Annotated in this window: 39 protein-coding genes and 7 pseudogenes (1 of these 46 running past the window's edge); 23 read left to right on the top strand and 23 right to left on the bottom strand. The window is 68.5% G+C overall.

Annotated features, from left to right (window positions below; all coding sequences use genetic code 11):
• Nucleotides 1-653: the 3' portion of a F0F1 ATP synthase subunit gamma gene (locus tag ACSVC7_RS25325; protein ID WP_448207453.1), read on the top strand. It extends 238 nt beyond the left edge of the window; 653 of the gene's 891 nt are visible here — the last part of the coding sequence; its start codon lies beyond the left edge, outside the window; its stop codon occupies nt 651-653.
• A 93-nt stretch (nt 654-746) separates the two neighbouring features.
• Here ACSVC7_RS25325 and ACSVC7_RS25320 read toward each other — a convergent pair whose 3' ends face one another.
• The 3 genes from ACSVC7_RS25320 to ACSVC7_RS25310 form a co-directional block, all read right to left on the bottom strand.
• Nucleotides 747-1,517, bottom strand: coding sequence for a Crp/Fnr family transcriptional regulator (locus ACSVC7_RS25320; protein WP_448207454.1), 771 nt, complete (start codon nt 1,515-1,517; stop codon nt 747-749).
• A 90-nt stretch (nt 1,518-1,607) separates the two neighbouring features.
• On the bottom strand, nt 1,608-2,033 hold the full coding sequence (locus ACSVC7_RS25315; RefSeq protein ID WP_448207455.1) for a hypothetical protein: 426 nt from the start codon (nt 2,031-2,033) through the stop codon (nt 1,608-1,610).
• 329 nt (nt 2,034-2,362) lie between these two features.
• Entirely contained in the window at nt 2,363-2,782 is a 420-nt protein-coding gene (locus tag ACSVC7_RS25310) for a hypothetical protein (RefSeq protein WP_448207456.1), read from the bottom strand.
• Here ACSVC7_RS25310 and ACSVC7_RS25305 point away from each other — a divergent pair.
• Nucleotides 2,679-2,993, top strand: coding sequence for an ATP-binding protein (locus ACSVC7_RS25305; protein WP_483508789.1), 315 nt, complete (start codon nt 2,679-2,681; stop codon nt 2,991-2,993). The genes ACSVC7_RS25310 and ACSVC7_RS25305 overlap by 104 nt on opposite strands.
• 417 nt (nt 2,994-3,410) lie before the next feature.
• Here the strand turns inward: ACSVC7_RS25305 and ACSVC7_RS25300 are convergent, their stop codons facing one another.
• Both ACSVC7_RS25300 and ACSVC7_RS25295 read right to left on the bottom strand, forming a co-directional pair.
• Entirely contained in the window at nt 3,411-4,337 is a 927-nt protein-coding gene (locus ACSVC7_RS25300) for a L,D-transpeptidase family protein (protein ID WP_448207457.1), read from the bottom strand.
• Nucleotides 4,338-4,343: 6 nt separating this feature from the next.
• Nucleotides 4,344-4,607 (bottom strand): alanine-zipper protein, encoded by a 264-nt coding sequence (locus ACSVC7_RS25295; protein WP_448207458.1) that lies wholly within the window; start codon nt 4,605-4,607, stop codon nt 4,344-4,346.
• Between the two features lie 419 nt (nt 4,608-5,026).
• Between ACSVC7_RS25295 and ACSVC7_RS25290 the strand changes: the two genes are divergently transcribed.
• Genes ACSVC7_RS25290 through ACSVC7_RS25275 form a run of 4 tightly spaced genes read left to right on the top strand, consistent with a single transcriptional unit; the run spans nt 5,027 to nt 10,417 of the window.
• Nucleotides 5,027-6,067: an NAD-dependent epimerase/dehydratase family protein gene (locus ACSVC7_RS25290; protein WP_448207459.1), complete on the top strand. Its 1,041-nt coding sequence runs from the start codon at nt 5,027-5,029 to the stop codon at nt 6,065-6,067.
• 11 nt (nt 6,068-6,078) lie between these two features.
• Nucleotides 6,079-7,581 carry a UbiA family prenyltransferase gene (locus tag ACSVC7_RS25285; protein WP_448207460.1) on the top strand — a complete coding sequence of 501 codons (1,503 nt, stop codon included), beginning with the start codon at nt 6,079-6,081 and terminating at the stop codon, nt 7,579-7,581.
• Between the two features lie 8 nt (nt 7,582-7,589).
• Complete coding sequence (locus ACSVC7_RS25280; protein WP_448207461.1) at nt 7,590-9,401, top strand: hypothetical protein; 1,812 nt, start codon at nt 7,590-7,592, stop codon at nt 9,399-9,401.
• Nucleotides 9,398-10,417, top strand: coding sequence for an SUMF1/EgtB/PvdO family nonheme iron enzyme (locus tag ACSVC7_RS25275; protein ID WP_448207462.1), 1,020 nt, complete (start codon nt 9,398-9,400; stop codon nt 10,415-10,417). The genes ACSVC7_RS25280 and ACSVC7_RS25275 overlap by 4 nt, the downstream gene beginning before the upstream one ends.
• Here ACSVC7_RS25275 and ACSVC7_RS25270 read toward each other — a convergent pair.
• Nucleotides 10,404-11,309 (bottom strand): hypothetical protein, encoded by a 906-nt coding sequence (locus ACSVC7_RS25270; RefSeq protein WP_448207463.1) that lies wholly within the window; start codon nt 11,307-11,309, stop codon nt 10,404-10,406. The genes ACSVC7_RS25275 and ACSVC7_RS25270 overlap by 14 nt on opposite strands.
• 314 nt (nt 11,310-11,623) lie before the next feature.
• On the opposite strand from ACSVC7_RS25270, the gene ACSVC7_RS25265 reads away from it, so the two are divergent.
• From ACSVC7_RS25265 to ACSVC7_RS25250, 4 genes are all read left to right on the top strand, one after another.
• Nucleotides 11,624-12,433, top strand: coding sequence for a universal stress protein (locus ACSVC7_RS25265; RefSeq protein WP_448207464.1), 810 nt, complete (start codon nt 11,624-11,626; stop codon nt 12,431-12,433).
• Between the two features lie 3 nt (nt 12,434-12,436).
• Nucleotides 12,437-13,561 (top strand): hypothetical protein, encoded by a 1,125-nt coding sequence (locus tag ACSVC7_RS25260; RefSeq protein WP_448207465.1) that lies wholly within the window; start codon nt 12,437-12,439, stop codon nt 13,559-13,561.
• On the top strand, nt 13,561-14,097 hold the full coding sequence (locus ACSVC7_RS25255) for a hypothetical protein (RefSeq protein ID WP_448207466.1): 537 nt from the start codon (nt 13,561-13,563) through the stop codon (nt 14,095-14,097). The genes ACSVC7_RS25260 and ACSVC7_RS25255 overlap by 1 nt, the downstream gene beginning before the upstream one ends.
• A gap of 102 nt (nt 14,098-14,199) precedes the next feature.
• A complete protein-coding gene (locus ACSVC7_RS25250) occupies nt 14,200-15,951 on the top strand; it encodes a long-chain-fatty-acid--CoA ligase (protein WP_448207467.1) in 1,752 nt (583 codons plus the stop codon).
• On the opposite strand, the gene ACSVC7_RS25245 is transcribed toward ACSVC7_RS25250, so the two are convergent.
• From ACSVC7_RS25245 to ACSVC7_RS25225, 5 genes are all read right to left on the bottom strand, one after another.
• Nucleotides 15,929-16,129 carry a hypothetical protein gene (locus ACSVC7_RS25245; RefSeq protein ID WP_448207468.1) on the bottom strand — a complete coding sequence of 67 codons (201 nt, stop codon included), beginning with the start codon at nt 16,127-16,129 and terminating at the stop codon, nt 15,929-15,931. The genes ACSVC7_RS25250 and ACSVC7_RS25245 overlap by 23 nt on opposite strands.
• 43 nt (nt 16,130-16,172) lie before the next feature.
• Entirely contained in the window at nt 16,173-16,406 is a 234-nt protein-coding gene (locus ACSVC7_RS25240; protein ID WP_448207469.1) for a hypothetical protein, read from the bottom strand.
• A gap of 145 nt (nt 16,407-16,551) precedes the next feature.
• Complete coding sequence (locus ACSVC7_RS25235) at nt 16,552-16,986, bottom strand: DUF2267 domain-containing protein (RefSeq protein ID WP_448207470.1); 435 nt, start codon at nt 16,984-16,986, stop codon at nt 16,552-16,554.
• A gap of 68 nt (nt 16,987-17,054) precedes the next feature.
• The gene (locus ACSVC7_RS25230; RefSeq protein ID WP_448207471.1) at nt 17,055-17,573 is read right to left on the bottom strand and encodes a BCAM0308 family protein; all 519 of its coding nucleotides are present in this window, start codon (nt 17,571-17,573) and stop codon (nt 17,055-17,057) included.
• A 90-nt stretch (nt 17,574-17,663) separates the two neighbouring features.
• Nucleotides 17,664-18,236, bottom strand: a complete 573-nt coding sequence (locus ACSVC7_RS25225; RefSeq protein WP_448207472.1) for an Hsp20/alpha crystallin family protein — start codon at nt 18,234-18,236, stop codon at nt 17,664-17,666.
• A 290-nt stretch (nt 18,237-18,526) separates the two neighbouring features.
• Here ACSVC7_RS25225 and ACSVC7_RS25220 point away from each other — a divergent pair, with 290 nt between their 5' ends.
• Entirely contained in the window at nt 18,527-19,249 is a 723-nt protein-coding gene (locus ACSVC7_RS25220) for a phosphoribosyltransferase (protein WP_483508787.1), read from the top strand.
• Between the two features lie 273 nt (nt 19,250-19,522).
• Here ACSVC7_RS25220 and ACSVC7_RS25215 read toward each other — a convergent pair.
• Nucleotides 19,523-20,419, bottom strand: a pseudogene (locus tag ACSVC7_RS25215) (putative PEP-binding protein); the annotation flags it as partial.
• A 364-nt stretch (nt 20,420-20,783) separates the two neighbouring features.
• On the opposite strand from ACSVC7_RS25215, the pseudogene ACSVC7_RS25210 reads away from it, so the two are divergent.
• Nucleotides 20,784-20,990: pseudogene (locus tag ACSVC7_RS25210) on the top strand (ISKra4-like element ISAzba1 family transposase); the annotation flags it as partial.
• Nucleotides 20,991-21,207: 217 nt separating this feature from the next.
• On the opposite strand, the gene ACSVC7_RS25205 reads toward ACSVC7_RS25210, so the two are convergent.
• Both ACSVC7_RS25205 and ACSVC7_RS25200 read right to left on the bottom strand, forming a co-directional pair.
• Entirely contained in the window at nt 21,208-36,147 is a 14,940-nt protein-coding gene (locus ACSVC7_RS25205; RefSeq protein ID WP_483508786.1) for a beta strand repeat-containing protein, read from the bottom strand.
• A gap of 1,329 nt (nt 36,148-37,476) precedes the next feature.
• A pseudogene (locus ACSVC7_RS25200) lies at nt 37,477-37,869 on the bottom strand (DUF4347 domain-containing protein); the annotation flags it as partial.
• Between the two features lie 261 nt (nt 37,870-38,130).
• On the opposite strand from ACSVC7_RS25200, the gene ACSVC7_RS25195 reads away from it, so the two are divergent.
• Nucleotides 38,131-38,787 (top strand): helix-turn-helix domain-containing protein, encoded by a 657-nt coding sequence (locus ACSVC7_RS25195; protein ID WP_448207475.1) that lies wholly within the window; start codon nt 38,131-38,133, stop codon nt 38,785-38,787.
• 49 nt (nt 38,788-38,836) lie between these two features.
• Here the strand turns inward: ACSVC7_RS25195 and ACSVC7_RS25190 are convergent, their stop codons facing one another.
• A complete protein-coding gene (locus ACSVC7_RS25190; RefSeq protein WP_448207476.1) occupies nt 38,837-40,951 on the bottom strand; it encodes a tetratricopeptide repeat protein in 2,115 nt (704 codons plus the stop codon).
• A 246-nt stretch (nt 40,952-41,197) separates the two neighbouring features.
• Here ACSVC7_RS25190 and ACSVC7_RS25185 point away from each other — a divergent pair, with 246 nt between their 5' ends.
• Entirely contained in the window at nt 41,198-41,320 is a 123-nt protein-coding gene (locus ACSVC7_RS25185; protein ID WP_448207477.1) for a hypothetical protein, read from the top strand.
• Between the two features lie 72 nt (nt 41,321-41,392).
• Here ACSVC7_RS25185 and ACSVC7_RS25180 read toward each other — a convergent pair.
• Nucleotides 41,393-41,494, bottom strand: a pseudogene (locus ACSVC7_RS25180) (transposase domain-containing protein); the annotation flags it as partial.
• A 73-nt stretch (nt 41,495-41,567) separates the two neighbouring features.
• On the opposite strand from ACSVC7_RS25180, the gene ACSVC7_RS25175 reads away from it, so the two are divergent.
• Complete coding sequence (locus ACSVC7_RS25175; RefSeq protein WP_448207478.1) at nt 41,568-41,954, top strand: M20/M25/M40 family metallo-hydrolase; 387 nt, start codon at nt 41,568-41,570, stop codon at nt 41,952-41,954.
• A gap of 40 nt (nt 41,955-41,994) precedes the next feature.
• A complete protein-coding gene (locus tag ACSVC7_RS25170) occupies nt 41,995-42,585 on the top strand; it encodes a HutD/Ves family protein (protein WP_448207479.1) in 591 nt (196 codons plus the stop codon).
• Nucleotides 42,586-42,782: 197 nt separating this feature from the next.
• Here the strand turns inward: ACSVC7_RS25170 and ACSVC7_RS25165 are convergent, their stop codons facing one another.
• Nucleotides 42,783-43,349, bottom strand: a complete 567-nt coding sequence (locus tag ACSVC7_RS25165; protein WP_448207480.1) for a site-specific integrase — start codon at nt 43,347-43,349, stop codon at nt 42,783-42,785.
• 157 nt (nt 43,350-43,506) lie between these two features.
• Complete coding sequence (locus tag ACSVC7_RS25160; protein WP_483508784.1) at nt 43,507-44,178, bottom strand: Tn3 family transposase; 672 nt, start codon at nt 44,176-44,178, stop codon at nt 43,507-43,509.
• A gap of 332 nt (nt 44,179-44,510) precedes the next feature.
• On the opposite strand from ACSVC7_RS25160, the gene ACSVC7_RS25155 reads away from it, so the two are divergent.
• Nucleotides 44,511-45,677, top strand: a complete 1,167-nt coding sequence (locus tag ACSVC7_RS25155; RefSeq protein ID WP_448207481.1) for a tyrosine-type recombinase/integrase — start codon at nt 44,511-44,513, stop codon at nt 45,675-45,677.
• Nucleotides 45,674-47,737 carry a tyrosine-type recombinase/integrase gene (locus ACSVC7_RS25150; RefSeq protein ID WP_448207482.1) on the top strand — a complete coding sequence of 688 codons (2,064 nt, stop codon included), beginning with the start codon at nt 45,674-45,676 and terminating at the stop codon, nt 47,735-47,737. The genes ACSVC7_RS25155 and ACSVC7_RS25150 overlap by 4 nt, the downstream gene beginning before the upstream one ends.
• Before the next feature lie 49 nt (nt 47,738-47,786).
• Here the strand turns inward: ACSVC7_RS25150 and ACSVC7_RS25145 are convergent.
• From ACSVC7_RS25145 to ACSVC7_RS25135, 3 genes and pseudogenes are all read right to left on the bottom strand, one after another.
• Nucleotides 47,787-48,062 (bottom strand): annotated as a pseudogene (locus ACSVC7_RS25145) (Tn3 family transposase); the annotation flags it as partial.
• A gap of 34 nt (nt 48,063-48,096) precedes the next feature.
• Nucleotides 48,097-49,365, bottom strand: a complete 1,269-nt coding sequence (locus ACSVC7_RS25140; protein ID WP_448207483.1) for an IS256 family transposase — start codon at nt 49,363-49,365, stop codon at nt 48,097-48,099.
• A gap of 38 nt (nt 49,366-49,403) precedes the next feature.
• On the bottom strand, nt 49,404-51,509 hold the full coding sequence (locus tag ACSVC7_RS25135) for a Tn3 family transposase (protein ID WP_448207484.1): 2,106 nt from the start codon (nt 51,507-51,509) through the stop codon (nt 49,404-49,406).
• Between the two features lie 182 nt (nt 51,510-51,691).
• Here ACSVC7_RS25135 and ACSVC7_RS25130 point away from each other — a divergent pair, with 182 nt between their 5' ends.
• Nucleotides 51,692-52,144 (top strand): recombinase family protein, encoded by a 453-nt coding sequence (locus ACSVC7_RS25130; RefSeq protein WP_483508777.1) that lies wholly within the window; start codon nt 51,692-51,694, stop codon nt 52,142-52,144.
• Between the two features lie 84 nt (nt 52,145-52,228).
• Here the strand turns inward: ACSVC7_RS25130 and ACSVC7_RS25125 are convergent, their stop codons facing one another.
• Nucleotides 52,229-53,965, bottom strand: a complete 1,737-nt coding sequence (locus tag ACSVC7_RS25125; RefSeq protein ID WP_448207485.1) for a recombinase family protein — start codon at nt 53,963-53,965, stop codon at nt 52,229-52,231.
• Between the two features lie 527 nt (nt 53,966-54,492).
• Between ACSVC7_RS25125 and ACSVC7_RS25120 the strand changes: the two genes are divergently transcribed.
• The 4 genes and pseudogenes from ACSVC7_RS25120 to ACSVC7_RS25105 all read left to right on the top strand — a co-directional run bounded on the left by ACSVC7_RS25120 (nt 54,493) and on the right by ACSVC7_RS25105 (nt 57,589).
• Entirely contained in the window at nt 54,493-55,545 is a 1,053-nt protein-coding gene (locus ACSVC7_RS25120) for a type IV toxin-antitoxin system AbiEi family antitoxin (RefSeq protein ID WP_448207486.1), read from the top strand.
• Entirely contained in the window at nt 55,533-56,405 is an 873-nt protein-coding gene (locus tag ACSVC7_RS25115; RefSeq protein WP_448207487.1) for a nucleotidyl transferase AbiEii/AbiGii toxin family protein, read from the top strand. The genes ACSVC7_RS25120 and ACSVC7_RS25115 overlap by 13 nt, the downstream gene beginning before the upstream one ends.
• Before the next feature lie 100 nt (nt 56,406-56,505).
• Nucleotides 56,506-56,706, top strand: a complete 201-nt coding sequence (locus tag ACSVC7_RS25110) for a hypothetical protein (protein WP_448207488.1) — start codon at nt 56,506-56,508, stop codon at nt 56,704-56,706.
• Nucleotides 56,707-56,981: 275 nt separating this feature from the next.
• Nucleotides 56,982-57,589 (top strand): annotated as a pseudogene (locus ACSVC7_RS25105) (recombinase family protein).
• Here ACSVC7_RS25105 and ACSVC7_RS25100 read toward each other — a convergent pair.
• Nucleotides 57,582-57,671: pseudogene (locus tag ACSVC7_RS25100) on the bottom strand (IS5/IS1182 family transposase); the annotation flags it as partial. The pseudogenes ACSVC7_RS25105 and ACSVC7_RS25100 overlap by 8 nt on opposite strands.

Here is a 57,671-nt window from a genome sequence, read left to right as displayed (position 1 = left end):
TGTTCGCGCCGGAGCACGGCTTCGTCGGCGCCTTCACCGACCGGCTGGCGGAGGCGGCGCTCTCCCTTCCCGGCCCCCGGGCGCTGTGGGTGGTGGGCAGCCGGGGCGCCGCCCTGTTGGAGGACGCCGGGAAAGCGCCCGCCTGGTCGGCGGCCATGGCGACCCACACCGACGCCGTCACGGCCACGGTGCACCGCGTCGCCGAGGCGCTTTACCGCGTGGCGGCGGACGGACGGCTGGACCGGATGGACATCGTCTACGGCCGGGCGGAGCCGGGCGCGCCCCCCGTGGTGGTGCGCGAGCCGCTCCTGCCGCTCGACCTCACGCGGTTCCGCAGCGCGAACGGTGGGGAGCGGCCCCTGACCAACCTGCCGCCGCCCCGGCTGGTGGCGCGGCTGGTGGACGAGTACGTCTTCGCGCTGCTGGCGCAGGCGGCCTTGGAGAGCTTCGCGGCGGAGAACGCGGCGCGGCTTGCCGTGATGATGGCGGCGCACCGGAACATCGAAGGCACGCTGGAGGACCTGACCGGCGAGATCCGCCGCCTGTGGCAGGAACAGATCACCACGGAACTGATCGAACTCGCTTCCGGAAGCGAAGCGCTCCGCGCCGGGATTGCCGGCACGGTCCGCATGCGCCACTCAGGAGTGTGGTAGCGTGCGGCGTTGGTGCAGAACTCGGCACACTGACGGATTCCGCCCAGAGGCGATGGTGATCAGGCGAGTTTTCGGGAACTTGGTTTGGTGACGTCATGTCGCCAAGGCTGAACTCGGGCCAAGCGGCCTCTGACAAGCCCGGCGGGCATCGGCTTGCTCCCGCTCACCGTGATGGGGCGTCGACGAGGACGGCGTGGACGCCCCTTGTCGCGCCATGGCGTCGCCCATCTCGGCCAACTCGGTAAGCCGTGCCCAATCGAGCACGCGCAGCCGCCCCTTCGCAAAGGACAGCAGCCCGGCCGTGCGCATTTCCTTGAGCGTTCGGCACACATGGACCGGTGTCAGGCCCGTGGCGTCGGCGATGAGAACCTGACTGATCGGCAGCGCCACGCCCGGCATGTCCGATGCCGGCACGTCCGACGCGGTCTTTCGCCGTTGCCGGGTGTAGAGGGCGATGAGAAGCCGGGCGATCCGCTCCGTCGCCGTGCACGTGCCAAGCCCGCCGAGCAACCGCCAATCGGAGATCGTCTCGGCGGCGAGCAGGGAGGTCATCCGCAAGGCAACGTTCGGCGCCTGCTGGCAAAACCGCATCAAGGCGTGACGCGGCATTGGACACACGGTCAGATCGGTGAGCGCTTCGACCGTGCAGGGCATGCCCCCATCGGGCGCGGTTTCGAAACCGATCAGGTTGCCCGGCATGACGAAGCGCAACACCTGGCGGCGCCCATTCTCGTGCATCGTGGACGCCAGCGCCCAGCCGCGGCGGACAATGTGGACCATCTCATTCTCGTCACCCTCCATGAACACGCAGGCGCCGGCATGAATGGTGCGGTCGGGGCGCTTGAGGGTGGCCCACCCGGACAACTGCTGGTCCGTGACGCTCGCACACAGCCCGTCGTCTCGGAGCGGGCACGCTTGGCAGTCTGGGCGCATCGCAGCCTCCCCAACCGGAACTCATTGCGAAAGGCTTGGCCGCTCCGACGGAAGCAACCGAGCCTGGGTCATGGCATCGAGAAAAGCGGACAGGATGACATGGGGGGCTGCCGGGCCGCCCGGCGCCTCTTGGGCCGCCTCGAAAACGCCGGACATGGTACAAGCAATGGCCAGCTTCGTAGCGATCCCGAGGGGCGTGTGTGCCGGCGTGCAGACGAGTGAGCGCAGCACATTCCGGCAGCGGGCGTCCATGGAATGGTCCGGCGCGACGCTTTCATCGGCTCCGACGCGGGGCATTGCCCCGGCCTGCTTCACCTCCTGCAACTGCTGATGCAGAATCAGCAGGTCGTGGTCGCGATGCCTGCCGCTTGCCAAAGCCGCGGCTATCGCGCTCAAGAGTTCGGCGTTGAGGTGGTCGGCTTTGGCAAAAGCACAAGCTGACGTCATAGCCGCCTCCTGGAGCAATGCGCAGGCCTGCCCTTGAGCAGCGCCATCATCGGGGGGAAATATCGGCACACCAAGCATGATTATGCGCAATTTTCGACATTTATTATCACATAAATTCGTTTCTATCACAATTCATCATGGCGGTGCGCAATGTATTGATCTGGATCAGTTGCCGGGTTGAATATACCAAAGATAGTGCCCATTACCAATAAGAATGGTAATTTTCTGATGGTGTATATCGGTGCGCTTCATGCAACCGCGCGTTCACCAGAATTCTGGACGTTCCTTGCCTGATGTCTCTCTCCAGATGCGGCATTCTGTGGTATTTACTACGCGCGTTCCATGTCTGTGAACACAGGAAGGACACGGCATCTCGGGAGATTTGCGACAATGTCGTCAAAGCCCTGTAGGGCGGGATATGGAAATCTTGCCGAACACTCCTTCGAACACCCCGCGTCCCCATCGGCTCGGCACGGCGGAACATCAGCCGCCACCTCCTCGGCGTCGTGATCACCGCCTTGGCGGCCATAGCCATCATCGCCGTGGGAATGGTCGCCTGGAGCATGACGACCCAGCGGCGGTTCACCGACGCCGAGATGGCCATAACGGTGCGCGCCATCGCCGCGGCGATGGCGGTGGACGGCGATCCGGAGCGGCTCTACCGCGTCGCGCAGATGGTCAAGGCCAAGCATCCCTATCGCCGTCTCGCTCGGGCTGATCGTCAACGAGTTCATCACCAACAGCGTCAAGCATGCCTTCCTGCAAGGAGCGGGGACGATCACCCTCGCCGTGCTCGTGCCGCAGCCCGACCAGATCCGCTTGACGCTGGCCGACGACGGCGTCGGCCTGCCGTCGGAGCGGACACGGTCCTCCGGCCTGCAGTCGATCGCGATGCTGGCCGAGAGCAAGTGGGGGCGGAGCCGGAATGGACAACCGGCCCGGGAACCAGTTTGCGGCTGATCCTTCACACGGGAGGCGCAGGGCGAACCGAATGAGGTTGGGTCTTTCCAACCTGGGTTAAGGCTGATCGGGCTCAACCCGGCCAGAGTGGAGTTCTGTCCCCGCGATCAGCGAGGATGCCATGCTGATGCCATTGAAGACTGCATCGGATTGAGCGGCTTGACCCGGGAGGAGATCGAGGCTGCGGCCGAGCATGAGCATCTGCCGGAGATCGTCGTCGTGATCGAGCTGATCGCCGCCCACAGCAAGACGTGCTCACCGTCGTGCTCGAACACCATTCGAACCGCGCGCTCGCGGACTTCAAGGGCGTATTCGGGTGATAGCGGTATCGTCATGATGACCCCAGTCTTTCGGACGATGGGGCCTCCGGGGAAACCCGGGGCGGTTCAGCGGGGTACAATCCTTCGAAGTGGACGCTTATCCGGTCTCCGACAGCCCGCGCAGGATGGGCAGCGGAATGCCGCGCTGCTCCTCGGCCGCCTTTTGGACGGCGCCCCAGTCCACCCGTGATGCCGCACGGCCCGCGGCGCGGGTGACGGCCTCTTCAAGCTTCGGAAACGCGGGCGGGTCGAAGCGGCCCGTGGTCTCCAGGGAATCGGCCTGCTGGGCCGTCAGGTGCACTTCGATGTACAGGGTGTCGCCGAGCCAGCCGAGTTTCACCGGCTCGTCCACGACGCGAACCGGGGTGCCGACGGGCACCGCTTGGTACAGGCGCTCGATATCCGGGTTGTGCAGACGGAAGCAGCCATGGCTCACCCGCCGCCCGACACCGTAGGGTTTGTTGGTCCCGTGGATGATGATGCCGGGCCAGTCCAGGTACAGCGCCTTGGAGCCCAGCGGGTTGTCCGGCCCCGGCGGAACGAAGGACGGCAGGTCAGGATCCTCCTCCCGCATGCGCGCGGTGGGCATCCATGGCGGGTCGACACGCTTGGCCCGGACATGGGTGGAGCCGGTCCGCAGGTTGGCGGCCTCGGCCCCGATGCCTACCGGAACGCTGGCCGGCGGCTTCCCATTTGCGAAGTGATAGAGGCGCTGCTCCGCCAGATTGATGACGATGCCGGTGCGCGGCCCGGATGGCAGGATGTGCGCCGTCGGCAGCACCACCAGCGCCCCGTCGCCCGGCAGCCACGGGTCGATGGTCGGATTTGCCATGATGATTTCGGTGTAGCCCAGATCGTTGTCGATGGCGATGTCGGCCAGCGTGTCGGCCGCCCTGGCAAAGACGATGCCGAAGGGTAACGGTCCGATGATGTCGGCCGCCGCCGCCGGCGCCGGGGCAAAGGCCAGGGCCGCCAGAAGCGCGGGGAGAACCACCATCGGACGGAGCAGGACGGCAGCGCCCACGGCGACCTACGAACGAGTCTTCCGTTGGCTGCGGCTGAACATGCGATCCGCCTTTTCGTTCGCCGCCCTGGCGTCCGCCGCCGCGGCGCGCGCCTGTTCGGCCGACTGCTGAGCGGCGTTGGCGGCCCGCGTCGCCTCGGCCTTCGCGTCATTGGCCGTGGCTTGCGTCTGGGTCAGAAGGGCGCGGTCTTCCGCGCTCAACCCGGAGCAGGCGGTCGCGAGCAGGGCGCCCAGAAGGACGATGGATGCGTTGCGCAAGGACATGGCCATGACTTTCTCCTGTCGTGGAGCCAAGAGCGGGGTGACGGGCCAGAGCGCCGGATGTCCCGTGCAGGGGGCCGTGCAGGGGCCGTGCAGGAGGGCCCGCCCTGCCCCCCGGCCGCTCACCCGGCATGCTGGCCGCCGGCATGCTGACCGTCGGCATGCTGACCGTCGAGCATCGACGGGGGCTCGGCCGCGGGCATTAACCTGTGTAAAGACGGAGCATACCGCGCAACGCCGGTCGGGACGCGCCCGCCACGAACAGGCCCGCAGCCGGACCAGCCAGCAAGAGCCATGATTAACCTGAATTAAGGCGCCGGTTCCAACGACGCTTATGCTTCTGCTTTGCGGTTCCGATTGGTCAGCCGGCCCAACCAGCCGATCCAATGGGCGGGCGCGGAGCACCAACACGAGGGAGGGGAACTTTCATGGGGGGCCTCTGCCTGATCACCGGCGGGAGCGGGTTTCTGGGCGTGAACCTTGCGCGGCACCTGCTCCAACGCGGGTGGACCGTACGATGCCTGGACATCGCGCCGTTCGATTATCCGGAGCGGCCTCGGGTCGAGGCGCTGCAGGGCGACATTCGGGACCGTGCGGTGATGGAACGGGCGGTTTCCGGTGCCGATGTCGTCGTCCATTGCGCCGCCGCCCTGCCCCTGTACGACCGGGCGGCCATCGAGTCCACCGACGTGTATGGAACGGCCGTTGCGCTGGACTGCGCGTCGAAGGCGTCGTGCCCGCGCTTCGTCCACATCTCCTCCACGGCGGTCTACGGCATCCCGGACCACCATCCCATCACGGAGACCGACCGTTGCCAAGGCGTCGGCCCCTACGGCGAGGCCAAAATCCGCGCCGAGGATCTGTGCCGCCGCTATCGGGACGAGGGGCTGTGCGTTTCGGTCCTCCGCCCGAAGAGCTTCATCGGCCCCGAACGGCTCGGCGTCTTTGCCATCCTTTACGAATGGGCCTATGAGGGCCGGAACTTTCCCGTGCTGGGGGCCGGGAACAACCACTACCAGCTCCTCGACGTCGAGGACCTCTGCCGCGCCATTCATCGGTGCGCCACCGGCGACCGGGAGTTGGTCAACGACACCTTCAACGTCGGCGCCAAGGAGTTCGGCACCATCCGGGAGGACTTCCAGGCGGTGCTCGACCGCGCCGGCCACGGCAAGCGCATCGTGAGCCTTCCGGAGGGGCCCGGCGTCCTGATCCTCAAGGCGTTGGAGCGTCTCCACCTCTCGCCGCTCTACCAGTGGGTCTATGAGACGGTGACCGAGGACAGCTTCGTCTCCATCGAGCGCATCGAGCAGCGGCTGGGTTTCACGCCGGTCTTTTCGAACCGCGACGCGCTGCTCCGGAACTACGACTGGTACGTCGCCAACCGCGACCGGTTCCGCGGCGGCACCGGCGTGTCGCACAGGTCCCTGTGGAACCAGGGCGCGCTGCGCCTCGCCCGTCATTTCTTCTAAGGACGCGAACCATGCCGACCGCCCCGCCCCCCTCCGGTCCGCCTCCGCCAGCCCGGATTTCGGTAAACGCCGAAGAACTGAGGGCCGCCGACCGGACGGTGCCGTTGGTCGTGGACCTGGACGGAACCCTGGTCACGGGCGACCTGCTTCTGGACTGCGCGCGGACCCTGGCGCGGACATCGCCGGCACGCTTGCTGATGCTGCCGGTCTGGCTGGCGCACGGGAAGGCCTGGGTCAAGCGCCGGCTGGCCGAGGAAGCGATGCCGCCGGCCCAGACCCTGCCCTACCGGCAAAATCTGCTGAAGCACCTGGAGGCCGAAAAGCGCCGGGGCGTGCCGCTGGTCCTGGCCACGGCCGCCGACGCCCGCGTCGCCGAGGCCGTCGCCCGGCACACCGGCCTGTTCGACCGCCTGCTGGCGAGCGACGGTGTCACCAACCTGACGCCGGAGCGCAAGCGGGATCGGCTGGTCGCGGGATTCGGACGCGGGGGCTTCGACTACATCGGCGCCAGCGCGGACGATCTCCCGGTCTGGCGGGCGGCCCGCAAGGCGCTGCTGGTGCAACCGGACGCCGATGCCACGCCGGCGGTGGCCGACGACGCCGATGTGGAACGGATCTTCGGCACGGCGTCGGGCAGCGCCCGCCACCATCTGTCCGCCCTGCGTCCGCTGCAATGGTTCAAGAACGGTCTGGTGTTCGTTCCAATGGCTGCGGCGCACCGGCTGCTCGACGTCGAGGCGCTGTCGCATTCCCTCCTGGCCTTCGCCGCCTTCTGCCTGTGCGCGTCGAGCGGCTATCTGCTGAACGACCTGCTCGACCTGCCCGCCGACCGGCGGCACCCGCACAAGCGAAACCGCCCGCTGGCGTCCGGGCGCCTGCCCGTATCGCGCGCCGTCCTGATGATCCCTGGCCTGCTGGCCGGGACCCTGGGGCTGGCCGCGCTGCTGCCGCCGGCCTTTGCCGGCCTGCTCGTGCTCTACTTCGCGCTGTCCGTCACCTATTCCCTGCGCCTCAAGCGGATCGCCATCCTCGACGTGCTGCTGCTGGCCGGGCTGTACGGGTTGCGCGTGCTGGCGGGATCCGCAGCCACCGGCATCGTGGCGTCCGCCTGGCTTCTGACCTTCAGCATGTTCCTGTTCCTCAGCCTCGCGCTGGTCAAGCGCTACGCCGAGTTGATGGTCATGCGCGCCATCGACGGCGGCAACGCCCATGCCCGCGCCTACCTGCTGGAGGACGCCGAGCTGTTGGCGGCGCTGGGCTGCGCCAGCGGCTACATCAGCGTCCTGGTGCTGGGCATCTACGCGAGCACGGACATGCCGCTGCGCTCCCCGGACCAATGGCTGACGACGGGGGCCGTCTGTCCCCTGCTGCTCTACTGGATCAGCCACGTCTGGCTGATCGCCCACCGCGGCCGGATGCGCGACGACCCGCTGGTCTTCGCGCTCAAGGATCCGGTCAGCCAAATCATCCTGGTACTGATGGGCGGCGTGCTCGCCGTCATCGCCTTGTCGTGAGGCCGGGCATGGTGTTTCAAAAGCGTTGTTCTTCCTGGCTGCCCCTGGTCCTTCTCCTCCTCGCGCTTCGGGCGGCTGCGGCCGAGGACGGCGCCGTTCCGCTGCCCGCCGCCGACGACCGGCCGGGCCGAAGCGCGCCGGAAGCGGCCCGGACGGTCATCGACCTCCAGCCAGGACGGCGCAGCCACAGGATCGCCGTCCGTGGGCGCGACGGACGCACCGGGACCGCGACGCTGGTCGAGCTGAATCCGATCATCAACCGCTGGTTCGTGCTGACGCTCGACTGGGGCGGTGCCGGCCCGCGGCGCCAGTACCATCTGGAAAACCCGGATCCGCGGGCGCAGCGCCTTCAGCTGGCCGACACGGTCCCGCAGGGTGTGGTCATTGCCAAGGGCGGGCGGCGCGTCGATTGCGACCTGTGGGGGGACGATGGGACGGCCTTGCCGCGCGCGGCCGGCAGCGGCCAGCCCTATGCGCCGCTGTGCGGAGGGCACCTGCTGCTGCGCAACGTGGTGGCCGGGCACCGCACGACCCTGGAGCGCGCGACGGATTTCCTGCGGGATCAGCTGTGGAACGGGGAGGCCGTCGTCGGTTTCGTCCGCCGCGAGTTCTTCGCCGACGCCTTCGCCGAACGGCCGGACGCGGTGCCGGCCGGGCCGGTCGTGTCCGCCGCGGAGCCGCCGGGCGCTCCTCGTCCGGCCCGGCTCGATCCGGACGCCGCCGGGCGCGCCCTGGTTCCGGGAACGCTGGGCATCGCCCTCGACGGCGCGCCGGACGGGCGGGTCCTGCCCGGCCGCTGGTACGCCGCCAGCGGCCTGCCCGGCGTCTACGCCAGCGCGATCCAGCCCCAGGGCATCGCCCCGGCGATCCTGAACGGCCAACGCGGCCGCGCCAACCCGCTCGACAGCGTGGAGGCGTCGGCGCTGGCTTATCTGGTGGCCTTCGACCTGCGGCAATTTAACCTCGACTTCGCCGTCGGCACGGACCATCCGCGTGTGGACTGGTCCCCCCGTGTGCCCGCAGGCGTCCGCGACAGCGCCTTGCCGGGGCCGGACGGCATCGGCACCATCGCCCCGCTGGTCGGCACCGGCATGGTTTCCCCGCCGCTCGCCGGGCGGACGGTCGCGACCTTCACCGGCGGCTTCAAGCGCGCCCACGGCGCCTTCCGCTACGGCGACCTCGCCCAGCGCAACCACGGCAGCCACTACGGCTTCATCGAGGCCGGCGTGGTGCTGAGCAGCCTGCAGCCGGGCCTTGCGACGCTCTACGGGCTGGACGACGGCTCGGTCCGCATGGAGACCTGGAGCGACGACAAGCTCGACCATCAAGGGGCCACCCTGCTGCCGCACATCCGCTTCGCCCGCCAGAACGGCGTGGCGCTGGTCGAGCCCGATCCGGCGACGGGCGAGCCCTCCCCCGGCGCGCTGGTGGCGCGCTGGGGTCCCGGCAACTGGTCGGGCTCCGCCGACGAGTCCCTGCGCACGCTGCGCGCCGGCGCCTGCCTGCTCGACGACGACCATGGCCGCTTCCTGGTCTACGGCTATTTCTCCAGCGCGACGCCGTCGGCGATGGCCCGCGTCTTCCAGGCCTACGGCTGCCGCTACGCCATGCTGCTGGATATGAACGCGCTGGAGCACACCTACTTGGCGCTCTACCCGCCGAAAGACGGCACCGGCGCCGCCGGGGCGGTGGTGGAGCATCTGGTCCGCGGCATGGACGAACTGGACAAGACCGCCGGCGGGCGGCTCGTTCCCCGCTTTCTCGGCTATCCGGACAACCGGGACTTCTTCACCGTTTTCCGGCGGGAGGAGCGGCCATGAAGGGGTGCGTCCGGATGGTGGTCGCGCTGCTTGCGCTTCTGGCGTCGACGTTTCTGGCGTCCACCGCGGGCGCGGAGACGCTCCGCGAGGCAAACGAGCGGCTGTTCTCGGACCTCCAGTCCGTGCACGGCCTGACCGACGCCCAGATGGCCCGCATCCGCGGCGTCTTCGCCAAATCCGGCGTCGTCGGCCAGGGCAACCCGGCGATCAGCCAGCACCCCATGACGCCGCAACAGTGCCGGGCGGCGTGGGGTGGAAGCACCCCGCGCCCCGACCCGGCCTTCCAGGCGATCTGCGGCGCGCCCTACATGGCGCCGCTCTACGATCCGACCTCGCAGAGGCCACAGGACGCCAAGGCCTGCATCGACCAGTTCGAGTTCCCCGACATCCCCTGCGACTACCCGGTCGTCTGGGTGCGCGCCGTCGAGGCCGCGGAGATCTGCGAGGCGGCGGGCAAGCGCCTCTGCGACGCCCATGAATGGGAAGGCGCCTGCGCCGGGCGGCTGGAGCCGCCGGACTACCGGTTCGACCTGGCCCGCAACGGCGGCAGCCCGAACGCGGTCATCGAGCGGCTGCGCGCCCTGCACAACCGCGCCGAGGAGGGGCGGAAAAGCTGGAGCTACGGCCCGGACTATCAGGCCGGGGTCTGCGCCGCGGCCAGCCAGAAGACGCCGGGCTGCCAGGGCGGGGGCTGGTCGGCCTGCGGCTCCAACACCTACCCCACCGGATCCTTTCCAGGCTGCCACAGTCCGCTCGGCGTCTACGACCTCAATGGCAACGCGGCCGAGCACATGAACCTGCCGCTGTCGGAGGACCAGATGGCCAGCCGGGGCAGCCGGCAGCTGGGCTACACCGAGATGAAGGGCAGCTGGTTCATCTTCGACCGCTACCGCGCCCATCCGGATTGGTGCCGCTGGCGTGCCCCCTACTGGCACGGCTCGCGGGTCATGGACCCGGCGAGCCACGCGAACTACCACCTGGGCTTCCGCTGCTGCAAGACGGTCAGCGGGCCGTAGAGGCCTCCTCGCTCGGCTCGCCGGCAGCAGCAGGAGGATCGCCGAGCGACGCGACAAGGCCGGCCGCGTCGCGGATGGGCCCTTCGCTGCTGACGATCGGGGCGAGGTCGGGGTCTTCCAGGATGTCGTAGAGCGACCGCGCTTCCCCATCGACGTAGGCCGTCGCGCTGACCAGACGCGCGCCGTGGCTGTAGTCGGCGTAGCGGGCGCCATGCACGGTGCTGAGCGGCTGGATGGGAGAGCCGTCCGGGTGCTGCCACCCGTAGATGGCGACCCGCTGCGGCATCGCCCGCAGCCGGGCGGTCAGGGTCAGGTCCTTCTTGTGGCCCGCCACGAGCCGGCCGAGCGGGGCGCCGAGCGCCCGGCGCTGCGCGCGGATCATGCCGTTGTGCCGCCACAGATAGTCGGTGGACCGCATCTGCGGGCCGGCGGGCAGGGGCTGCGGCACCAGATGCACGTCCGCCTGCGCGTAGATCGCATCGACCATCCTGGTCGTCGGCAGGATGAAGCCGAAGCGCCGGGCGATCGCCAGCGCCGGTCGCAGCCCCATCGGGACGCGCACATAGTCGGCGTCCGATCCGACCGCCAGATAGTCGGGCGTGACGCACAGCAGGACGCGCGCCGTTCCGCCCCGCGCGCGATGCCCCTCCAGCACGACGGGCTTCAGGCGGCGCAGGAACGGCGGCAGGTCGCCGGCCAGCAGCGCCGCCTCGATCACCGCGTCCCGGTCGCTGCCGGACAGGTCGGCGGCCTGCTGCGCGAACGCGCTGCCGGTGGGTCCCGAATCTCCATGCGGGGGGATGTGTTCGACGAGCGATCCCGGGCAGCCCTCTCCCGCCATCGCAGCCGGAGCCACGATTGCCGTGCACAGGAACGCCGCCATCGCGGACAAAACAGCTCTCCCGACAGACGTTCGGCGCGTCTGGGTCATTTCCACGTCCTTGGCTGATGTGCCGGGAACCTAATCGGCGGGAACCTTATCGGCGGGAACCTTATCGGCGGACAGCGGCCGGTCAACCGGCGACCGCGCGGTCACCGTATGGTCACACCAACCCCCAAAAGGCGCTGGCGTTTCACCGCGGCATGCCGGCCGACAACGCGCCCCTTTTCCCTGTGGCTTTAACTCTGGTTAAGGCGCGCCCCGTGGACGGCGCCGAAACTGGCCTCCGCATCCAAGAAAAGCGGGACCAAGGGAGGAAGGCCATCATGGACATCACATCGATCCTCGTGCCCTGCGGCAAGGACCTGCGCTCCAGCGCCGGCCTGGAAACGGCCATCGCGGTGGCCCGCCTGATGGGAGGGCGCATCACCGGCCTCCACTGCCCGACTGAACCCGCCATGCCCTGGTACGTCGCGGCACCGGTGGCCATCCCGCCGGCGCCGGACGCCCCGTCAGCCGAGGCGGAGCAGAGCGTCATCGCCCGTTGCAGCGCGGCCTGCCTGAGCTGTGACTGGATCCTGGACCAGGGCTCCCCGCCCGAGCGGCTGGCCTTCTACAGCCGCTACGCCGACCTCGTCGTGGCCGGCCGCCGCGGTGGGGATCCCAAAAGCGAAAGCGGACTGTCGCCGCGCGCGCTCGGCCAATTGGCGCTCAGCGCCAGCGCGCCGCTGCTGGTCGTCCCGCCAGGGCCGGAGGAACCGTTCCAGCCGCGGCGCGTGCTCGTCGCCTGGAACGAGCGCCGCGAGGCCGGCCGCGCCTTGCACGGCGCGCTGCCCTTCCTGCGCCGCGCCAAGGAGACCATCCTGCTCACCGTGCACCCGCCGGGGTTCGACGACGAACCCGACCGCCGTGCCCTGGCCTATCTGGACGCGCACCGCATCCGCGCGGACGCGCGGATCAACTTCGCGACGGAGTTCGAAGCCCCCGGCGCGATCCTCGCCCAGGCCCGCGCGCTGGAGGTGGATCTCCTCGTCATGGGGGCCTACGGACACGCCCGTGTGTTCGAGCAGGCGTTGGGCGGCGCGACGCAGCACGTGCTGGAAGCCGCCGAGCTGCCGGTGCTGATGGTGCATTGAGCCGTGGCGGCCCCCCGCACCAGTGCCCGATCGCCGGGGACACGGGAAACCCGGATTCCGCTGGACGCGAAAGTCGCCGTCCTGTCGACCCCCGACGTCTACCCGGAGCATCCGCGCCAGATCGAGGCCATCGAGACGCGCCTGTCCTGGGTCTTCCTGACCGAGCGGCACGCCTACAAGCTGAAGAAGCCCAAGCGCCTGCCCTATCTGGATTTCACCACGCTCGCCGCCCGGCGCTCGAACGGACTGGCGGAAATCCGCCTGAACCGCCGGCTGGCCCCCGACGTCTACCGCGGCTTGATCGGCCTGTTCGTCGGCCCGGACGGCTCGTTCCATCTCGGCGGGCATCCCGGACGACAGGACGCGGCGGTGGGGGACACGGTGGTGGACTGGCTCGTGTGGATGGTGCGCCTGCCGCAGGAGCGGCGGTTGGACGAGCGAATCCGGGCGGGCGTGCTGACGCCGGCCGACGTCACAGGCCTCGGGCATCAGCTGTCGGAATTCTACCGCAACAGCCGGCCCGAACCGATGGCGCCGGGCGCCTACCAGCGGCGTTTCGAGGACGACATCCGCCGAAACCTCGATGTGATTGTGCCACGGGTGACCGGACCGCTGGCCGAACGGGCCGGCCACGCCGCCGCGATGCAGGCCGCCTTCCTGGCGGAGCACGGCGCGTTGCTGCGGGCACGGGCGGCGGAGGGACGGATCGTCGAGGGACACGGCGACCTCCGCCCCGAGCACATTTTTCTCCCCGAGTGGGTCTCTCTCAACGACATGCCCCGGATCATCGATTGCCTGGAGTTCAGCCGCGACCTTCGCCTGCTCGACCCGGTGGACGAGCTGGCCTATCTGGCGCTCGAATGCGAGCGGCTCGGCGCCGCGCAGGTCGGGAACGCGATTGTGGACCTGTACCGCGCCCAGAGCGGCGATGCCGCCGATCCACGGCTGATCGCCTTCTACCGCAGCTTCCGCGCGAGCCTGCGGGCGCGCCTCGCCGCTGAGCGGCTGGACATGGCACCGGCCGGCCGGCGCGACGACTGGCTCGCCCGCACCGACTCCTATTTGCGCGCGGCCACCACGCGCTCCGTGACGCGGGATGGGAACAGCCGACCAGGGGGAACGGAGTGATGTGGCGCATCCTTGTTCTGGCGATAACCGCGGCGTGCCTTGCTCCGGACCTGGCCCACGCCAAGGACCGGGTGGTCGGCTGGAGCCTGGAGAGCGACGGTGCCGGCCATTGCCTGATCTTTTCGGAATACCAGGTCGGCGGGCATCCGGAGGTCGAGGCGGCCATCGCGTTGTCGGTGACCGGCGACCTCAGCATGGTGCAGCTGCATGTCCTCCGCACGGACTTCGACCTGACCGTCGGGGGCGTCTACAACGTCGCCGTCAGCGTCGACGAACGATGGACCGGACGGGGCGGTGTCGAGGTCGCCGCGTCGGACATGTTCAACCTTGCCCTGCCGCTCACGCGCGACGTGCTTGAAGCGCTCATGCATGGATCGACCTTGTCCGTTCATGGGCGGCGCAGCACGGTGTCCATTCTGTTGACGGGGACACGCACGGCCATTCCCGCCCTGCTCGACTGCGCAGCGGGCAAGTCGCAACGGCATCGGGGCATCAACCCCTTCAACGGGGACACGCAATCGGATGACATGATGTGACGGCACCGGCGCGGCGCAGGCCGCTTATCGCAGGTTAAGGCCGTCCGTCGATGGAGCGCCACACTGGCCCACATGATGGTCGATTCGGATGGGAGCGACGCCATGGACAGTTCGACCAAGCCGGCGGTCCGCGGGGACCTGCCCTGGGAAGCGTCCTATCCGGCGGGGCTCGACTGGCGTGCGCCCGTCCCCGAACGGCCGCTGCACAGCCTGATCGACGAGGCTTGCGCCGCCTTTCCCCACCACTCCTGCATCGATTTCTACGGAAGGCGGACGACCTACCGGCAGGTCGCCCGGCTGATCGACCGGGCGGCGCGGGGGCTCCAGGACCGCGGCGTCGGGAAGGGCTGCAAGGTCGCGCTTCTGCTGCCGAACTGTCCCTATGCGGTGATCGCGTTTCACGCGATCCTCAAGGCCGGGGGCACCGTGGTCAACCTCAACCCGCTCGCCCCGGCGTCCGAGCTGGCGCACCAGATCGCCGATTCCGAGACCGAATTGCTCATCACGCTCGACCTCGTTCCGTTCCGCGACACGCTCGCGCAGATCGGGTGGCCGGGCCGGCTGCGGGCGATCGTCGTGGCGCGCTTGGCCGACGCCCTGCCTTTCCCGAAGAACTGGCTCTACCCGCTGCTCAAGCGCCGCGACGTGGCGCGCTTCCCCAAGGACGAGCGCCATGTGCCCTTCCGCCGGCTGCTCGCCAACCGCGGCGATCCCCGCCCGATGGCGGTGGAGCCGCGCGCCGACGCCGCGGTGCTGCAATACACCGGGGGGACGACCGGCGTTCCCAAGGGCACCGTCCTGACCCACGCCAGCCTCTACGCCAACACGATGCAGTGCCGCCGCTGGTTCACCGGGGCCGAGCCTGGGCGCGAGCGGGTGCTGGCGGTGCTGCCCTTCTTCCACGTGTTCGGCATGACCGGCGTGATGAACTTCGCCCTCGCGCTGGGGGCGGAGCTGATCCTGCTGCCGCGCGTGGACGTGCGCGAGATCCTGGACACCATCCAGCGCAAGCGCCCGACCATCTTCAGCGGCGTGCCGCGCCTGTTCCAGGCCATCGTCGGCTTTCCCCGCCTGAGCTGGTACGACCTGTCGTCGCTGCGCCTGTGCGTGTCGGGAGGGGACAGCCTGCCGCCGCTGCTGCTGGAGCGGTTCCGGAAGGTCACCGGCGCCTATCTGGCCGAAGGCTACGGCCTGACCGAAGCCTCGCCGGTGGTGACCTGCAACCCGTTCGACGGGCTGAACAAGCCGGGCGCGGCGGGGCCGCCCCTGCCGGGGACCATGGTGGAGATCGTCTCGCTGGACGACCGGCGCACGCCGCAGCCGCAGGGCCGCGTCGGCGAGGTCTGCGTGAGCGGGCCGCAGGTCATGGCCGGCTACTGGAAGGACACGGCGGCGACCGCGGAGGCGATGGCCGGCGGGCATCTGCACACCGGCGACATCGGCTTCCTCGACGGCGACGGCTACCTGCACATCGTGGACCGCCTGAAGGACCTGATCGTCACCGGCGGACAGCACGTCTATCCGCGCGCCGTCGAGGCCGTCATCAAGCGGCACCCCCTGGTCGCCGACGCCGCCGTGGTCGGCGAGCCCGACCCGGTGCGCGGGCAGGCGATCCGGGCCTTCGTCGTGCCGCTGCCAGGGTCGCTGCCAGGGTCCACGCCGTCGGAGGCGGAGTTGCGCGCCTTCCTCGCCGACCACCTGTCGCGCTTCGAGCAGCCGCAGCGCATCGAGTTCCGCACGGCGTTGCCGACCTCGACGATCGGCAAGATCCTGAAACGCGACCTCATCCCCGAGCGGCCCCCCGAGCGGCCGGGCAGCGATGACCGAGCGATCAATCGGCCAGCAACTCGCTGACGGACCCGCCGCCGTGAATGCGGGCGATGGCCTCCGCGAGCAGGGGGGCCGTGCCCAGCACCGTCACGCGGCGGGCCACCAGCTTTTCCGGCAGGCGGAACGGCGGCAGCGTGTCGGTGACGACAACCCGGTCGAAGAGCGGCGACGCGACGACCGCCGGGGCGCCACCGACGAACACCCCGTGCTGGGCACCGCAGCGGCTTGGAGCGGCTTGGAGCGGCTTATGGCCGGCCGGTGGAGCGGTCGGCGATCTGTTTAAGGCTGCCGTCCGTCCGGCGGGCGAACACTTGCACATGATGACCGAGGTCGCACACGCGCTCCGCATCCCGGACCGCCGCCTTCAGGGCATCGCGCCGGGATGGGAAGGCCCCGGCGCAGTTGCCACCCTGCATGCGCACGGTCCATGCCTCCCGCTGCCGCTCCACGATGTATCTCAGATGCAAATACGAATCCATGACACCACCCATCCGTTCAACCGAGACTCTTGGCCATAGTCGGTCAGCAGCAGGCTGCGGCCGTCCCCGTGGCCGTCCCCGTGACCGTCTGGGTGTGCGCCTGAATCAGGCCCCGATTCCGGCATGGTCGCCCTTTCCCGCGCGTCTAGGCTCGAATGCCGGACAGTTCGCGAATGTCCCGGGGCAGCGCGCGCACCACCTTCTCAAGCTCCCCGTACGACAGGCGGGCCATCAGCAGGTCGAAGACCGCGCCGCTCAGGCGGGCGACGTCGGGCTCGGGGTCGCCGTGCATGCCCGTGCGGATCGCCTGGAAGAAGCCCTCAAGCGAGCGGTCACGCGACGGTGTGCGGGCCGGCTGCCAGCCTTCGTAGTAGAAGCCGCGGACGAGCATGGGAAGCTCGGCCGCCAGATGGACGGCCAGTTCGGGCTGCAACTCGTCGCGCAGGGCGTGCAGCACGGCGCGCAGCGCCCGGTAGGTGTAGTGGCGGTCGTCGGTGTGAAGGCGCTCCATCAGGTCCTTCAGCCAGCTGTTCGTCAGATGGAGCGTTTCGTCGAACACGGGCAGGCCGGTCGTGCTCATGAGAGCCTCCGTCGTCAGACAGGGGGGGCAGACAGGGGGGGGCAGACAGGGGGGCCTGAGGCCCCGGTTCAGTCGCGCCGCCAGTCCACGCGGACATAGTAGGCGTCCTTGTCGTAATGAAGGTCGAGGTCGCCGGCATAGGCGTGGTGCAGGGCTTCGCCGATGCGGCGGGGCAGATGCACATCGGTGGTCGTCACCACCACGTCGCCGTCACGGGTCTCGATATTTATGATCCGGTGCAGGGGGTGTTCGGCCTTCTCAAGGCTCTCCTGGTGGCGGACGGCGGCCAGGATCTCGTCGTGGTGCGGGGCGACGAAGCCGCCGGACAGCGTCAGGGTGCCGGCGGGGTAGCCGTCGTTGGCGCGGTGGCAAGCCTGGCACAGCTCCTCCACGGCATCGACGGCGGGCAGCCCCCAGCTCCACCGCCCGTGGTGGTAGACGGCGCCGCACTGCGGGCAGACCGTGGGATCGGACAGCTTGGCCGCCCGCTTGTATGGGTCGTGGACATGCTCCTGGATCAGCCGGTCGCGGCGTGGCGGCTGGGGACGCTGGTCGTGGGGACGCGGTTCGTGGATGTGCTCGCCCATGAGGATCCTGCCGGTGAAAGAGGCCGGTGAAAAAGAAGGAGTGCCGGGGTTGCCCGGCGCTCGATGGCTCCATGCGTCTCAAGGCGCTTCTCAAGCCTTCGCGATGTCGATCTTCCGCTTGGCCGGTTGGCTTGGCTCGGTCTTGGGGAGGGTGACCGTGAGGACGCCATTCTTCATGCTGGCCGCGATGCGGTCACAGTCAACATTGGCGGGCAGGCGGAAGGACCGTGCGCACAGGCCGTAGCGCCGCTCCGACACATAGCGGTTGGCGCCCTTCTCCTCCTTGTCCTCCTTCTTCTCGGCCCGGATGGACAGAACGTCGTCCTGGACGCTGACGTCCACGGATTGCTCGTCCATGCCGGGCATTTCCATGGTCACCCGATACTCGCCTTCGCGCTCCTCGACCTCCGCCGGCGGCGCGAACGCCCGGCCCTCCAACTCTGTGCGCAGCAACGGTTCCAGATCGAACGGCGAGCGCCGGCTCCAGGGGAAGCGGAACATTGAGGAGGCTTCGTCGAACAGCCGGTCGACCTCGTCGCGCAACGCCAGGATCGGGTTCCGGTTGTGAGCGGCGATCTGCTGAGCCGCCGTGCCGGTGGAGGCGACCTCTTGCCGGGGATTCTCCTCCTGTTTGGGATTTTCCGTCGTGTTGGTTTCGGCCATGGATGCCTCCCGTTTATTGTGGTTCCTCTATCCACCCGATGCGGCTTGCTCACGTTAACCTGGATTAAGCAGCCCCCGGACCGGGGTCAGCGATGAGGAGGTAGCGTCACCTCCTGTTCCCCGAGGTCGGCTTAACCTGGTTGAAGAGAGCGACCCCGGAAGCACGCTTAAACACGTCGAGCCATGGCAAGCGGGAACATGGAACGCGGGACCAGGCCGCGGACCAACGCTCCAAAAAAGCACGGGCCAAAAAAGCACGGGGTGGTTCCCGATTGGGAAGGGAGCGCATCATGATTCCCGAATCCGAAGCAGCGACGACGAGCGGCCCCGGCATGCCGTTCCGGTTCCGTGACCGGAGCGAAGCCGGCCGACGCCTCGCCGCACGGCTGGTGCACCTCAGCGACCAGGAACCGGTCGTCCTGGCTCTGCCGCGCGGCGGCGTTGCGGTCGGGTGCGAGGTCGCGCGGGCGCTCAACGCGCCGCTCGACATCGTGCTCGTGCGCAAGATCGGCGCACCGTTCCAGCCAGAGCTGGCCGTCGGTGCCGTGGCCGATGGCGGTCACGTCGAAACCGTCATCAACCCGGAGGTTGCGGAGTACGTGCCCACCTCCTGGATCGAGACGGAGAAGGATCGCGAGATCCGGGAGATCGAGCGCCGGCGGGCCGTGTACGTCGACGGCCGTCCGCGCGCGCCGATCACCGGGCGCACCGTCATCCTCGTGGACGACGGCATCGCGACCGGCGCGACGATGCGCGCCGCCCTGCGCTCGGTGCGCCGTGCGAGCCCGAGGCGGCTGGTGCTGGCCGTGCCGGTGGCGCCGCTCGACACCGTGTTGGAGCTGCGGGCCGAAGCCGATGAGGTTGTCTGCCTCCAGGTTCCGTTCCCGTTCGGCTCCATCGGCGCCTTCTACGAGGACTTCCGCCAGCTCGACGATGCCGACGTCATCCGCCTGCTGGACGAGGCGGCACGCTCGCACCCCGCACCCGCCTCGCCATTGAAGCGTCCGCCGTGAGGTGTGGACGATGGCAACCCCGGTGTCCGCGCCGTTCAGAAATGGTCGCGCACGGCGGCGCGAATGCGGCGGATGTCGTCGTCGATCTGCGCGGGCGTGGTGTGCGGCCCCAGATCGTCGAAATGCAGGTGCTCGACCACCCTGATGCCGCACAGTCCCATGATCGCGATGTCCTGTGTGACCTTGAAGGCCTGCATCGCCCCGACCGCTTCCAGGTAGGCCAGGGGAGCGCAGTGCGCGGCCAAGTCTCTGTTCCAGTTCCACGACGGCGCGCAAGGTTCTGAGCACGCTGTCGGGCGTCAGGCTGATCGAGGTGATGCCGAGCCGCACCAGGAACTCGGCGACCTCCGGATAGTCCGAGGGCGCCTGCCCGCAGATTCCGCAGGGCCGGCCGTTGCGCTTTGCGCCTTCCACGGCTTGGCGCAGGAAGGCCAGCACGCCCGGATCGCGCTCGTCGAAATCGAAGGCGACCAGCGGGCTGTCGCGGTCCACGCCGAGCGTGAGCTGCGTCAGGTCGTTGGACCCGATGGAGAAGCCGTCGAAGCGCTGGGCGAATTCATCCACCAGCAGCACGTTGTTGGGGATCTCGCACATCACGTAAATCTCCAGCCCGTCGCGTCCGCGCTCCAGCCCGTGGCGGGCCATGGCGGCGATCACCCGGTCGGCTTCCTCCAGGCGGCGGCAGAAGGGCACCATGACCTTCACGTTGGTCAGCCCCATCGCGCCGCGCACGCGGGCGAGCGCCCGGCATTCCAGCGCGAACCCTTTCTCGTAGGCGGGATGGGCGTAGCGCGACGCGCCCCGGAAGCCCAGCATGGGGTTCTCCTCGACCGGCTCGAACCAGCGCCCGCCGATCAGGGAGGCGTATTCGTTGGTCTTGAAGTCGGACAGCCGGACGATGACCGGACGCGGGAAGAAGGCCGCCGCGATGGTGCCGATCCCCTCGGACAGGCGTTCCACGAAATAGGCGCCGCCGTCCGGGTGGTTGCGGGTCAGGCGCGCGATGCGGGCGCGCACGTCGGCGTCCTCCACGCGCTCCGGGTGGACGAGCGCCATCGGGTGGACCTTGATGGCCTCGCTGATGATGAACTCCATGCGCGCCAGCCCTACCCCGTCCACCGGCAGTTGGCCGGTCTGGAAGGCTTGGTCGAGGTTGCCGAGGTTCACCATGATGCGCGTCTGCGGCCTCGGCAGCCGCCCGAGGTCGATGCGGTCCACGCGGAACGGCACGGCGCCGTCATAGACCTTGCCGGTGTCGCCCTCCGCGCAGGAGACCGTCACCGTCTGGTCGTCGCGCAGGGCCTCCGTCGCGCGCTCCGCCCCGACCACCGCGGGAACGTGCCATCCGGCACCGCCGCGGCGATCGCGTTCGCGGTGATCGGCCCAATGCCGGGGATCGTCGCCGAACGGCGGCTCACGTCGCTGGCACGGTGCCACTCCAGAATGCGCGTTTCCAGCCGTTCGATCTCCTCGCCGAGCAGGCGGAGCTGATCGCCGAGGCCGTGCAGTGCCCGTCGCGCCAACTCCGGAAGACGGTCCTGCGCCTCGTGCAGCAACCACCGAAAGCACGGTCCAGCGGCTGCGGCACCGGCGCATGGGCGCCAATCAGCCGATGCGCTGGTCTCCGCGCGGCGTTCACCGCATGCGGACGGTCCGCACCGCGGTGATGAACGGCTCCTTCGCATCGGAGCACACCGCTGCCGATCCATACGCCCGTCGGCCATTCCGCACTGCGGCGTGAAGGCTCCCAGGTTTGCGACCTGGTCTCATAGCGTTGTTTAAATGACAACCGTTGCGATGCCCTCAAGTGGGTTGCGGGGGCAGGATTCGGCCTGTGCCGAACCCGATTTCCCTCTTTGACCGAAATTTTCAGGCCATCCTTCACTCTTTCGTGTGGACCGAATCGTCATGGCCCGACCGCGCCGGTTCGGTTCACAGGGGCCGGGCCATGACATCGGTCAGGCGAACCAGCGGGCGACATCGCCGGTCTGGCCGAGGATGGTGACGCTGACGCCCGGCTTGAGGTCGAGCACGGTCGAGCCGTTCACCACCCGCGCCGAGGCGATCACGCTCCGGAGGTCGAGCGTGGCGTCGAACAGCGCCAGCCGGTCGGTGCCGGCGGTGAAGTCCATCACCACCGAACCGCCCGAGCCCGCGCCGAAGGCGAACAGGTCCGCGCCGGCGCCGCCCCACAGCGTGTCGGTCCCGCCGTCGGCGAACAGCACGTCGTTCCCGGCTCCGCCGGCCAGGGCGTCGTTGCCCTCGCCGCCAAACAGCGTGTCGTCGCCGTCGTCACCGAACAGCGTGTCCTGTCCCGCCCCGCCGCTGGCGAGGTCGTTGCCCGACCCCAGCGACAGGATGTCGGCGCCGGCCCCGCCGAACAGCGTGTCGGCCCCGTCCTCGCCGAACAGCGTGTCGTTGCCATCGCCGCCGTCGACGATGTCGTTGCCGGCCCCCAGCGCCAGGATGTCGTCGCCCTCCTGCCCGAACAGCGTGTCGTTGCCGTCGCCGCCGAAGAAGACGTCCCCGCCGGCCCCGCCGGCCAGCACGTCGTCGCCCGCCCCGCCGACCAGGATGTCGGCCCCGGCGCCGCCGAACAGCGTGTCGTTGCCGTCCTCGCCGAACAGCACGTCGTCGCCGTCGTCGCCGCTCAGCAGGTCGGCGCCCGTCCCGCCGCCCAGCGTGTCGTTGCCAACCCCGCCGGCCATCGTGTCCTGATCGGCGCCGCCGTTCATCAGGTCGTTGCCCTCGCCGCCGCCCATCAGGTCGTCGCCGCCGTCGCCGTACAGCGTGTCGTTGCCCAGCGTGCTCGCCACCGTGTCGTTGCCGCCGCCGCCCGACAGGTAGTCGTCGCCCTCGCCCAGCAGCAGGTACTGGCTGGCGCTGTCGCCGAAGACCGTCTGGTTGCCGGCCCCGCCGGTCAGCGTCGCCTGCCCGATCACCGCGGCGAACTCCACGTTGTCGAGCTGGATGGCCAGGGGCGCCCCCACCGCCGTGGTGTTGATCACCAGCGCGGTGGGCGTGGAGCCGTCCTGCGCCAGACCGGTGATCTTCGCCGCCGTGCCGGACGCCGCCGCCGCGGTGAAGTCGAAGGTCCGCACCAGCAGCGCCGCCGTCTGCGGCAGCGCGCCGAGGAAGCCCCGGCCGCCGCCTTCCAGCCCGGTGCGCGAGACGGTGCCCGCCACGGTTCGCGCCTGGATCTCCCGGATCAGGTCGTCCAGCGACTGCGTCGGGTTCTGCCGGGCCGCCGGGCCGCTCGCCGTCACGCCGACGCCCGTGGGCAGGCTGACCTGGAGGGTGGTCACCGTGGCGCCGTTGCGCGTTTCCTGCACCACCGGCACGTCGGCCAGCGCGGCGTTCGCCGTGCTCGGGTCCTCCGCGCGGCCGCTGCCCGGCGCCTGCACCGCCACCGTGTTCGTCGCCTTTCCGTTCGCCTGTCCCGACAGCGTCTGGACCTGCGCGCCGTCGATGGTCGCCGCCGTGGCTTTCGCCACCGTGGCCGAGGCCGCCGGCGAGCGGTTGCCCGCATCGTCGGTCAGCAGGACCGACAGCGACAGCGTTCCGTCATACAGCCCCGAGACGTCCAGGCCGCGGACCGTGTCGGACGCGCTGGCGATCCGTCCCGTGCCCGTCAGCGTGCCGCCGCCCGACGAGGTCAGCGTCCAGCGGTAGGTCGTCCCCACCTCGCCGTTGGCGATGGTGAAGGCGACGTTGGACTGCTTGCTGCGGTCGATGGCGGCGTCGGCGAAGGCGACCTGGGGGGCCGAAGGCGCCTGCGTGTCCACCGTCAGCGCCAGCGCCGGGGACGCCGTCCCGCTGTTGCCGGCCGCGTCGGTCGCCACCGCCGTGAAGCTGTGGGCGCCGTCGGCCAAGGGCGCCGCACGGAAGTCGGCGGTCCACAGGCCGTCGGCCCCGGCCGTCACCGTCGCCACGACCGTGCCGTTGTCGGCCAGGGCCACCGTGCTGCCCGCCTCCGCCGTGCCGCGCACCAGCAGCGCGCCGCGGTTGCTCAGGCCGCCCGCCGGCGTTCCGGCCTCGTCCAGGAAGCTTCCCGCGATGCTCGGCGCGGCCGGCGGCGTACGGTCCACCACCGGCAGCGTCAGCGTTCCGCTCGCCGCGGGGGCCGCACTGCCGTCGCTCACCGTCACCGTCACCGACGCCGCGGACGCGCGGGCGGCGGTGATCGTCAGCGTGGCCAGCGTGGCGTTCACGTCGGCCGCCGAACCGGTGACGGTCACCGTGCCGTTGCCCGCCGTGCCGACCGTCGCCTGCCCGGCCGCGGCGACGGCGAGCGCCGCCTGCGTGGGGCTCAAGGTCACCGTCAGCGCGCCGCCGTCGACGTCGCTGACCTGGATGCCGCTCAGGCCGGTCGGCAGGTCCGGGTCGATGGTGATCGCGGTGGGCAGCGTCACGACGGGCGCGTGCACCACCCCGGCGGTCAGCGTGCCGCTGGCGCTCGGCAGCGCGCCCCCGGCGTAGTCGACCGCGAAGGCGACGCTCGCCGTCGGCGCGGCGCCGGTCGGCGTCACCGTCAGGCTGCTCAGCGTGTCGTTGATCGCGTCGGAGGTGCCGACCACCGCCAGCACCCCGCCGCCGAGATCGGCGATCTGCGCGCCGCCGGCCGCGGTCAGGGCGAGCGTGGCGTTGCCCGGCGTCAGGCGCAACGTCGCCACGATGGCGCCGGCGTAGGACAGCGCGATGCCGCCCACCGCCGTGGCCACCCCGCCGACCAGCGTCGGGTTGGTCGGGGGCAACGTCAGGGTCGGATTGCCCACCATGGGGAAGTTGACGGAGCCGCCGCCATCCGTCATCCCGTCGCCGGCATCGACGGTGGCCGACAACGTCGCCCGCGTCGCCCCGACGTCGCCGGTGAAGAGGACCGCAGCGAGCGCGGTGTTGAGCGCGCCAGCCAAGCCGGTCAGAATCAGCGAGCCGTCCGGGTTGGCCACCCCCGTAACGCCCGCCGTCGCCATCGCCTTCAGCGTGGCACCGGTCGCCGTCAGCGTCAGTGTCAGAACCCGGTCGTTGGGGTCGCTGACGCTAAAGCCCGACAGCAGCACTGGCACGCCCACCACCACCATGTCCTGGCTCGACATCGTCAACGTCGGCCGGTTGCTGATCGTCACCGCGATGGTGTCGGTGACCACCGGGGTGCGCCCGTCGAGGTCGGTCGAGGCGACCTGGATGGTGCCCGCGGTCGTTCCCGCCGTCCCCGTGTAGGTCAGCGTCGCCAGCGTGGCGTTGACGTCGGCCTGGCTGCCGACCACGCGGTAGGCCCCACCGCCCGGCTGCGACACCGACGCGCCGCCCTGGGCGGTCAGCGCCAGGGCGCCGCCGGTCGGCGTCAGGGTAACCTGCACGGTGGTGCTGTCGAAGTCCTCCACCGCGAGGCCGCTCACGGCGGTTGCCTGCCCGGCCGTCGCCGCCAGGGTGGCGGGCACCGTCTGCTCGGGCGGCGACAGCACGTCCATCAGCAGCAGATCGCTGTCGTCGGCGGTCAGCGGCTGGTCGTCGGCGGTCTCCAACAGGATCGAGGCGGTCTTCACCCGCCGCGCCGCCGTGAACTCAAGCTGCTTGAGCGTCTTGCTCACGTCGTCCAGCGTGCCGGACAGCCGGATCTTGCCGTTGCCGAGGTCGGTCGCCGCGGCCGCCCCGAACAGCGGCAGCGTGATGGTGCCGTTGGTCGGGGTCAGCACGACCGTCATGGTGCCGCCGTCGGTGTCCCGCACCTCCAGCCCGAGGATCTCGGTGGAGCGGCGGGCGATCACCGTCGGGCGGCTCGGCAGCACGTTCTCCGGCGCCGACTGGAGGGCGATGGCCAGCGTGGCGGAGGCATCCGGCGTGGTCGGGTCGCCGTCGCTCAGCGTGACCGCCAGGCTGCCCGCCGTCTGCCCGGCGGCTCCGGTGAAGACCAGCGAGGCCAGCGTGGTGTTGACCTCGGCCACGCTGCCGCTGAGCGTGACGGTTCCGTCGGCCGCCGTGCTCACCGTTGCCGGGCCGGCCAGCGTGATGGTGCCGTGGACCGGGGTCAGCGTCGCGGACACCGTGGCGCTGTCGCCGTCGGCCACCGTCAGCCCGCCGATGGCCGCCGCCTGCCCGGTCACCGCCGTCGGCGCCGCCGGCAGGGTCAGCTTCGGGTTGATCGGGTCCTCGTTGCGGATGATGCCGGAGGCCGAGGCGGTGTCGATCGCCGTCGCGGCCACCGACGGGCTGGACAGGGTGACCGTGAAGGTCTCGTCCGGCTCGATGTCCGTGTCGCCCGCGACCTGGACGGTGATGGTCTTCGTGCTTTCGCCGTCGGCGAAGGACAGCGTGCCCGACGGCAGCGTCCCGCCGAAGTCGGCGGCGTCCAGCGTGCCGCCCCCCGATCCGCTGGCCGCCGCCACTGCCCAGTTCACCGTCAGGGCGCCGCCCGTGTTGCCGGCGCGGGTGACCGTGAAGGTGAAGGCGGTGCTTCCGCTGTCGCCTTCGCGCTTGTCGGCGTCGGTCGCCGCGATGGCCAGCCGCGACGGCACCACGACGGCGACCGTCGCGCTGCTGATCTGGCTTTGCAGGTTGCTCCCGGTGAAGCTGCTGACCGCGCCGGACACGTTGCCCGAGGCGGTGCCGCTCTGCAATTCGGCGGCGGCCGCGCCCTGCGCCACGACCTGGGTCTGGGCCATCTGCGTCAGGCCGGCCAGACCGTTGCTGCTGCCGCTGGCGCTGACGACGGCTCCGTTCGCCGCGGCGATGACGCCGGCCGCCTGGGTCGCCACGGCGGCCAGCTTGGCGCTGTCGATGGCCGAAACCTTGCCGCCGGCGCGGGTTAGGATGTCCGCCAGCACCGTTGTGTCGGCGAGGTCGAGCGTGCCGCCCCCCGATCCATTGTTGGCCGGCACCGCCGCGACCGCCTCGGCGATGGCGCTGACCAGCGCCCGGCCGATCACGCCGCTCGCCGGGGCCGTGCCGGACACGGCACCGGTCAGCACCGCGCTGCCCTGCACGATCAGGTTCGCGATGTTGGCCGCGGCGGCCTGCGTCTTCAGCGCGGTGGCGACGGCTGCGGCCGAGGCCCCCGTCGCGGTGGCCGCCACCAGCGGGTCGTAGTTCAGCAGGTCGAGGCCGGCGTCCAGGCCGAGCTTGGCCTTCAGGTCGCCCGCCGCCGCGGCGATGGCGGCGTCGCTGCCACCCAGCCCGGCCATGCCCATGATGACCGTGGTCAACGGGTTGATCACCGAGGCCGAGGCCGCCGTCTGGTAGACGCCGGTGAAGGCCAGATTGGTCGAGATGTCGGTGCCGCCGAGCATGATGATCGGCCCGCTGCCGCCGTCGACCGACCAGTTGCCCACCGCGTCGGTGGTGCCGCTGGCCTCCCCAGCGTCGAGCACGCCGTTGGCGTTGGCGTCGGCGAACACCGTGGCGCCGGCGATGTAGCCGTCGATGGCCCGCCCGCCCCGCACGTTCACCAGCACCTTGTCGGTCGCCGGCAGGGTGCCCAGCGTCAGGCTGGTGACCGTGTTTCCGGCGCTGTCGACGATGCGCCCGCCGTTCAGGTCGAGCGTCCCGGCCAGGGCGATGCCGTCCTTGTCGAGGTCGCCGGCGGCCACCGCGTAGCGGAACACCAGCGTGCCGTTCTCGGTCCGGTCGTAGGTGGCGTAGCGGGTCTGGCTGCCGATGGTCAGGGCCAGGCGCGGCGTGCCGGAGGCGACGCTGACCGTGTCGGTGAAGCCGACCGTGAACTCCAGCGCGTCGCCGCGCGCCGCCAGATAGCGCCCGGCGTCCGGCCCGGTGACCTGGCGGACGGTGGCGGCGCGGTCGTCGTTGAGGATGGTGCCGATGGCCGTGCGGGCCTCCACCTCGATCTTGGCCTTGGCCACCGTGGTGGAGGAACCGACCAGCGCCACGCGGAACAGTTCGCTGTCCTCGACCAGCCGGTCGCCGCTGACCGGGATGGTGATGGTCTTGCTGGTCTCGCCGGCGGCGAAGGTGAGCGTGCCGCCGGGCAGCACGCCGCCGAAGTCGGCGGCATCGGCCAGGCTGCCGGTCAGGCCGCTGTCCGCCGGCGCGTCGACCTGCCAGGTGACCGTGGTGCTGCCCGAGGTGTCGCCACGACGCGTGATCGTGAAGGTCAGGCCGGTGGTGCCGGCGTTTCCTTCCACCCCGACCACGACGGAGGGGCCGACGCTCAGCCACTGCACCGGGGTGAGGTCGATCGCCACGGCGCGGCTGACCGTGTTGGCACCATCGGAGACGGTGTAGGTGAAGGACCCGGCGGTTCCGGTGACGCCGAAGGGCGGCGTGTAGATCACCGCCGACAGTTCGTCCGGGGTCAGCGTGTCGCCGAGCTTGAGAGCGGTGCCGTCGAAGCGCTGAACCGTGCCGATGGTGGGCAGCCCGGTGACCGTGACGGTCAGCGCGTCGCCTTCCGGATCGACCGGCTTGTCGATGGACAGGCCGACGCGGCTGGAGTTCTGGTCGATGGCGACCTGCTTGGTCTCCTGCGCCGCCGGAGCGGTGTTGCTGCCCGTGACGGTGATGGTCAGGGTGGTCTCGGCGGTGGCGCCGGCGCGGTCGGTGATGGTGTAGCGGACCGTCTCCTCGCGGGTCTGCCCGGCGGCCAGCGCGGCGTAGGCGCCGGCCGGGTCGTAGGTGTAGCGGCCATCGGCGCTCAGCGTCAGCTTGCCGCCGCCGGCCAGGGTGATGGTGCGGCCGACGTTGGCCGCCTGGCCCGCCACCGCGCTGACCACCGGGCGGTCGCCGATGTCGGGATCGCGGTCGTTGGCGAGCACGCCACCGGCCGCGGTCACCGAGAGGGCGGTGAGCTTGTCGGTGGTGGCCGTGTCGTTCTGGGCGACCGGGGCGTCGTTGACGTCGGCGACCTGGACGATCAGCACGTCCGAGACCGACGCGCCGGCGGCGTCGGTGGCGGTGATGCGCACCGCCTGGCTGCCGACGTCGGCGTTGCCCGGCGTGCCGGACAGCCGCCCGGTCGCCGCATCGAACGACAGCCAGGATGGCAGCGCCGAGCCGTCCTGGCGCGTGGCGCTGTAGGTCAGCGTGTCACCGGTGTCGGCGTCGGCGAAGGCGCCGGCCGGCACCGTGTAGGCGAAAGCCTGCCCCTGGTCGACATTGCGCGTGCCGAGCGCCTGGGCGAGCGTCGGGCGGTCGTTGACCGACAGCGCGCGCACGCTGGTCGTGGCGTCGGAGGACGCGAGGTTGGTGGCGTCGGTGACGGTGACGGCGAAGGTGGTCGTCTCCGTCCCGCCCGGGGCGACCCGGTTGCCCGCCGGCTGGAAGCTGAGCAGGCGCAAAGCGGCCTGCGCCGCCGCCGCGGAGGCGGCGGTGAGGCTGTAGGTGCCGGCAGCGGTCCTGGCGAAGCCGGAGGCGGTCAGGCTGGCCGGGGTGAAGGCGCCGGTGGCGTCGCCCACCGTGCCCAAGGCGTCGCGCAGCTTGACGACGACGGTCTGGGACTGGGTGGGATTGGTGTCGGCCACCGTGAAGCCGGCGAAGGGCCGCAGGCTGGCGGTGTCGTTGACCGCCTGATCGGCGACTCCGCCGCCCAGCGTCGGCGCGTCGACGCGCCGGGTGTCGATGGCGTAGGCGGACGAGCTGACCGTCGCGGTCGGAACGTTGCCCGCCGCGTCGGTCCAGCCGAGATTGACCGTGATGCGGTTGTCGGCGGCGACACGGTCGGCCGCCGGGGCCAGGATGGCGGTGTAGACCAGCCCGCTGCTGCCCGGAACCACTGCCAGGTTGGACAGCGTGCCGTTGGGCACGGTGACGTCGTCGAGGGCAAAGCCGGAAGGCGCCTCGGTGAAGGTGAAGGTGACCGTGGTCGTCTGGCCGACGCCCAGGCTGCTGGAACCGAGCGTGACGGTGACGCCGGGTGCGGTGGTGTCGAGGGTCAGTGTCTGCGTGGCCGCGCCGGAGCTGTTGCCGGCGGCATCCCGGGCGGTCACGGAGACCGCGTTGGCGCCGTTGGTGTTCAACGCCAGCGCGCCGGCCGAGGGCGTGGCGGTGGCGAGGTTCACGCTCCACCCGCCGTTGGCGTCGGCGGTGGTCGTGTAGGTGGCGCCGGCGACGCTCACCGTCACCGTGCTGTTCGCTTCGGCCGCGCCCGCCAACACCGGAGCCGGGCTGTTGCTCAGCGGACCGGATGTGATCGACGGGGTGGACGGAGCGGTGGTGTCGAGGGTCAGCGTCTGCGTGCCCGCGCTGGAGCTGTTGCCGGCTGTGTCCGTCGCGGTGACGGAGACGGCGTTGGCGCCGTTGGCGTTGAGCGCCAGCGTGCCGGTCGTCGGCATGGCCGTGGCGAGCTTCACGCTCCACCCGCCGTTGGCGTCGGCGGTGGTGGTGTAGGTGGCGCCGGCGACGCTCACCGTGACCGTGCTGTTCGCCTCCGCCGTGCCCGCCAACACCGGAGCCGGGTTGTTGCTCAGCGGGCCGGAGGTGATCGACGGGGTGGACGGCGCGCTCTTGTCGACGATCAGCGCGCGCGTGGCCCGATCCGCCGCGTTCCCGGCCTTATCGTCCACATCGGCGGTCACGGTGTAGGTCCGGTCGCCGAGCGCGCTCAGCGCCGCGGTCCCCACCGTCACGGTCCAGGCGCCGCCTGCCCCGACGGTGCCGGTGTAAGTCTGGCCCCCCAAGCCGACCGTCACCGTTTGCCCGGCCTCGGCCGTGGAGGTGCCGGAGACCGTCAGCGTGGACGCGGCTTCGGTTCCGTTGAGCATGTCGTCAACGGATATGGCGGCGATCGCCACGGTCGGCTTGTCGCGGTCAAAGGTGACGACCAGGGGTGCCGACGCCGCGCTCTCGATGTTGGCGGCCAACTGGCGGACCGTGAAGGTGGTCGCCCCGTTCAGGCCGGACACGTCGGCGTTGGTGAAGCTGTAGGCCCCCAAGGAATCGGCCGTCGTCGTCGCCACCAGCGTGGTGCCGGCGTACAACCGGACGGTGCCGTTGGCGATGGCGCCGCTGCCGGTGACGGTGGCGGTGGTGGCCTTGGTCAGCTTGTCCGACGCGGACATGCCGGTGTCGGAGGCGGCGGCAAGGTCCGGCACACCCGAGGGCGCCGTCGGCGACACGGTCAGGCCGGCCGTGCCGGTGGCGGCGGAGAAGGCGGTGGTGCCGCCATTGGCCGACGCGTCGGCGCGGCCTCCCGCGCTGCCCGCCGTCTGGTCCCAGGCCCGGAAGGTCACGGCGGAGGCCAGGTTGCCCGCCCAGTTCCCGCTGGGCGCGTAATAGATCCGGTCTTCGGGCCGCAGCAGCAGGGCGTTGGTCTCGCTCACCGACGTCAGGGCCGTCCAGTTGGCCCCGTTGTCGGTGGAGTAGTACCAAGCCCCGCCCTGCGAGCCGTCGACCGCGGTCAACGCGATGCCGGTGACGGCTCCGCTGTCGATGTCGCCGACGTTGGTGCCGATCGCGATCAGCGACGACACCAGCGAGCCGACCGTGCCCGTCGGCGCCGCCGCGCCCTGAGAGACGGAGGCCAGCGCCAGCGTCGTGGCGGTCAGCACCGGCGCGTCGTTGACGCTGCCCACGGCGATGCCCGCGGACGCGCTCGCCACGCTGAAGGCCGAGCCGGACAGCGTGGAGACGCTGCTGCCGGCGCTGCCCGACGTCTGGTCCCAGGCCTTGAAGGTAATGCCGCCCGTGGTCGAGCCGTTGACGTCGACGTTCGGCACGAAACGGACACGGTCGGTGCCGGCAAGCAGCAGGGCGTTGCCGTCGGAGGCGCCGGAGAAGGCGGTCCAGGTGCCCGCCCCCACCTTGTACTGCCAGATGCCGTTGGTGTTGGTCACGCCGGTGACGGCGATGCCGAGGCTCGCGCCTTCCGCATCGGTGGCGGTTCCGGTCGAACTCAGGATCAACGAAACGAGCGTGCCGACGTTGGCGGTGTCGGACACGTCTTCGGCGATGCCGGTGAGGCTGCGCGCGTCGGTCGACAGGATCGGGGCGTCGTTGATCGCCGCGATGTTGACCGTCAGCGTCTGCGTCGCGGTGGCGCTGCCGTCGCTCGCCGTGACCGCGAAGGTCTCGCTGGCGGCGACCGACAGCGCATTCACCTCCGTCGCGTTGGCGACGTAGGCGTATTCGCCCGTCCCGCTCTTGACGAACAGCGTGCCGTAGCTGCCGCTCAGCGAGCGGTCGTAGGTCACCCCGCCGACGGCGGCGCTGACCGTGCCGGCCCCGGAGACACCGTAGGTGCGCGCCGTGCCCTCGGCGTCGCTGGCCGACAGCGTGCCGGTCTGCGTGGCGAAGGTGTCGGCGGCGGTGGTGTCGGTCAGCGTGACGGCGCTCGGCGCGGTGAGGATCGGCGTGTCGTTGACGGCGGCGATGTTGACCGTCAGCGTCTGCGTCGCGGTGGCGGAGCCGTCGGAGGCGGTGACCGCGAAGGTTTCGCTGGTGGCGGCCGACAGCGCGTTCAGCGTCGAGGGCCGGTACAGGTACTTGCCCCGGTCGGCCCCGCTGGCGACCAGATACAGCGTGCCGTAGCTGCCGGTCAGGGACCGGCTGTAGGTCACGCCGTTGATGGCCGTGGTGACGCTGCTGGCGCCGGAGAGGCCGTAGGTCAGGCTGGTCGCGGCGGTTTCCGCGTCCGTCGCCGACAGCGTGCCGGTGGTGTCCGCGAAGGTGTCCGTCGCCGTCGTGTCGGTGTAGGTGATCGCGCTCGGCGCGGTCAGCACCGGCGCGTCGTTCACACCGGTGATGTTGACCGTCAGCGTCTGCGTCGCGGTGGCGGGATAGGCGTTGTTGTCGGTCGCCGTGACCGCGAAGGTGTCGCTGGCGTTGGCGCTTGCGGCGTTGATGGCGGAGGCGCCGGGCACATAGACGTACTTGCCCTTGTCGGTCCCGGTGGAGACGACGTAGAGCGTACCGTAGGTCCCCGCCAGCGAGCGGTCGTAGGTCACGCTGCCGATGACGGTGCTGACCGTGCCGGCGTTGGTGCTGGCGAAGCCGTAGGCCGTGACCGTGTCGGCGGTGTCCGTGGCGGTCAGGGTGCCGGTCTGGTTGGCGAAGGTGTCGGCGGCCGCCGTGTCGATGAGGGTCAGGGCCGTCGGCGCGGTCAGCACCGGCGGGTCGTTGACGACCACGGCGACCGTGGCGTCGGCGGTGGCCGTGGCGCTGCCCATGTCGGTCACCGCGAAATGCAGCGTGCGGGTGCCGGCGGTCGGGGTGCTGGCGGTGTTGTCGTAGGTGATGGCGCCGAGCAGCGTCGACACCCGGCTTTGCGTCGCGGAGCTGTTGAGCGAGATGGTCAGGGCGGAGCCCGAGCTGCCGTTGCCGCTGTCCGTCACCGAGCCGATGGAGACGCCGCCGACGCTCACCGCGCTGCCGGCGGTGGTGCCGTTGGACAGCGTGACGTTGGCGGTGCTGATGCCCAGCACGTCGCTGGTGCCGTTCAGGCGCGAGGAATTGCCGAAGGAGACGGTGAGCGTGCCGCCGCTGAAGTCGCCGTCGACGAAGCCCGCGGCCGTGCCCTGGTCGACCGACACGGCCGCCGCGCTGGCCGCCACCGTCTGGGTGTCGCCGTTCAGGTTGGTCAGCACCGGAGTGTCGTTGGTGCCGGAAATGTTGACCGTCAGCGTCTTGGTCACCGTGGCCGGCGTGCCGTAATCGTCGGTGGCGGTGATGACGTAGGGATCGGTGGTGAAGGAGGTCGCGCCGTCGATGGCGGTCGCGTTGGGGATGTAGACGTACTTGCCCTTGTCGCTGCCGCTGGCGGCGAGATAGAGCGTGCCGTAGGTCCCCACCCTCGACACGTCGTAGGTGACGCTGTTGGCGGTGTAGCTGGCGGCGGAACCGCCGGAAATGCCATAGGACGCGATCGTTTGGCCGGTGTCCGCGTCGGTGGCGGTGAAGACGCCCGTCTGGTTGGTGAAGGTGTCGGCGGCGGCGGTGTCGGCCAACGGGAAGTTGGTGACCGTCATCGCCGGCGTGTCGTTGACGCCCAGGACGTTGACGGTCAGTGTCTGGGTGGCGGTCAGGCTGCCGTCCGACGCGGTGACCGCGAAGGTCTCGCTGGTCGTGGACGACGCAGCGTTCACCGCCGAAGCACTGGGAACGTAGGCGTACTGGCCCGAGTTGCTCTTGACGAACAGCGTGCCGTAGCTGCCGGCCAGCGAACGGTCGTAGGTGACGCCGCCGATGGCGGTGCTGACCGTCCCAGCGCCGGCCACACCGTAAGTCGGCATCGAGCCCTCGGCGTCGCTGGCCGTCAGCGTGCCGGTCCGCGTGGCGAAGGTGTCGGCGGCGGTGGTGTCGGTCAGGGTGATGGCGGTCGGCGCCGTCAGCACCGGGGGGTCGTTGACGGCGTTGACGTTGACCGTCAGCGTCTGCGTCACCGTGGAGGAGCCGTCCGAGGCGGTGATCGCGAAGCTCTGGGTGGTGTTCGCCGACAGCGCGTTGATGTTCGAGGCGTTCGGCACGTAGACGTAGGCGCCGCTGGCGGAGCGCACCCACAGGGTTCCCTCGCTTGAGCCGCCAACCTTGTAGCGGTCGTAGGTCACGCCGTTGATGGCCGACGTGGCCGTGGTGACGCCCCCGTTAATCCCGTAGGTCACCGTCCCGTCGACATCGGTCGCCGTGAAGGTGCCGGTCTGGTTGGCGAAGGTGTCGGCGGCGGTCGTGTCGGTCAGGGTGAAGCCGGTCGGCGGCGTCAGCACCGGACGGTCGTTGGCGCCCAGGATGTTGACCGTCAGCGTGGCCGTGCCCGTCGCCGGCGCCGCGTTGCTGTCGGTCGCCGTGACGACGAAGGTCTCGCTGGTGTTCGCCGTCCGCGCCTCGATCGAGGGGCCGTTGGGCGTGTAGACGTATTTGCCCTTGTCCGCCCCCGACGACGCCATGTACAGCGTGCCGTAGGTGCCGGTCAGCGAGCGGTCGTAGGTCACGCCGCTGATGACGGTGGAGACGGAGCTGCTGCCGGACAGGCCGAACGACGCGATGCCGTCGCTGTCGGTGGCGGTGAAGGTCCCGGTCTGGTTTGTGAAGGTGTCGGCGGCCGTCGTGTCGGTCAGCGTGAAGGCCGTCGCGGTCACCGTGGGCGCGGCGTTGCCTGCCTTGATGTCCTTCAGGCTAATGTTATCCAAAACTAGACCCATACCATTACCGAATGACGTGCCCAAAGGCTTGGTCCCGGTAACGGTAAAGCTGGTGATATCTGTGAACCCGGTGAACGAACTTATGGTACTTGCGACTCCGGATCCTGCAGAGATCGTCAAGCCACTCTTTGTGCCTCCGCTGGACGACGTGACAAGCAAATTATCCGTATCGCTGCCACCTGCCCCAAAAATATCAAATACCGAGAATGAATCAAGCGTAAATGTATATCCTGGAAGGCTTACGGTAACTGCAATTACGTAATCATTACTTGAGGTGGTTGAACTGTGATTGTCGCCATTAGCTGCTAAATAATACTCCATATCAAAATTTGCGTCATTGCTGCTCCCAAGATCGGCTGCATCAAGTTGGAGAGTGTAATCTTTCCCGCCAATATTGACAGTCCACGTCCGTGACAGGATCGTCCCGCCCGAAGTTCCTTCTGATGGAGAAAAAGTGATAAACATATCGAGCGTGTCGTTGACGCCCAGGACGTTGACGGTCAGTGTCTGGGTGGCGGTCAGGCTGCCGTCCGACGCGGTGACCGCGAAGGTCTCGCTGGTCGTGGACGACGCAGCGTTCACCGCCGAAGCACTGGGAACGTAGGCGTACGCGCCCGAGTTGCTCTTGACGAACAGCGTGCCGTAGCTGCCGGCCAGCGAACGGTCGTAGGTGACGCCGCCGATGGCGGTGCTGACCGTCCCGGCGCCGGAGACGCCGTAGGTCGGCATCGTGCCCTCGGCGTCGCTGGCCGTCAGCGTGCCGGTCTGCGTGGCGAAGGTGTCGGCGGCGGTCGTGTCGGTCAGGGTGATGGCGGTCGGGGCGGTCAGCACCGGGGGGTCGTTGACGGCGTTGACGTTGACCGTCAGCGTCTGCGTCACCGTGGAGGAGCCGTCCGTCGCGGTGATCGCGAAGGTCTGTGTGGCGTTCGCCGACAGCGCGTTGATCGAGGTGGAGTTGGGGACGTAGGCGTAGGCGCCGTCGGCGGAGCGCACCCACAGGGTTCCCCCGCCCGAGCCACCGGCCTTGTAGCGGTCGTAGGTCACGCCGTTGATGGCCGACGTGGATGCGGTGACGCCCCCGGAAATCCCGTAGGTCACCGTCCCGTCGGCGTCGGTCGCCGTGAAGGTGCCGGTCTGGTTGGCGAAGGTGTCGGCGGCGGTCGTGTCGGTCAGGGTGAAGCCGGTCGGCGGCGTCAGCACCGGACGGTCGTTGGCGCCCAGGATGTTGACCGTCAGCGTGGCCGTGCCCGTCGCGGCCGACGTGTTGTTGTCAGTCGCCGTGACGACGAAGGTCTCGCTGGTGTTCGCCGTCCGCGCCTCGATCGAGGGGCCGTTGGGCGTGTAGACGTATTTGCCCTTGTCCGTCCCCGACGACACCATGTACAGCGTGCCGTAGGTGCCGGCCAGCGAGCGGTCGTAGGTCACGCCGCTGACGACGGTGGAGACGGAACTGCTGCCGGACAGGCCGAACGACGCGATGCCGTCGCTGTCGGTGGCGGTGAAGGTCCCGGTCTGGTTTGTGAAGGTGTCGGCGGCCGTCGTGTCGGTCAGTGTGAAGCCCGTCGCGGTCACCGTCGGGGCGAGCTGGACGGGAACGCTTACCGTAAAGCTGCCGGCACCAACGGTGTAGGCGACAGACCCACCGACGTTGTCTTTGACCTGCCGGCTTTGAATGTCGATGCTCCAGGTGCCGTTGGCACTGTCGCTCCAGGTTCCGCCGGGTGCCGATACGGTGTAGGTCGCCACACCGGCGCTGTAGCTGGCACTCGCCACTGTAAGGGTGGTGGAACCCTTGTAAACCTTGATGTCGGCCACATCGATCGAACTGGAGTCAATGGACCCATCGCTGTCGGAATACGCGACGGTAAAGGTTAGGCTGGTCCCTCCACCGCTTGTTATGTTGGAGACCGTGATGGCTCCAGCCGTTGGCGCGCTGTTGATGTCGGGAATTGTGGCCCAGTTGTAGGCCGGTACATAATCATAATTGGAGTTGTCATAGGCGCCTGCAATCGCGATTTTTCCATTGTTCAAAACCTGGATCGAATTGGCAACATTGCCCGAAATCTCGAAATCGCTGCCGAGCGCTTGGTTGGACGTTGAGTAAACGCGACCGTAGGTCACCTGCGCGCGGGTGTTCGCGTTGCCGACGCCCCAGGTTACCAGAATTTCGTCGCTCAGCGTCGCCTGGACGCCTATGGGCGTAAAGGCCATGCCCCAGCCATTTGGGTAAGCCGGATCGGTGACATTGGAAGCAACATCAACGATGGAACCGACTTGCCCAAATGATGCATCCAAGAACATCAAATGGTAATCGACGGTCATATTGGTGGTGTCGGTCGCGTCGTGATCGGCATAAACGAGCGCATAAGTGCCGTCTGAACGCTGCGCAATCTGCGCGCAGGTGACATTGGTCGCCGTAAATTGTATAGCTGTTCCGTTCGCTGTCCCAGCGGAGGTGAATTTCTGTATTTGTATCTTATCGTCGCCCGTCCAAACCAAGGCAAATCCGCCGTCGCTCAAAGCTACAGCGTCGACGCCGAAATTTTTCTTCCAAGTGTCGGTGGAATTGTTGTTGTCCACGCGCGTGGACGCAACAGTAACACTGCCATTCACCGGATCAATAATATTGAAACGAATTTGGTCCGAGTTTGCACTGGTAAACAATACTTTATACGCAGTAACGATGGAGCCATTGTTGAGGAGAACCGCCTTACCCGGTCCCTCATTAAAATTCGTATTGCTGATAAGAGTGAAGGTCGTGGCGCTGGCCGTTCCGTCCGCATTGACTATACGCGCCTTCAGGTTGGAACCTGGGCTGCCGCCGCCCTCTCGCCAAAGCGCAATTACGGTCCCATCCGATAGGCCGCTGGCATACAAAAGGTCTTTGCCATTGGTGTTGTTGGGGCTAATCTGGTATTTGGACGTGTTGACGGTGCCGTCCAGGTTGAAAATCTGGATGTCGATTTTATTCGGTGCGTCGTTGAAGACAACAGCGACTTTTTGATCCACCCCAGTGCCGATAAGGCCAACACATTGACTGGTGTAGCTCATCTGACTCGACATGGTGATGGTCGGCGGGGCGGTCAGAACATGGTCGTAACTGGCCTGGGTCGCAGCGGAAAACACCCCCTCGGCGTCGATGCTCCCGATGTGTGCTTCGAGCGTCCAGTCGCCCTGAAACGCCGATCCACCGGTCAGATTCGTCGATGCCGCGACATCGGCACCGGTGGCATCCGCCAAAGCGGCGACAAAATCCGCCCCTTTGCCGCTCGCAACATCACAGCCATACAGCACAAGGTCGCCTTCCGACTTGAGCGCGCGTCCCAGCGCCTCCAAATCGGCCGAGCGCGCCACAACGGTCTCGGCGTTCAAATCCGAAGCACCGAGGTGGACCGCTCCTTCGCTGCCGTGGCTGACAACATGGATGGCGTCATAATCCCAATGGGTCTGCGCCCAGACGACCATCTGCGCCAGACCGTCTTGCGACGCGTCCAGCAGCACGACCTCCACGCCCGGCTTCGCGCCGTCCACCAGCATCTGCCAGTCAGGGACGTCCGACTCGATGAAGACGACCTCCTTGCGGTCGCCATTGGCCGCCGCGTCGGCTTCGCGCACAACCTGAGGTATCACCGGTGCGGACGACGGCGTGGACTCCGGCATACCGATGGAGATGTCCACATCCGCCAACACCGCGTCGGCCTGCAGGTCCATACCGGAGTTGTCACGCACCGCTTCCATTCCCACTCCCCACCGTCACACGACAGCCAGTTAGCCATTTAGTTGATATGCACTGTAGCGATGGGACGGGCCTTGCTGCTAGGATGTGACTATGACAGCATTTTAGCTAAAGGCCTTTATATGGACTGGCCAACTCTGCTTCGCACCGCACGGCGGATGGTGAATCTCACCCAAGAGGATTTCGGCGCAGACCTGGGCCGAAGCCAGTCGCTCATTGCGCTGTGGGAGTCGGGTAAACGCCAAATACCTGCGGTGGTGCGCCGGCGGGTACTCGATATCATAGCGGGATACTATCCACGCCAACCGGAATACAAAACGTTGGCGTCGCTTGCGGTGACATCACCGCACCCGGTTGCGTTGTATAGACAAGAATTGATAGCCCATTTTGCCAATCCATTTCTTGAAAGTGCTTGGCATGAAAATAATGTTGATTTGCTTGGAGACTCGTTATTTAAAATATACGGAACAAATGCAAGAATATTCGAAATTTCTGAAATGTATGTACTGCCCATGCTGAGAGGAAAATCTGATATTATCGCAGTTTCTTACAATGACCGATCGCTTATGAAGCCTAATTTGCTGGTCCGCCGAACGGCAACTGTATACCGTGTCGGGGAAGGACGCCTGTTGTTTGCCGAAGACCAAATTCTAGGCGAGAACGATCGTGAAAGTTTGCCCGCGATGGAACTTCAGGTGTTGACGGCGGATGACGCGTAATACCAGACCCGCTAAAGCGAATTTGCATTCGCTTTAGACTCATATGGCTTCATTCGTCAGCCGGGCTTCGGCCGCATGGGCGGCCGGGACCGCCGCCGCGTGATCGCCGGGACCGGCGTTCCGCCTTGCGCCGTTCGTCGACCCACCGCGCCAATTCCTCGCCGACGCGGGCGACCACGCCGGGCCAGTCGCCGGGCGCGGTCTGGCGGAACAGGCGGAGCGTCGGGTACCAGGGGCTGTCCTCCCGCTCCATCAGCCAACGCCAGTCGGGGGAAAACGGGATCATCATCCACACCGGCCGTCCCAGCGCCCCGGCCAGATGCCCGACCGAGGTGTCGACCGAGATCAGCAGGTCGAGCGCCGACAGGAGCCCCGCGGTGTCGGCGAAATCCCCGACCAGCGGGCCGATGGCGCGGCAGCGGCCGGAGGACATCAGGACTTCCTGCTCGGCCGGGCGCGGCTCCTTCTGGATCAGGATGAACTCGATCCCATCGACGTCGAGCAAGGGACGCACCAGCTCCGCCGGCATCGAGCGGGCACGGTCGTTGCCGTGGGCGGGGTTGCCGGCCCAGGCCAGCCCCACCCGCGGCCGTCCGCCGCGGCCGATGGCGTCACCCCAGCGCGCCGTCAACTCCGGCGGGGCGCTCAGATAGGGGACGTTGGCCGGGATTTTCGCTTCGGACACGCAGCCGAGCCGGTAGGGAAGGCTCATCAGCGAACAGCGGTAGTCGATCGGCGGAACCGGCTTGCCCATCTCGACCAGCGCCGGCCCGCCCGGCAGGCTGGCGGCGAGCCGCATCATCGGCGGCGGCGTTTCCAGGTACACGGCGGCGGCTTGCTGCGTCAGCAACGGCACATAGCGCAGCATCTGCAGCGTGTCGCCGAATCCTTGCTCGGTGAACAGCAGAACGCGCTTGCCGGCCAGCGGCTCGCCCTTCCACAGCGGCACCTGGAACGAACGCTTGTCGGCCTCCGGGATGTGGGCACGGGATTCGTACATCTCCCACCCCTCGCGGAAGCGCCCGTCCAGGAGCAACACCATGCTGAGGTGGAAGGCCGACCGGGTGTAGCGCGTGTCGGCCACCATGGCGCGGCGGTAGCAACGCTCCGCCTCCGGCAGCCGGTTCAGGCGCTGGATGGCGGTGCCCATGTTGCTGAACGGGATGCCGGCCCGGAAGGGATCGATCGCGATGGCGTGGCGGTAGCAGGCGATCGACTCCTCCAGCCGTTCCATCCCCAGGAGGGCGTTGCCAAGATTGTTCATGGCGTCGCCGAAGTCCGGCGCCAGACGCACCGCGTGCTTCAGCACCGTCGCCGCGTCGTTATGGCGCTTCATGTCGTTGAAGGCCATGCCCATGACGTTGAGCGCGTTGGCGTCGTCGGGGTTCACGGTCAGCGCGAAGCGCAGCGGCGTCAGCGCGTCGGCGGGGCGGCGCTGGGCCAACAGCGACCGCGCCTGGTTGTGGATGGGGAAGACCTGGTGCGGCGCCAACCGGCCGCACCGCACATAGGCGGCGAACGACTCCGGATGGCGTTCGGCGTTGCGCAGGATGTTGCCCAGCCCGTCATACGCTTCCACGTGATCGGGGCGGAGCGCGATAGCGCGACGGAAGGCGTTGGCCGCCTTCGCCCACTCCTTCATCTCGCCCAGCGCGCAGGCGAGCTGGAAGTGGATGCCCGGCTGGTCCGGCCGCTGGCGCAATGAGGCGCGGTGGGCCTCCGCCGCCAGCGCCGGGTCGCCGTTGAGGAGAAGGGCTCCGGCAAGGTTGTTGCGGGCATCGACATAATCGGGGCGCGCGTTCAACGCCCGGCGGAAGCTGGCGAGCGCCTCGGCAAATCGGCCCTGTGCGCGCAGCACGACGCCCAGGTTGTTCAATCCCTCATGGTATTCGGGTTTTTCAATCACCGACCGCCGGAACGCGCCTTCGGCCTCGGCCAACTGGTGGGAGCACTGGAGGGCGACGCCGAAATTGCTCCAATCGTAGGCGAGCCCGCGCAGGATCGCCGACCGCCGGGCGGGTGCCAGAGCGCCCTGCCAGTCCGCCCTTTGCAGACGCGACACGCCGTAGAGCTTGCACGCCTCGGCGTCGTCCGGGACGAGCACGAGGACGGAACGCAGTTCCGCCTCCGCCTCTTCCAGGCGACCGCCTTGAATGCCCGCCAACCCCTTCCGGAGTCCATCCTCAACCCGATGCGCCCAGTCCTCTGTTCCGCAGCAAACGGTCGCGGCGCTGTCTGGCATAGGGAGAATCGGCATGGGCGCTTCGGTGGTGGACAAGACGATCGGAAAGTCGGGAACATTGGGGCGGCAGGAGGGTTCGGCCCGGCCCAGTCCGGCCTAGCACAAGTATCAGGTGCGCTTGTTCCCGTGGTCAAGGATTGTCGTTGGATGGCATTTTGCAAAGGGACAATGACGAGCGTTCCATACGGCATCGTGGTGCCGGCCGTGTGCGGCCCGATGATCGTCAACCGGTACGACATCAACCAGACCATTGCCCTTCTGAAGACGGGCCGGGTGATCCACCATCAGTAAATCGACCGGCTCTTGTCGGGAAGCGGGGTGGTGAGTGGTGGCGCGTTCGGCCTTCCAGTTCCAGGGCAGCAGACGGTCGAGTTCGGTGGCCTTCACCGTGCCCGACGCCATGCGCTCGAACACGTTGGTGAGCCAGGCGACCGGGTCGACATCGTTGATGCGGGCGGTCTGGATGAGCGGCCTGGACCAGCGATCCCTTCCGCCTCACCCGCCGGCCTGAAAACTCTATGGCCGGGGCACCGCCGACATGAAGGGCTTCGTCGCCGCGGCGATGGCCCTGGTCGAGCGGGCCTCCGGGCGGATGCTCAGCCAGCCTCTGCATCTTGCGCTGTCCTACGACGAGGAGGTCGGATGCCTGGGCGTGCGGCGCCTGATCGACATGATGGCGGCCCTGCCGGTTCGTCCGCGCTTTTGCATCGTCGGCGAACCCACCTCGATGCAGGTGATCACGCCCCACAAGGGCAAGACGGCGCTGCGCATCGACTGCCGGGGAGTCGGCTGTCGATCGCGACGGTGCTCGGTTTCGGCGTGTCGCCGCATACCAGCCACCATGTCCGGCGTAGTCGGTCGAGCAAGCGGCGCTACAGTCCGGTCCATCCGGCGGGCTGGCCCAGACACCCGCGGCCGATTATAACGGGTACGAACGAATAACGCCGAAGGCCTATCGGACACCGATGCCTATCACGCTTCTCGATCCCGCCGACTATCGTCGCATGCCGTGGAAAAACGGCGGTGGAACCACCACGGAAATCGCGCAGGCGCCCCTGCCCGGCGACGCTGGCCGCTTCCTGTGGCGAGTCAGCATCGCCGATGTGGCCGGGGCTGGCCCCTTTTCCGCCTTTTCCGGCTATGAGCGGCTGATCGCCGTGGTGGAAGGGGCCGGCATGCGCCTGACCGTGGACGGCGTGCCGCTGACCTTGCACCACCGCGCCCCCGCCTTCCGCTTTTCCGGCGACGCCGTGGTGGAATGCGCCCTGCTGAACGGGCCGGTCCGCGACTTCAATCTGATTGTCGACCGCGAGCATGCCGATGGCCAACTCGACCTCGTCCCGGCCGGAGACTCCGCCGCGGTGCCGGGGACGGGAACCGCCCTCGTCCACGCGCTCGATGGCAGCGTGACCCTGCGCACGGCGGCTGGTGAGGTTCACGTTCCGGCGGGCTGGACCGCCCGGCTGAACACTACGCCCGGCACCGTGGTGCCGGAGCCGGGCGCACACGCCGTGGTAGCAGTCGTCACGGTCGCTCAAGAAGCCGGTAGCAGGTAACGGGCCGTTGTACAGGCAGGATTTGGCTTATGCCAAACCCGGCGTCCCACCCTTGATTCACCGTTTTGAGCCTTGCACCCAAATCGGTCCATCAGTCGGCAAGGCCCGACGAAACCGTCGCATACCTGGGGGCCTTCACGCTGCGTGGTGGACGGCCCCTACGGCGCAAAGTGGAAGTCCATCAGAGACATTCCCGATCACAGGAATCCGGCGCCGGCGTGGTCCTTGAAGAGGTCGGCGTCGCGCACGTAGCCGGCCAGCACGTCGAGGGACTCATGCCGCGACTGGTCGCGCATCTTGAACAGCGACGCTCCGGTGGCGGCGGCCGAGGTGAGGAAGCCGGCGCGCAGGCTGTGGGCGCCGAACTCAGCGGCGTTGAGCCCGACGGCGGCGGCGCGTTCCTTGAGCACCAGCGCCACCGCCTCGCCGCTCATCGCCGCCTCGGTCACGCGGTCGCCCTTGCGCATGCGGCGGAACACGAACCCCTCGGTGACGCCCCCCGCCTGCAGCCACGCCTCCAGCAGAGCCAGCGGGCGGATGCGCAACCCGCGCGGCACGGCGATGGTGCGGCCTTCACCCTCCTGATCGGTCTTTGATTTTGGGATCAGAACGCGCAGGCCGTCCTCGGCCCGCGTCAGATGCTCGAAGCGCAACGCGGCAAGTTCGGAACGCCGCATGGCCGAGGCCAGCCCGAAGGCGATGAGGGCGCGGTCGCGGAGGTTGCGGGCGCCGGTTTCCGGGATGGCCTTGAGGATGGTGCGCACAAGGTCATGGGTGGCGGCCCGCTTCTTCTTCGGCGCAGCGCCATGGGTGCGGCGGATGCCGGGGTGTTTCCAGCAACTCTGCGAAAATATACGGTAGCGTATTGCGCGCCATATTAACCGGAGGGATCGACGCCGTGGGTTCTGGCGCGCCCGAGGGTCAGGCTTCGACCGGTTCCGGCAGGGTGAAGGCGGGCATGATGCGGTTGACGAAGTAGACGCCGCTGGGCACGACGTGGCGGCGCTGGAGCGGCCAAACGTGGGTGAGATCGTCATCGGCGATGGCCAAGCCGTCGCTGCGCAGCTGGGTCACGATGCGCTCCATCTGCAGGGTGTACCACAGCACCACGGCGTTGGACAGCAAGCTCAGGCAGCTGGCCTTGTTCATAATCGCCTCGACGTCGCCGGTGCGGAACTCGCCCTGGTTGGCGAAGAACAGCCAGCGAGCCAGGGCGTGGCGGGATTCGCCGCGGTTGAGCTGGGCCTGGATCAGCCGGCGGAACGGGGCGTCGTGCAGATAGCGCAGAATATTCCGCGTCTTCACGAGGCGGCCCAGGGCGGTCAGTGCCTTGGCGATGCGGTCGCTGGGCCCGCCGGCGGTGAGACGCTGCAGTACGACGTGGGCCGGGGCAGTGCGGGCCTTGAGCGATGCCGCGATGCGCACGAGCTGGTCCCACTGCTCGACGATGAGCGCCGTGTCGATGGTCCCGGCGAACAGGCCGGCGACCGCATCGGGAACCTGGGCGCCGTCCGGGCGCCACAATCGCTGGTCGGCCAGATCTTTCAGCCGGGGCATGAAGTCGATCCCCAAGAGATGGCAGAGGCCCCACAGGGGCTCGGTAATTATATGGACACCTGCGCCGGAGGCGCTGGTTTTGCGTTCTTCCGGTGTAGCGCGGCACCGAACGTGAGAAGGCGGCGACCATGACGCCGTTGGTATCGCCGTGAGTGTCGACCAGCACGCCTTGCATCCGGATCGGATGGTCCGCCTTCAGCAAGGCCTTATCAAGCCTGGCCCTTGCGGGCCACCGCCTGAGGCGGCCGTGGGCTTGACAAGGCCTTGCCTTCAGGCGGCTCGTTCCACCATCGGATGCAAGGCTCGGTGTCGCTGGGTCGTCACGGCGTGATCGCCGCGTATGGCAGTTGCCTTTGCAGGAGAGGACGATGGCCCAGGTGGTCCGCACACCCGGCCAGAGCGCCGGTGTCAAGCTCGTCGCGGCGGATGGCGAGGCGGTCGCCATCGTGGCCGATTTCCTCGGCCATTTGCTGGCGCAGGGATGCCCGCCGAACACCATCACCGCCTACGCCTACGACTTGCGCCACCTCTGGACCTTTCTGGAGGCGCATCGGCTGGACTGGGAGAGATTCGCCCCACCCGATGCGCTCGGGCTGCTGGCGCATTTGCGCAGCGTTCCCGTTCCCCGGCGGCGCTGCGGCGGCCCGTCGGTGCCGGTGGGCGGCCCCGATGACCGCGTCATCGGGCTCTCGCCGGCCGCCATCAACCGGGCGCTCGCCGCGGTGTCCTCCTTCTACGAATTCACCATCCTGGCCGGCCGCCGGCACGGGACCAATCCGCTCGGCCGGGAGGACGACCGGGCCGCCGCCCGCGTCAGCGAGCGGCATCGGCCGTTCCTCGAGGGGATCACCCGGCAGGCCCCGATCCGGCGGACCGTGCGGGTCAAGATGGTGCACCGGGTGCCGCGGCCGCTGGACTCCGCGCAGGTCGAGGCGCTGCTCGGCGCGCTCCGCTGCCGGCGGGATTTCGCGCTGATCCGCCTCATGCTGGACGGCGGTCTGCGTCCCGGCGAGGCGCTGGCCCTTCGGCTGGCCGACGTCGCCTACGGCCGCCGCCGGGTCGTTGTGCGCCATGGCGGCGATCATCCCAAGGGGGCCCGCGCCAAGTCGCGGATCGAACGGGTGGTGGACCTGCATGAGCCGGCCACGCTGGCCGCCGTGGCCGATTACGTGATGATGGAGCGGCCCCGCGATGCCGAAAGTCCGTTCCTGTTCCTGGTCGGTGGCCGCGGCCGCCGGCGGCTGGAACCGATCGGGTACGCGGCCCTGGCCAAGCTGTTCGCGCGGGCGGCGGCACGGGCCGGGATCTGCGAGCCCTGGATGACGCCGCACGCCCTGCGGCACACCCACGCCACCCGCCTGTGGGAGGGCGGCATGCGCGAACTCGCCCTGCAACGGCGTCTCGGCCATGCCTCGCCGGAGTCCACGCGGATCTACACGCGCGTGTCGGATGCGGCTGTCGTGGCCGAGTACCGGCGCGCGCTCGGGATTATGGCCGAGCCACCGCCCATCCCGGACCGGGAGCCGCTGGCATGAGGGCCGGGCCAGTCTCCGCGGCGGCGGTGCGGGCGCAAAGCGCGCCGCCGCCGGTGTTTGCGGCGCGGCACTGCGCGGCTGACGAATACGACGCCTTCCTCGACACGCTGCCGATCCGGCCGGCGTTCCGGCGCCAGCGGCACAACTTCCAGCGCCGGTTTGCCCGGTTCTGGCCCAACCTCGAGGATTGGCTGTCGGCTCCTCTGGCGGAACGCGTCGGCCGGTTGAACACGCAGACGCGGGCGACCGTGAGCCATCGCGTCTCGCACCAGGCGCGCAGTTATCTCTACTACCTTGCCCTGACCGATCACGTCCGTCTCGATTACGAGTGGCTGCTGGCCATCGGCGACCTGCGCCTCATGGACGTGGCGCGGCCGCTTGGGATCGATCTCGGAATCGACGAACTCAGCGGCGCGGTGAGCCGGCTCGGCTTCCATCCGGACTCGGCCCGGCTCGCGATGCATTGGGCGGTCGGCCGGATCGCTCTGCACACCGGCCTTCGGGACCCGGGCGCCTTCCGGGCCGAGCATGTCGAGGACCTGCTCGCGGCGGTGCGCCGCTTCGGCGAGCGGCCCGACATCGGTGCGTTCTACGGCTCGGCGGAGTGCTACCGCGTCTCGCCGAGCAAGGCGTGGATCACGCACCTCCATCAGCTCCAGCTGGTGCTGTTCCACCGTGGTCAGGTTCATGAACAGCCGCGCAAGGTCATGCCCCTCTATGCGGCTCAGCCATCGGTGCGACCGGAGATGCAGGCCGTTGTCGATCGGTGGCTGGCCGTCCGCCGGGTGACGGACCGGCCAGCCACCGTCTATCGCCTGGGCCTGGGGTTGCGCCGTTTCCTCGAGTGGCTGGCCGTCGCCGAGCCGGAGATCGGCAGTTTCGCCGCGGTCACCCGCACCCATGTTCTCGACTTTTTCGCGGCCATGGCGAGTCAGCCGCAATCGTACAACGGGCGGCCCCTGGCTCCTCTGGCGGCGGCAACGCGACGGGCCCGGACCTCGGCGCTGAGCCTGTTCTTCCGCGAGACCGCCGCCCTGGGGTGGGACGGGGTGCCGGGGCGACCGCTGATCGAGGGCCGCGACCAGCCGCGTCCGCCCCTTCGCATCCCGCGCTTCATTCCGGCCGATGAGCTGGCGACGTTGATGACGGCGATCCAAGACCTCGCCTGTCCGTTCCAGCGCGCCGCTCTGCTGACGGCCCGGTGGTCCGGCGCCCGCCGTGGGGAAATCCGGCGGCTGGCGGTCGATGCCCTGGATCGTTACCCGGACGGCACGGCGCGGCTGCGCATTCCGGCCGGCAAGACCCACCGCGAGCGGATGGTGCCGTTGCACGACGAGGCGGCCGAGGCGTTGCGTCTGGTCGTCGCGCAGCGCACCGGGGGTGTCGAGCGGGCCTTCACCGACGACCTCACCGGGTTGCCGGTGCGCTACCTGTTCATGGCGCATGGCAAACTGCTCTCGATCTTTTACCTGTTCGACACGGCGCTGCAGAAGGCATGCACGGCGGCCGGTCTGACCGACGCCGCCGGACGCGGCACGGTTTCCGCGCACCGGTTCCGGCACACCGTCGGCACGCAGCTCGCCGAACGCGGCGCCAAGCTGCACACGATCATGAGCGTGCTCGGCCACCGCAGCCCGGGCATGTCGATGGTATATGCCCGCATCAGCGATCCGGAAGTGTTGAGGGATTATCAAGCGGTGCTTGGACCGGGCGCGGTGATCGCCGGTCCGGGGGCCGCCGCGTTGCACACCGGCGCGCTGCCGGCCGCGGCCATCGACTGGTTGAAGACGAACTTCTTCAAGACGGAACTCGAGCTCGGTCATTGTTTGCGCCTGCCGGCGGAAGGACCGTGCGAATGCGACCTCTGCCTGTCCTGTGCCCGCTTCGTCACCACATCGGCCTACGCGCCGCGGCTGCGCGAGCGCCACCGTGTCGAACTGGAGTTGGCCGAAGACGCGCGACAGCGCGGCTGGAGCAAGGAGATCGAGCGCCATTGTGCCGTCGCCGCCAGGATCGAGCGCCTGCTCGCGGATCTCGGCGCGCCGTTGCAGGGTGAGTGAACTCTTCCGGACTGCCGCCTCCCAAAGCTGCTTGACTTGTCCACATAACCGTATGCCCCTGGGTATCGGCATGCAGGGTGTCGGGCTGGAGAGCTGGCCGGCTCTCGGTGACGAAGTCCAGAATGTGGTTGCCCTCCCAGGCGCCGCAGGCGATGAAGCGGGAGAACAGGGCGATGTAGGTGTCCGACACCAAGTAATAGCCGATGCCGCCATAGCCGCCGTAGCGGATGTGGTACTCGGACATCAGACTCTGCGGATGGAGATCCCATTGCGTGCCATCGGCCGAAGCCGATCGGCCTGACCCCCAGTGCCGCGGCAGATCGAAGCCGAGCTATGAGGGAAAATGGGTGACGGACGGATCAGGCGGCGTGCTGTGACGCGGTGTCGATGACCTCGATGCCGTCGCGGAATGTGACGCCACGGATCACCTTGGGCAACTGGTTTTCACCCTGGAGACGGCGCCAGGTTTTCGCGGCGGCGGAGACCAGCTTGAAGACCATCAGCTTGGCGGTATCCTGCGAGAGCGCTCCCTTGGTGCGGAAGGTTCGGTGTCGGACGGTGGCGAACACGCTCTCGATGGGATTGCTGGTCCGGATGTGATCCCAGTGTTCGGCCGGGAAGTCGTAAAAGGCGAGCAGCTCGGCGCGGTCCTTGGTCAGGCAGTCCACCGCTTTGGCGTACTTGATCGCGTATTTCTTCACGAACGTCGCCATGGCGGTTTCCGCGGCGGCGCGGTCCGGGGGCATCCAGATCTCCCGCAAGTCCTGCTTCATCGCCGGCTGCACCGTTTTGGCCACCTTGTTCAGGACGTTGGCGGTTTTGTGCACCCAGCACCGTTGCTGCCGGGTGGTGGGGAAGATCTCCTCCAGCGCCTTCCAGAAGCCCAGCGCTCCATCGGCGACCGCGAGTTCCGGGGCGATGGTGAGGCCGCGCGCCTGGATGTCCACCAGCAATTCGCGCCAGCTTTGCGCGCTCTCGCGCACGCCGACCTGGAAGCCGACCAGTTCCTTCCGGCCCTCCGGGGTGGCGCCGATGATCACCAGCATGCACTCGGCCACCGGCTCCATGCGGGCCTGCAGGTAGACGCCATCGGCCCAGATGTAGACGTAGCGCCGGGCCGACAGGTCGCGCCGTTGCCAGCGTGCGTAGTCGGCCGCCCACTCCTCCTTGAGCCGGCCGATCACCGAGGCCGACAGGTTCGGGGCGTCCTTGCCGAGCAAGGCGCTCAGCGCCTCCTGGAAGTCTCCGGTGGAGACGCCGCGCAGATAGAGTACCGGCAGCAGCGCGTCCAGGCTCTTGGTCCGCCGCGCCCAACGGGGCAGGATCGCCGAGGTGAAGCGGACCCGCTCGCCAGCCTCGGCGCCGCCACGGTCGCGCACCTTGGCGCGGCGGACCGGCACTGGCCCGATCCCGGTCTGGATCGTCCGTTCGGGACCATGGCCGTGCCGCACAACCCGCTCGCGGTCGTCCGGCAACGTGACGTCCTTCATAGAGGCCAGGAAGCTTTCCACCTCCGCCTTGATCGCCTGCTCCAGCAGCCGGCGGGCACCAGCGCGTAAGATGGCGGTCAGCGGGTCATCGATCTCCTCCGGCTGACGAAGCCGGACAACCTTGATATTCTCATCCATGGCGTATCGCTCCCTCGTGGAGGTTCAGGCAGGTTTCGTCACCCACCTCGATACGCCGCCCTCTTCAGACCGTCATCACCCAGTTTCCCGCATAGCTCCTCGAAGCCGGCGTAGGCGTCGATCACGGTGGTGATCGCGGCGTCCAGCGCGTCCTCGGTGATGTGCCGCTGGTTGATGAAGGCGATCTGCCGCCGGTCCAGGTCCTTCATGGAGCGCGCGGCCTGGGAAGGACCCAGCTTGCAGCCGTAGCAGAAGACGGTGGCGAGGTATCGTTCCTGCAGCCGCTCGATCCGGGCGTCGAAGCCGGAAATCGGGCCGAAGTGGCGGGTCCAGTTCAGCCAGTGCTCGGTGTCGGCCAAGGCGTCCACCAGATCGACCGGGGCGAGCCGCTCCTTCAGCTGACGCTCCAGGTCGGCGGCGCCGGCGGCCTCGGGCTTGGCGCGCAGGCGCTTCAGGACCGGCTCGCCGTTCACGATCTCGACATGCTCGTTGTCGGGGAATGCGGCATTGACGGCCTCCGCCGTCGTTGCCAGCCGCTCACGCAATGCGGCGACGATCTCCTGGGGTGTGGCCGGCAGGCCCGCCTGCTCGGTGTAAGCGGCGATCTCCTGTTCGTAAGTTTCCCACGGGACAAGCTGGGCGCGATAGTCGCTGTAGGCATCGCTGCCCGGGATACACAGGTCGCCCGACCGGAGGTTGTTCATCACCTGGGTGAACAGGCACAATTCGAAAGCCCGGCGATCCACGGTCGCCGGCATCGGATCGCGGCCGTTCTGCCCGGTGACCAGCGGCCACCAGGCCGGCGACACGAAGGAAAGATCGAGCCCTGGCCGACGCTCCTGGTCTTCGACGTTTGTTTCGTCATCAGCAACGCGCAGGGTGGAGCCGCGCCGGGACCGCTGCTTCAGCACGAACGCAACGGCGTCTTCGATGCTGCGGTCCTGCGACGTCGATGTCAGGGGCACGATCTCCAGAAAACGCAGAAACGCCCCGCGCAGCCCGCGATAGAAGCGGGGCAGAAACGGCAAGTGGTTGTGGCCCGCCGCGGCGGCATGGGCCTCGCAGCGATCGAGGATCGTGTCGGCGTCCGGCAGCAGCAGGGCTTCGATGGCGGCCAGACGTTTCTCGCCGCTGCCCTCGGCGCGGCAGGCGATCACCGCCTCGCGCAGCAGGGCGATGAGTGCGCCGGCCTGTTCGGTCTGTTCGAGCTGATGAAGCCGCAGGGCGTCCTGCGCGCGGGCGTGCATGCGCTGCATCTGCCGGATGAACATGTCGGCCAGATCGTCGAGCGTCCGCGCGATCTGGCTTTGCAGCAGCGCCGCCATCAAGGCCAGCCGCTTGGGCTCGACCATCCGGGATAGCACGTTGGCGGTGAGGCAGCGCGCCTCGGCGGCGAAGTGGCGAACCTTGGCATCCGGGACCTCGGCGAACACCGCGGTGCCGGCGCCCTGCTCGCGCAGCCAATCGAGATGCCGCAGGAACTCCTGCAGGTTGCGCGGGGTCGGCCGCTTCGGTTCGGTTTTCACGCGGTCCCAGGCGGTGCGCGTCTGGCCGGGCGGCAGGACCAGCAATCCGTTCAGGCGTTCCCGCACATCGGCGGGCAGGGCGTTGGTGACCTGCCGGTGGTACCCACGGTTGACCGCGGCGCGGGCGGCCAGGGCGATCCGCAGCAGGGTGTCGAAGGCCGGCAGTTCAAGCCGCTGGCGCACCAACTCCTCGATGGAGGCGTTGATGATGTCGGCGGCCTCGTCCCGGGCGCGGGCCGCTGCGACACTGGCCCGCACGGCGGTGCGCCGGATCGTCGGGCCATCGTTGGAAACACCGACGAAGTCCCGTACCGCCGCCGTGAGGCGGACGCGGTAGGTGGAGCTGTCGTAATCGGGCAGCGTGTCGAGAGCGCCACGGAGATCGGCGATGGTGGCCAGATGGTCGCGGATCGCGGGTGGCACCTGCCCCAGGGCGACGAAGTAGCCCAGGTGCTGATAGGTTTTGAGCAGGACGAGCAAGGCAAGCCGCGGCCCAGCCCGCCGGGTGCGCCCAACGACGAAGACCATCTCCGCCGCCGTCGGCGTGAAGCCGGCCAGTTCCGCCATGCCAGGCGACACCGCCAAGCGCGGATAGGCGGTGTCCTGGATCAGGGGCATCGCGGAAAATCCAAGGTCGCGGGTCCGGGAGCGCCATCGGCCGACCCGGTCTGTCACTTATCCTATTCACGGACCGTTTGCATGTCATAGTCTGCGAGACCGATTGCGTGACCGTTCGGCGCCGGATGACGACGCCGGTTTCCGGTGTCACGCAATTGGCCGTTGGCGTGACGGGAGGGAGCATGCTTCTCGGCTACATGCGGGTGTCCAAGGCGGATGGGTCGCAGGTCTTCGACCTGCAGCGCGACGCCTTGCTCGTCGCCGGCGTCGATCCCCAATGCCTGTACGAGGATTTGGGCTCGGGCCGTCGCGACGACCGGCCCGGGCTGAGGGCGTGCCTCAAGGCGCTGCGCGGCGGCGATACCCTGGCCGAGTTCGAACGCGAACTCATCGCCGAACGGACCCGGGCCGGCTTGGCCGCCGCGCGCGCCCGCGGCCGGACGGGCGGGCGGAAATTCAAGATGACCGCGGCGAAGCTGCGTCTCGCTATGGCGGCCATGGGCAAACCGGAAACGAAGGTGAACGAGCTGTGCCGGGAACTGGGCATCACCCGGCAGACGCTCTACCGTCATGTCGGACCCGACGGCTCCTTGCGGGAGGACGGCCGTAAGCTGCTCGACCGGCGCCATGGGTGACGGAATCACCCGGAAAGCCGACGTTTCGGCGTCCACAGGGCGCGAAAAACGCGGTTGAGGGACATGCCGCCCCCTGTGTGAACTTTACGCAGCTTGGTGCTCCGTTTGTAATCTGACGGGCCCGGCGGGGACGATGTGGCGGACGATCAGCCGGGCATCCTCGACGATGATCCGGTCGACGACCAGCTGCAAGACTTTGCGCTTGATGTCGAAGGAGGGGTCGACAAGGGACTCCTGAATGCTGGCGCAGAAGTCGTCGAGGTCTTGCAGCAGGCGGATTTCCTGCTCGCGCTCCTGGCGTTGGCGCCCGATCTCGTCCAGGCGCGTGCGCAGCATCCGCCCGCGGTCCTCGACCTGATGGCGGCGGTCGCTCAGTTCGGGAAGCTCAATGACGCCGGCCTGGTAGGCATCGATCAGGCGCTGCACCTCGCGCTCCAGGGTCCGCAGCGTGCGCTCCAGCCGTTCCGCCTCGCGCTCCTCCGCCGGGTGAACCGCCGGGTCGCCGCGGCAATCCTCATAGCGGGCGCGCAGCAGGGCGGGATCGGCGAGCAGGCCGCGGACATACTCCCAGACCTCGGCCTCGACCCGGGCGGCCGCCACACTGCGGCCCGTGCAGCGCCGGCCAGCGTCGTGCTGGCGCGCCGAGCAGACGTAGCGCCCCCGGTTGTCCCCCGCCCCCGACCATTCCCCCACCATGCGCCGGCCGCACTGGCCGCACTGGCCGCAGATCAGCAGCCCGCGCAGCAGGTACTCGTGCTTGGTGTTGTTGCGCCGGGCCTCGGCCCGGTTGCGCGCCCGTTGCTCCTGGGCCAACTGCCAGAGTTCCGGCTCGATGATCATGGGAACCGCAACCGCGATCCACTCCTCGCGCGGGCGCAGCGTCCGGCCGCGCCCGTTGCCCGGCCGACGGTCCTTGTAGCCGGCCTGACCGCGTGGACGCCGGGCATCGCAGCGTTGGTGCCGGTTGCGCATCGCCTGCCCGGTGTAGATGGGGTTGCGCAGGATGTCGATGACCGTGCTCTGCGACCACGCCCGACCGGGGCCGCCCCGCGGCGCGATGCCCTGCTCGTTCAGGCGGCGCTGGATGGCGTAGGACGTCAGCCGCTCCTCGACCAGCCAACGGTACATCTGCTGGACCAGTTGGCTTTCCGCCTCGTCGACCACCAAGCGCGGCGGCGTGGTGTCGGTCTTGCGCAGGTAGCGGTAGCCGTAGGGCGCCTTGCCCCAGCTGGCCCGGCCCTGGCGCGTCGCGAACAGCCGGCCCCGGCGCATGCGCTCCTGGATCAGGGCCCGCTCGTACTCGGCGAAGACGCCCTGCATCTGCAGCAGCATGCGGTGCTCCGGGCTGCCGTCGAAGGCGTGGTTCAGGAAGATCGTCTCGCAGCCGGCGCGCGCGAGTTCCTCCAGCAGGAGCACCTGATAGGCGTAGTGCCGGGCCAGCCGGTCCGGGGCGGCGATCAGCACCGCCGCCAAGCCGCCTTCCGCGGCGAGATCGCGCAGCCGGTCCAGCGCCGGGCGATCAAGGCGGGCGCCGCTGTAGCCATCGTCGGCGAAGACCAGGTCCGGCGGCACCTGGAAGCCGCGCTCGGCGGCGGCGCGGTGCAGGGTCTCCAACTGGCTGGCGATGGTCTGCTCCTTCTCCTGCTTGTCCGAGGAGACCCGGGCATAGAGCGCCGCCGCCTTCAGCCATGGGCGGCCGGACGCAGCGGCATCGCGACCGGCGTCGCCCGGTCGTTCGGAAGCGGCGGGCGGAAGAGCTTGGGCCGCTGGCTCCGCAGCAGATCGAGAGCCTGCCAGACCCGATGGCGTGCATCGCGACATGGAATCCTCTCCCCAACACAGCTCGTCGGCGCCGCCGGCCCCGCTGGCCGACCGCGCCCCATGTCCAGCTCCGGCATGATCGTGTCCTCCCTGCGAACCCGCCACCCTTCCCGGCGAGGCGCAGAGAGCAAGGGTCAGCCGGACGCGGGTGGGCGCGGGCCGGTCCGGCGACGGCCTGGACGGGCGCCAGGAGCCCTCCACAAGGGCATAACAGTTTCAAAGCGCAGCCAGTGCCGGTTTATGAACGGAACGCCGGTTGCCCCCGCCCATCAAACCACACTTCGTTCGTTCGGGCCTCAACGGCGATCTCGACGACCTCATCCGAGGCCGCTATCCCGCCTTCCGGATGTCCACCGCCACCAAAGCTGCCCCCGTTTTGTGATGGGCTCCCTCATAGGCCAAGCATAGGCAGTTTCACTGGAATGGCCAGTTTCATCAACCGCTGAAAACACTGACATCAGTGAAGCGATGGTTGACATTTTCAGCGAATTGGCTATTTTCAGCGAATGCTGAAAGCCCATAGTTCAATGTTCGAGCTTGAATACCGCGCGTCGGAGGCGTTGAAGGAGCTTCTGGCCCGCGTGCCGATTATCACAGTCGTTGGGCTTGACGTCGAGAAACACGATGCGGTCGATATCCTCGTCCACATCGGCGTTGATGGCCACCGCCACGTCCTAGCTTGCGCGGTCAAATCCAGCGGTCAGCCCCGCCATGTGCGGACAGCCATACTTCAGTTGCGCGATTACGCTGCCCGTAAGGGCAAGGGCGCGGTTCCGCTCCTGATTGCTCCCTACCTGTCGTCCGAGGCGCAGGCAATGTGCCGCGAGGACGGCATGGGCTTCCTCGATCTGGAGGGAAACGCTTGGCTGGCTTTCGATGGCGTGTTCATCGAGCGCCTCGTCGCCAACAAGCCTCCGGTGGAGCGCCGCGAACTCAAGTCCATCTTTAAACCGAAATCCGCCCAGGTCCTGCGGGTACTGCTACGCGATCCCCGGCGCGCATGGCGGGTAACTGAACTAGCCGAGGCTGCGGCGGTCAGCCTCGGGCATGTGAGTAATGTCCGCACGGCCCTGCTCGACCGGGAATGGGCGCAGGCCGATCACCATGGCCTGTCCTTGACTGCGCCGGACGCGCTCCTGGATTCCTGGCGGGACGCCTATGAGGCTCCGGCGGGCAGGCGCCTGGGATTCTACACGACCTTGCACGGCGCGGCCTTTGAGAACGCCGTACGGCAGGCGCTCGCCGCAGCGAACGAACATGGCCATGCCGTGCTCGCATCCTTCTCCGCGGCGCAGTGGATGGCTCCATATGCCCGGACCGGTTCCTATTACTTCTACGCCGACGAAGCCGGACTCGACGCTTTGCGACACGGGTTGAAGCTCTCTGCGGCGACCAAGGGAGAAAACGTGATCGTCACCTTGCCAAAGGACCCGGGTCTCTTCCGCGACGCGGTGGAGCCTGCTCCTAGCCTCTTCTGCACCAGTCCGGTCCAGACCTATCTCGATCTCGCCATTACGGGCGAGCGGGGACGTGAGGCCGCCGACCACTTGCGACAGGAAAGGTTGACATGGCTGCGATAGTTTTCCAAGAGCCGCAATCTGCGGCCGATTACGATGACCGCACGACCGCAGCTGTGAAGGCGGTGTTGCTGGAGATAGGCCAAATCCTCGGAAGCTTCCAGGGCAAGTTTGCCGTCGTCGGCGGTGCGGTACCGTGGCTTTTGCTTGGCAACGAGGAGATGCCCCATGTTGGCACGCTCGACGTCGACCTTGGGCTGGACGCCGAGGCTTTGGGCGACGGCGAGTACAAGACGCTAGTCGAGGCATTGATGGGCAATGGTTACCATCAGCGTCAAGAGCTTCGGCGCTTTCAGTTGGTCAGGCAGGTTCCGGCACAGGACGACGGTGCCCCAATCGATGTCATCGTCGATTTTCTGATGCCGCGCGACGCCGAGATCGTGAAGAACACCCCGCCCCTGCTCAGTGAGTTCGCTGTGCAACGGGCGTCCGGCGCCGATTTAGCGCTGCGCTTCTACCAGATGGTGGCCATCGACGGCCCGATGCCGGGCGGGGGCAAGAACCGCGTGGAGATTGCCGTCGCCTCTATCCCCGCCCTGCTGGCGATGAAGGGACATGCCCTGAACGGCCGCCTCAAGCAGAAAGACGCCTACGACGTCTATTACTGCATCCGGAACTATCCGGATGGGATCGACGCCCTGGCCGACGCCTGCCGGCCCCTGCTAGCGCATCCAAGTGGTGAGCAGGGCTATCGCTACATCGCCGCGAAGTTCAATGAGGTTGACGGGTATGGGCCGACCTGCGTACGGAACTTCGTTGAGGGGACGCAGATCCTCGGGGAGCGCACGCCGGACCAATGGCAGCAAGACGCCTTTGGTCAGGTTGACGCTTGGCTTCGGGCGCTGGGACTCGGCCCGAATTAACGAACTGCGCGCTCGACTCACATGAGGGAGGGTTGGTCAGGTGGTACAGTCCTTGCGGGCAAAGCGCGCCTCAAACACCATGCCGTTCTTCGGATAGGTGTTGGGCAACCACGAGATGCTGCGCTTGCCGGCCGGACAGATCACTTCCTGGCGGTCCCAGTCGACTATGAACTGGGACTTCAAGGTGAGCGAGCTGTGCCGGGAACTGGGCATCACCCGGCAGACGCTCTATCGCCATGTCGGACCCGACGGTTCCTTGCGAGAGTACGGCCGCAAGCTGCTCGAGCGGCGACATGGATGACAGAACGGCCTTGAAGGCTCGAACGAACGAAATGCGCAAATTTGACCTATAAGCGGACAAACCCGGAACAGCCACGCTGAAGGTTCCTGGAGAATCAACAGCTTGGCTTGCGCTGCCCCCTCTCCCTCGTTAGCGGTGCCCTGTCGGGAATCAGATGATTCCCGTGGGCCTCCGGCCGGCACGTCCGGAGGCCCTTTTCAGGCTGAAATTCTGTACGGCAAACCCTGTCGGAATAGGGTATTATACGGGAACCATTTCCAAGGGGTTTTCCGCACATGCTGGTCGGCTACATGCGCGTCTCCAGCGATGGCGACCGGCAGGCGGTGGACCTCCAGCGCGACGCGCTGCTCACCGCCGGCGTCGATGAAGGCCGTCTCTTCGAAGATCACGCCAGCGGCAGCCGCGACGATCGCCCCGGGCTGGCCGAGGCGCTCGCTTCCTGCGGCCGGGCGATTGTCTGGTCGTCTGGAAGTTCGACCGCCTGGGCCGCTCCCTGCCGCACCTGCTGACCACCGTCACCGGCCTCAAGACGCGCGGGGTGGCGTTCCGCTCCCTCACCGAGGGGATCGACACCACCACGCCCCAGGGCGAGTTCCTGTTCCACATCTTCGGCGCGCTCGCCCAGTTTGAGCGCTCCCTGACCCAGAAACGGGTCATGGCCGGTCTCGCCGCCGCCCGCCGGCGTGGCCGCCGCGGTGGCCGTCCGCCCATCATCGACGCCGAAAAGCTCGCCGCGGTGATTGCCGCCCTCGACGGCGGCGCCAACAAGGCTGCGGTCTGCCGCACCTTCGGCCTCAAGCGCAGCACCTTGATCGACGCACTGGCCCGGATCGGCTGGGCTCCCGGCGTCCAATCAGGGGTTCTAGAGCGTGTCGTCAGTTGAGCCAGATGACAGCCGAGACGAGGTAAACGGCGGCCAGAAAGGTGCTGGCAAGCTTGTCGTAGCGTGTGGCAATGGCCCGGAA

Source organism: Azospirillum mesophilum, assembly GCF_053470405.2.
Note: the sequence above shows the minus strand (reverse complement) of the source record. Positions and strands in the feature narration are given on the sequence as shown.

What these genes read in the sequence shown, in the direction of transcription:
- ACSVC7_RS25115 (WP_448207487.1), top strand. Translation starts at nt 55,533, where the DNA reads ATGGCTGCGATAGTTTTCCAAGAGCCGCAATCTGCGGCCGATTACGAT.
- ACSVC7_RS25230 (WP_448207471.1), bottom strand. Translation starts at nt 17,573, where the DNA reads ATGGGCGAGCACATCCACGAACCGCGTCCCCACGACCAGCGTCCCCAG.
- ACSVC7_RS25240 (WP_448207469.1), bottom strand. Translation starts at nt 16,406, where the DNA reads ATGGATTCGTATTTGCATCTGAGATACATCGTGGAGCGGCAGCGGGAG.
- ACSVC7_RS25140 (WP_448207483.1), bottom strand. Translation starts at nt 49,365, where the DNA reads ATGGATGAGAATATCAAGGTTGTCCGGCTTCGTCAGCCGGAGGAGATC.
- ACSVC7_RS25130 (WP_483508777.1), top strand. Translation starts at nt 51,692, where the DNA reads ATGCTTCTCGGCTACATGCGGGTGTCCAAGGCGGATGGGTCGCAGGTC.
- ACSVC7_RS25155 (WP_448207481.1), top strand. Translation starts at nt 44,511, where the DNA reads ATGGCCCAGGTGGTCCGCACACCCGGCCAGAGCGCCGGTGTCAAGCTC.
- ACSVC7_RS25220 (WP_483508787.1), top strand. Translation starts at nt 18,527, where the DNA reads ATGATTCCCGAATCCGAAGCAGCGACGACGAGCGGCCCCGGCATGCCG.
- ACSVC7_RS25255 (WP_448207466.1), top strand. Translation starts at nt 13,561, where the DNA reads ATGTGGCGCATCCTTGTTCTGGCGATAACCGCGGCGTGCCTTGCTCCG.
- ACSVC7_RS25195 (WP_448207475.1), top strand. Translation starts at nt 38,131, where the DNA reads ATGGGACGGGCCTTGCTGCTAGGATGTGACTATGACAGCATTTTAGCT.
- ACSVC7_RS25265 (WP_448207464.1), top strand. Translation starts at nt 11,624, where the DNA reads ATGGACATCACATCGATCCTCGTGCCCTGCGGCAAGGACCTGCGCTCC.
- ACSVC7_RS25290 (WP_448207459.1), top strand. Translation starts at nt 5,027, where the DNA reads ATGGGGGGCCTCTGCCTGATCACCGGCGGGAGCGGGTTTCTGGGCGTG.
- ACSVC7_RS25235 (WP_448207470.1), bottom strand. Translation starts at nt 16,986, where the DNA reads ATGAGCACGACCGGCCTGCCCGTGTTCGACGAAACGCTCCATCTGACG.
- ACSVC7_RS25185 (WP_448207477.1), top strand. Translation starts at nt 41,198, where the DNA reads ATGACGAGCGTTCCATACGGCATCGTGGTGCCGGCCGTGTGCGGCCCG.
- ACSVC7_RS25275 (WP_448207462.1), top strand. Translation starts at nt 9,398, where the DNA reads ATGAAGGGGTGCGTCCGGATGGTGGTCGCGCTGCTTGCGCTTCTGGCG.
- ACSVC7_RS25315 (WP_448207455.1), bottom strand. Translation starts at nt 2,033, where the DNA reads ATGACGTCAGCTTGTGCTTTTGCCAAAGCCGACCACCTCAACGCCGAA.
- ACSVC7_RS25125 (WP_448207485.1), bottom strand. Translation starts at nt 53,965, where the DNA reads ATGTCGCGATGCACGCCATCGGGTCTGGCAGGCTCTCGATCTGCTGCG.
- ACSVC7_RS25285 (WP_448207460.1), top strand. Translation starts at nt 6,079, where the DNA reads ATGCCGACCGCCCCGCCCCCCTCCGGTCCGCCTCCGCCAGCCCGGATT.
- ACSVC7_RS25225 (WP_448207472.1), bottom strand. Translation starts at nt 18,236, where the DNA reads ATGGCCGAAACCAACACGACGGAAAATCCCAAACAGGAGGAGAATCCC.
- ACSVC7_RS25295 (WP_448207458.1), bottom strand. Translation starts at nt 4,607, where the DNA reads ATGGCCATGTCCTTGCGCAACGCATCCATCGTCCTTCTGGGCGCCCTG.
- ACSVC7_RS25135 (WP_448207484.1), bottom strand. Translation starts at nt 51,509, where the DNA reads ATGCCCCTGATCCAGGACACCGCCTATCCGCGCTTGGCGGTGTCGCCT.
- ACSVC7_RS25250 (WP_448207467.1), top strand. Translation starts at nt 14,200, where the DNA reads ATGGACAGTTCGACCAAGCCGGCGGTCCGCGGGGACCTGCCCTGGGAA.
- ACSVC7_RS25120 (WP_448207486.1), top strand. Translation starts at nt 54,493, where the DNA reads ATGTTCGAGCTTGAATACCGCGCGTCGGAGGCGTTGAAGGAGCTTCTG.
- ACSVC7_RS25280 (WP_448207461.1), top strand. Translation starts at nt 7,590, where the DNA reads ATGGTGTTTCAAAAGCGTTGTTCTTCCTGGCTGCCCCTGGTCCTTCTC.
- ACSVC7_RS25170 (WP_448207479.1), top strand. Translation starts at nt 41,995, where the DNA reads ATGCCTATCACGCTTCTCGATCCCGCCGACTATCGTCGCATGCCGTGG.
- ACSVC7_RS25150 (WP_448207482.1), top strand. Translation starts at nt 45,674, where the DNA reads ATGAGGGCCGGGCCAGTCTCCGCGGCGGCGGTGCGGGCGCAAAGCGCG.
- ACSVC7_RS25175 (WP_448207478.1), top strand. Translation starts at nt 41,568, where the DNA reads ATGAAGGGCTTCGTCGCCGCGGCGATGGCCCTGGTCGAGCGGGCCTCC.